The sequence below is a fragment of the Faecalicatena faecalis genome (assembly GCF_012524165.2).
In the GTDB taxonomy this organism is placed as follows: domain Bacteria; phylum Bacillota; class Clostridia; order Lachnospirales; family Lachnospiraceae; genus Faecalicatena_A; species Faecalicatena_A faecalis.
The window spans coordinates 1-57,671 of sequence record NZ_JABACJ020000015.1; the positions used below are offsets into that span (position 1 = coordinate 1).

The following is a 57,671-nucleotide window of genomic DNA, read 5'->3' on the forward strand; positions in this document are numbered from 1 at the left end:
ATGATAACATTAGCTCGTATAGGCAGGATAATATGGATATATCAAATAATCAAAAGAACGAGAAACATTACAGAGAATAATTCCTAAACAAAAAGCGTTAGTCTTTGTAGAATTTGAATAAGCAATGCAAGGACAAACTGAAAAAAGAGTCAGCGGAGAGCGTATACGTTTTCCTCTGACTTTTTTCAATTTAGCCTTATGCGGCGAAAGTCATCGTCCTATTCAGCGGACATAGATATTTACAGAAAAGTATGATAAGATAAATCATTAGAGCATGTAGTTCGAACAACCCCGGATAAGCTTAAATGCACGAACCAGAGATACATTAAGAAGTAAGCAGGTTTATCAATGAAGATAGTGATAGTTTCTCAGATTACAGCCAAGGAGGATTGAAATGAAGCTTAAAAATATTTTGATTGTTACCACTGATATGGAACGCTCAAAAAAGTTTTATAAAGACCTATTTGGTCTTGATGTCATTTTAGATAATGACGGAAATGTCATTCTGACAGAGGGATTAGTACTTCAAGACAAAAAGATATGGGAAGCTTTTATCGCCAAAGATGTGACTTTCGAAAATAACTCTACTGAATTATACTTTGAAGAAAAGAACATTAAAGAATTTGTAAAAAAACTGGATTCCTATGAAATGCCTATCGTATATGTGAACAGGCTTATGCAGCATTCATGGGGCCAATGGGTGGTTCGATTTTATGATCCCGACGGGAATCTGATTGAAGTTGGAACACCTATGTAAAAAAGCTCATTGTAGTGAGCGGTTAAGCTTGAAGATACGTCAAGATATAAAAGGGTGAAAAATGAATAGAAAAGAAGTATTTGAATGGGTTATGGAAGCCTATGGGACAGAGCCAGATTATCCGTGGAAGGATAGCAATGCAGTACTTCGGCACAAGCACAATAAGAAATGGTACGGAGTCATACTGGAAGTATCCTATAAGAAGCTGGGGTTCGACGAAAGTGGAAGAGAACTGGGGACAAATGAGGATGAAGTGACGGATGTCCTGAATGTAAAATGTGATCCGATGATGATAGGTTCCCTGCGGCAGCAGCCGGGATATTTTCCGGCATATCACATGAATAAGGAGAAGTGGATCAGTATTTTACTCGATGGAACAGTACCACAGGAGAATATAAAGAGCCTGTTGGAAATGAGCTTTGAATTGACGAAATAGAATCCTGAATGAGGGGGGGAACACCTAAATTAGTGGGGGAAGTTGCCCTCTTTTTGATATTATGCTAAAATGTACAGGTAAAAAATGAAAGAAACTAAAAAACAATAGAAAACTCAATAAAAACGAGAGGACGAACTTATGATAAAAATCCAAGAATACAGCGGACACATCCGCAATTGGGAAGCCCTTTGCAAGGAGCTTAGTATTGATTCTACTTTATCCAGGGAAGACCGAGAGGCAGCAATTTTAGTAAAAGCATATGAGACATGGGGATACGAGATGGGGAACCACATGCATGGTATGTTTGCATTTGCACTCTGGGACGAGGAAGAGAAGAAGCTATTCTGTCTGCGGGATCAATTCGGAACAAAGCCATTCTATTATTATGAGACTGCTGAGGGAAAGCTCTTTTATGGTACATCCATTCGTAAGATCATGGAGCAGCCTGGCTTTGTGAAAGAGCTGAACGAAGAGATGCTGCAGTTATATCTGAGCTTGACTTACGTAGCGGGAGAAAATACATTTTTCCGTGGTTTAAAGAAGCTGATGCCGGGACGTTATCTGATCTGGCAGAACAGGAAGCTTACAATAGAACGTTATTGGTCACCAGAATTCCATCCAGATGAGAGTAAGTCCCTGGAAGATTGGGCAGACGAGATTCATACGACGCTGCAGAAGGTACTTAAGGAAGTGAAGACAGAAGATGAGGAAGCCGATTCTTTCTTATCGGGCGGAGTAGACTCTTCTTATGTACTGGCGATGTCGGATGCCAAGATGGCGGATTCCTGTGGTTATGAGGAGGAGCGCTTTGATGAATCAAAGCTGGCACAAGCCACAGCGGATATTCTGGGACGTAAGATGTCCAGATGCGTAATTACTCCAGAAGAATACTTTGGTGCAGTTCCTTATGTGATGTATAATATGGAACAGCCTTTGGGAGATGCCTCCGCTATCGTATTCGCATTGGGATGCAGGGCAACGGCACAGCATACTAAGCTTTGTTATTCTGGCGAGGGCGCAGATGAGTTTTTTGGCGGATACAATATGTACCGCAATGCAGAGCGTTATGGGGAGAATCTCAAGACATTTTATGTTGGCAACACCAACATCATGAAAGAGGATGAGAAGAAGAAAATCCTGAAAAAGTATGACCCGGATGTTCTTCCGATTGAACTGGCCGCGTCGATTTATGAAGAGACAGAGGGCTTGGACCCACTGACAAAGATGTCCGATGTGGATATCCAGATCTGGCTGGAAGGAGATATCTATTTTAATGTAGATAAGATGAGTACGGCTGCAGGCCTGGAAATCAGAATGCCGCTGACAGATACCAGGATCTTTGATATTGCATCCCGTATGCCTTCTAAATATAAGGTGAATGAGGAGCAGAACAAAGTCGCATTCCGCACTGCAGCTGCGAAAGTGCTGCCGGAAGAGATTGCATTCCGTAAGAAGTTAGGATTCATTGTGCCGATCCGTATCTGGATGGCTGATGACAGATACAATCAGGATGTCCGTGAGAAGTTCCACAGTGAGATGGCAGAGAAGTTCTTCAATGTAGAGGAAATCAATGCGATCTTTGATGATTATGTAGGTGGAAACTCTGACAACTGGAGAAAGATTTGGACAATCTATACCTTCCTCGTATGGTATGAAGAATATTTTGTAAAGCGTTAAGATGAAAAACTTACCGGGTTTCAGGAAAGTCTGAAACCCGGTAAGTTTTTTATATAGAAGGTGTCTTTATTCGAATTGACATAACTCTTTGACTAGACTATACTTATATCATAAACTTATAAAAGTATTCAACATAAGTTCTGGTATATGGATATATGTAAATTCACAGACTTAAGATTCCAGTAAATCAGGGGGTATCCGTATGGATCAATTAACGGCAAAGCCGCAGGTTCTCAAACAGGCCAATCTTTCTATGATTCGTAAGACACTTAAAGAAAAAGGTTCGGCAACCCGGGCGGAGATTGCGGGTGCAACACAGATCAGTTCTACGACAGTCCGCTCCATTCTGTCAGAGATGATTGAAAATGATGAGATTGAAAGCATTGGTCACGATGCGTCCAGTGGAGGGCGTAAGGCAGAGCGTTACCGTCTGCGTCCAGACCGCTATCATGGTGCTGTTTTCTGTATTTCCGGGCAGGAACTGCACAGCCTTTTGATCAATGCCTGTGGAGAGATTCAGGAGACATTCTGTCTGGAGGTGCCTGATAGGAATTTTGAACGTGAGATGACTTCTGTTTTAGATGACCTGACTTCGAGGATAGAGATAAGAACAATAGGTATTGGGGTTCCTGGCATCGTGGAGGGTGGTTCGTATTGGAAAAAGAACCTGACAGATGATAAGCTGTACCGGGTGGATATTGGAGAACGGATATCTGAAAAATATAAGATTCCCGTTGTGTTGGAAAATAATTTGAATGCTACGACGATTGGGTTTGTAAAATGTTATCAAAATCAGTACCCCAAAGAGCCGTCCGAGGGAATTAATATGGCATATCTACATTTCTCGAAGGGTTGTGTCAGTGCCGGATTCATTGCGGGAGGCCGGATAATACGGGGAAATAGTAATTTTGCGGGAGAACTGGGGCTGATTCCGATTGAGGACGGACGCACTCTGGATGAATGGATGGCAGATACATTGGATGATGTTCAATATACCAGGCTGATGGCGAAGATCATTTATTGGGTATGCGGTATATTGAATCCGCAGTACATAGCTCTTGCGGGGGAAGATTTAAGAAAGGATTGTATCGGACCGATCAGCGATACGGTTTTTTCCTATCTGTCTCAGCCAATGATGCCTGAAATTCTTTATTCATCGGATGTCTGGATGGATTTTCATCATGGCATGTCTCTATTGACAGCAGGGAAAATGTTTGAGGAGGTTCAACTCATCAAGGAGTAGGGAAGAAGAAAACGCATAGCTGGCTTGATGGTATCAGACCATAGCCGCTATGCGTCGTTTTTATATACAGTAAGCTTGGAAAATCACGATTCGTCGCTGTGGTACAGTGTCTTAGACAGCGTTTCCAACATCTTAGCAACGTCCAGAGGTTTGGCAATATGTCCATTCATTCCCGAAGCAAGAGCCTTATTGATATCTTCTGTAAATGCATTGGCAGTCATCGCAAATATAGGGATCGTCTTTGCCTGTGGGTGGTCAGAAGCACGAATATGTTCAGCCGCTTCATAACCATCCATAACAGGCATCTGGATATCCATTAGAATCAACTGGTAGGTGTCAGGCGCTGAGGAGGAAAATTGTTCGACCGCATCCTTTCCGTCGACCGCACAGTCTACCTTAAAGCCAACAGAGGTCAGGATTTCAGCAGCAATTTCCCGGTTCATTTGATTATCCTCTGCCAACATAAGGCGCATACCTGTAAACTGAAAGGGCGGATTTTTAGAATCCTCAGATGCAGTTCCACAGTTGTCAGCCTGATTGCCTGGTTCAGGTGTACTGTGGACCAGTTCAAAGGGAAGATTCACTGTAAACGTAGTCCCCTCATTTAGTTTGCTCTTTACCGTAATAGTTCCATTCTTGATATTGACCAGATTTTTTGTAATGGACATTCCAAGACCGCTGCCGCCATAACGCCGGGCAATAGATGCATCATGCTGTTCAAAGGGATCGAATAGATGCGTAAGATACTCCTGTGACATCCCGATTCCTGTATCGGTTACTTCAAAACAATAGTAGACCTGTCCATCCTGCTGTCCTGTCCTCTTGACACGAAGTATTACTTTCCCGTGAGGCGGCGTGAATTTAATGGCATTGGATAAGAGGTTAATCAGTATTTGGTTGAGCCTCAGCGGATCGCCCATGATATAGACCTTTTCATCTTTGTCGATCTGCACCTGAAAATCCAGTTCCTTATTCCATGCCTGGGTCTCAAACATCTTCTGGACGGCGAGAATTTCTTCTGTTAATTCAAACTGGACTCTCTCCAAATGAAGCTTTCCACTTTCAATTGCAGCCATGTCCAGTACGTCGTTGATAATCGATAAAAGCTGGTGTGCAGCAATATCTGACTTGTCCATATAGTCCTTTATCTTTTCAGGGTCATCCACATGTTTCCTGCCAATTTCCAGATAACCGATAATGGCATTAAGCGGTGTACGCATCTCATGAGACATTCTGGATAAGAAACTGCTCTTTGTCTCACTGGCCTGCTGGGCGGCTGCAAGCGCATCCTGCAGGACTTTTCTTTGTCTTGCTTCTGTCTGTTTCGCACTATCAATGTCATGACCAAATATCATGATACTGTTCGGATGCATGGAATCCCTTGCCAGACCCTGGATCGTGAAGGCATACCAATGTGGAGAGGGATCATCCCGCAGGACACGGCATTCAAAATAAAATTCAGTGCCCTGATCAATCAGGGAATTCATATATTCCGGGGTCAGTTTACTGTTCAGCTTTTCTGCATCCTCCTGACAGACTGAGCCAGAGAGTCTATTCAGTTGCTCCTTTGTGATCGGCGTTATATTTACCACACCGTTCTGCGCAGTATAATACCAGCTTTTTCCCTCTTTTAGGTCGAGCTCAAGAACCAGGTCATTCATTCTGCAGACATAGGAAATAAAACGCTCAAATTCATTCAGCCGTGCCTTCTCGCTCTTCCTTCCTTTATTTTTATAGAGTAGAATGATAATAATCAGAGCGGTTATAAATAAAAAAGCTAGAACCGCGGCCGTAATGAGTGGATGACTCCTTAAAAAGGAGGATACATTCTGTTCTTTGGGCGGAAACTTGGTATCAGCTTCAATCAGTTCATTGAGTTCTTCCTCACTAATGCTCTGCAGGGATTTCTCAAGAATTGGAAGCAGCCGCTCATCTTGTGTATTATTTACAGCAATTGCAAAGTCATTCGTATAACCGGGTATTTCTTTAGCAACTAAATTATTTTCTAAATCATTATATAGAATGGACTGGGCAATATAGGAGTAAAAAAAGACAGCATCTTGTTTATGTTCCCGGACTGCCTGGGTACATTCCTCTATTGTGTCATAATAGGTGATTGCGTCAGGAGGGAAATACCTTTCTGCATATGTCAGTGTTACATCCGCATTCTTTAAAGCCGCTAAGGTGGAAACTTTACCGGAAAAATCCTTCTGTGTAATCTGAAAGATGGGGGCAGTCATATAGGGCTTGGTCAATTTGTACCCTAGCTTTTCGGCCCGGTTAAAATCAACGCTTGAATCCAGAGCAATATCATAGCTGCCGCTGTTAAGAAGATTCTGATATTCCTCCCTGCTTTTGATCTCTGGAATTTCATAAGGAATTCCAGAGCGGTTGAGGACCTGCTGTCCTAAATGGGCGAACACGCCCTGCGCCTGTCCATTCTCGAACCAGGATAAAGGAGTACGGTCTGGATTCAGCAGAACCTTCAAGGGAGTTCCTTTGTCCTTACATTCCTGGATATAAGATTGCTCATCCACCGTAAAGGCAATTTCTTCTCCACTGGCGGGAATATAATATTTCTGATATAATTCCTCCTCCAGGTTGGGATGGTAACGTTTCACCTGTTTGATTGCATCATTGACATCCTCTAAGAGCCGTGTGTCATCCTTTCTGACAATGGCATAAAAAGGAGAAGAAGCGAATTCATCCAGAACCCATTCGTTTTCGATTTTCCTTAATGTGCTTGTAACAGCCGCGTCAAGCTCACCATCCATAAGAGCAGCTTCTAAATCTTCTATATTGTTGAAATAGACAGGAGTATAATCAAAACCATGTTCTGCGGCATATGCCTCGAAGAGTTTATTTCTGGAACGTCCTTCAATCAGCCCTACCTTCATGCCGTTAAAGTTCTCATAATCTCCGGCAAGATACTTTGTATTTCTTGCCTTTACTGTGAAAATGAGAGAACTGTAACCAATCGGGTCATTAGAGAAGGCAAATCTTTTTTCCAGTTCTGGAGTTTTTTGGACGGAAGTCAAAAGATCGATCTCACCGGCTTCCAACATTCCCAGCATATCCTTCCAGCTCTTGTCATATCCTACATAATCGTAACTCCAGTCTTCATAATTAGACATATATTGTAAATAGTCATAGCCATAACCGCTGCGGATTCCATGATCATCCATCATGTGATAGCCAGAAAATGCAAAAAAGCCCGCTTTCACCTTATGTGAGGATGCTGAGGCGGCAACAGGAAGGCACAGGAGACAGCATAAGATAAGACAGAGAAAGATACCAAGCAATTTTTTTGTCTTTTTCATAGGAAGTACCCCCGCTTTATTTTCACGAATTCTAGTTTTTCCATTCCTTCATATTGTACCAAACAAATATGAAAAAGTACAGAATGTCATCAGAGGGAAACAGCCTGATTTTAACTACTGTGAGATAGAAAATTTTATGGTGATATTGCAAAATACAATAAAATTATTTATGAGATGGTAAAAGTGCACAAATCGAAGTTTTCTTGGACAGATTGTTAATTTATTGCCAAAGTGGCGTGTTTACTGGGAAAACGAGGAAAAAGGCAGGGGTTTAAATTATAAAAATTTTATTAAATTTCTGTGCAATTCCCCAACTTGAATTACGGGCAATAATATTATATTATTTTATGTGATAGGAAAAAATTATGGGTTTATAGAATGAGACTATAATCCGGAGAACAGGGGGAATAGCGAGTGGAATTATTAAACGACATTGTGTTAAAGGTGAATGATTTTCTAACGAGTTATCTGCTGATCGTAGTACTTGTCGGAGCAGGCGTCTGGTTTTCGATCCGAACAGGATTTGTCCAGATCAGAGGCTTTAAGGAGGGCTGGGACCGTACATTTGGAGGGCTCTTTAAGAAGCAGGGAGCAGCGGGCAAAGACGGTATGTCTTCTTTCCAGGCATTGGCAACGGCAATCGCAGCACAAGTTGGAACAGGGAACCTTGCAGGAGCAGCGACAGCTATCGCAGTTGGAGGACCCGGAGCAATTTTCTGGATGTGGGTCAGCGCATTTTTTGGAATGGCAACCATTTATGCCGAGGCCATGATGGCTCAGAAGTATAAAGTAGTCGGCAAAGATGGTGCAGTTACAGGAGGTCCTGTATACTACATAAGAGCAGCTTTCCATGATAACGCATTTGGTAAAGCTCTTGCAGGCATCTTCGCAGTTTTGATCATCCTTGCATTAGGATTCATGGGCAATGCAGTACAGTCCAACTCCATTGGAGATGCATTCCATGGTGCATTCGGAATCAATCCGATCATTGTAGGCGTGATTATTGCAATCCTTGCATTTCTGATTTTTGCAGGCGGAATCAAACGTATCGCATCTGTTACAGAGAAGATTGTGCCAATCATGGCATTATTCTATATTATTGGTTCATTGATTGTAATTATAGCAAATATCCAGAATCTTCCTCTGGCATTTAAGGAGATTTTCGTAGGCGCATTTGCACCTCAGGCAATCGGCGGCGGTGTCCTTGGAGCAACCATCCAGAAAGCAATGCAGAAGGGTGTTGCACGTGGACTGTTCTCTAACGAAGCAGGTATGGGTTCTACACCTCATGCACATGCGATTGCTAAGGTTGACCATCCGGCAGAGCAGGGATTCGTAGCTATGATCGGTGTATTTATTGATACATTCGTAATCCTGACATTAACAGCACTTGTCATCATTACGACACGTTCCGTAACTCCTGATGGATCACTTACTGGAACAGCACTTACACAGGCTGGTTTTACAGCAGTATTCGGTAGATTTGGATCTATCTTTATTGCAATCTGTATGTTCTTCTTTGCTTTCTCTACCATTATTGGATGGTATTTCTTTGGAGAAGCAAATATTAAATACTTATTTGGACCGAAAGCAGTAAAGGTTTACACTGTATTAGTGTGTGTATGCGTAGTTCTTGGTTCAGTAGCAAAGGTAAGCCTTGTATGGGATATGGCAGACTGCTTCAACAGTATGATGGTTATTCCGAATATCATTGGACTTCTCTTCTTGAGTAAGATGGTTAAGAGCGTTCATGACGATTACTATCACAACTTCAAACCAAATAAGTTGAAAAAATAATTCTTAGTAAATGTAATGCAAGAGCAAAAGGTAGGAATGTGTTCTGCTGCTATGGTAAAAATCCGTAATGGATCAGGTAAGTAGTTTAGGCGTAGGATCAGAGATGGTCTTACGCCTTTTTGATATGGAGATATCTGGCTGACCGGAACCAAATTTCAATGTTTCCCAATGGAGAATTTTGAGTATTTATTGTGGGAAGGAATATTTTTACAGAAATTTAGCACAATAAGCGAAAAAGGGAAAGAAGGAATCAGGCATGGAAGATCAGACAGTTCAATTATTAGAGGAGTGCAGTAAGGGCTGTAAGATGGGACTTGACAGTATCGGTCAGGTACAGGATTTTATTACGGAAGATGAAAAATTGAAAAAGGTCATAGACCGTTATCACGAGAAATACAGGACGCTGGATGAAGAAACAGCAAGGCTGCTTGGACAGTTCGGGGAGCAGGACAAAGAGCCTGGAATCATGGCGGCCGCTTTTTCCTGGATGACAACGGAGATGAAATTGATGTTAAAGGGAGACCGCAGACAGGTCGCAAAGCTGATGATGGACGGCTGCAATATGGGTATCAAGTCGATCAGTGAAGCAATCAACGAAAACCGTGAGGCATCAGAGCAGGCCAAATCGATTGCAAGAAAACTTGTAAAAGAATTAGAGGAATTCATGAAGGATATGAAGGAATTTTTGTAACAAGGATTTTCGAGTATCGGCGAAATCATCTGTAAAGTTCCGGTTCTTTTCATATGCCCCTTGACGGATATATTTTGGAAAGCATATAATAGTAGAAACACAAATCCAACATGATGTGCAGGAGGATACAAGAGATGAAAAGAATGACATTGGGGACCAGCAGTCTGGAAGTTCCAGTAATAGCAGCAGGGTGTATGAGAATTAATGCTCTGGATGAAGAGGGTCTTGAGGATTATATAAATAAATGCATGGAACTTGGGATGAATTTTTTTGAACATGCGGATATTTATGGGAATGGTAAGTGTGAATCTCTGTTCGCAGAGGCATTTGAGAGAACGGAGTTCAGGCGTGAGGATATCATTCTCCAGTCCAAATGCGGGATTGTTCCGGGTGTAATGTATGATTTCTCGAAAGAGCATATTCTTAAATCTGTAGAGAACAGCCTGAAGCGTTTGAATACAGATTATCTGGATGTTCTGGTGCTTCATAGGCCGGATGCTCTTGTAGAGCCGGAGGAGGTCGCAGAGGCGTTCGATCTACTCAACGCATCAGGAAAGGTCCGCAATTTTGGAGTATCTAACCATAAGCCGATGCAGATAGAGCTTCTTAAAAAGTATGTAAAGCAGGATATCGTGACAGATCAGCTTCAGCTTAGTGTTCCATTTTCGAATATGATTGCCAATGGTCTGGAAGTGAATATGCTGACAGACTGTGCAGTTGACAGAGATGGAAGTATCCTGGATTACTGTCGTCTAAAGGATATGACGATTCAGGCATGGTCACCGTTCCAATATGGCTTCTTTGAAGGCGTATTTATAGGAAGCGATAAGTACCCGGAACTGAATCAGCAGCTTGAGGATCTGGCAGAGCGTTATGACGTAACGCCTACAACGATTGCGGCTGCATGGATATTAAGACATCCGGCACATGTACAGATGATTACAGGTACAACGAATCTGAACAGGCTGGAGGATATTGCGCAGGCAAGCGAGATTAATCTGACACGTGAAGAGTGGTATCAGATTTATTTGAGTGCAGGACACATCCTGCCATAGGAGATACGGACAGCTTAATGTTTTCCATCTGTTTCGAACATAAGAATATCAGAAAGGGCGGCACATGGATCTGTGCCGCCCTTGATTTCTATCTGTTTTTATTTATCTGTAATTTCGCTGTGAAGTTCTTGAAGGGATTTCACATCCCCATTCCCGTGTTCTTTGACATATTTGATTCCCTTAGCGGTAGCTCTTGCTGCGGCCATGGTAGTCATGTACGGAATCTTTCCCTTAATTGCTGCTTTTCTCAGATAGCTGTCATCGTGTGCACTATCCTTACCGACCGGGGTATTGACGATCAGGTCAATCTTTCCATTGGTGATCAGATCCAGGATGTTCGGTCTTCCTTCGTAAAGCTTCTTCACCTTTTCTGCTTCAATTCCGTTTTCACGGATCAGGTCATAAGTGGTTCCTGTCGCTACAATTTTGAAGCCATCCTCAGCAAAGCTCTTTGCAATTTCTACGACCTCCGGTTTATCCTTGCGGCTGACAGATATCAGTACGGTTCCCTCCAGTGGAAGTCTGGTCTGTGTCGCTTCCTGAGCCTTATAGAAGGCTTCTCCATAGGAGGCAGAAAGTCCGAGTACTTCACCTGTGGAACGCATCTCTGGTCCGAGTACCGGGTCTACTTCCTGGAACATATTGAATGGGAATACGGCTTCCTTGACACCGTAATTCGGAATATTCTGCTCCTTCAATGACGGCACCGGTGACGGTCTTCCAGTCAGTTCAGAGGTGATGATATCGGTAGCAAGCGGTACCATACGGATATTGCATACCTTAGATACAAGCGGTACGGTCCTGGATGCACGCGGGTTAGCCTCTAATACATAAACCTTACCATTCTCGATTGCATACTGCATATTCATCAGACCTTTGACATGCATCTCCTCCGCGATCTTTCTTGTATACTCTTTGATCGTCCGTACATTTTCCTCTGAAATATGCACAGAAGGGATAATACATGCGGAGTCACCTGAATGCACACCTGCAAGTTCAATATGCTCCATAACAGCAGGTACGAAGGCATGGGTTCCATCACTGATCGCATCTGCTTCACATTCCATTGCATGGTTCAGGAAACGGTCGATCAGGATCGGACGGTCAGGAGTTACGCCTACAGCAGCCTGCATGTAGTTGACCATACTCTCATCATCGTATACGACTTCCATTCCGCGTCCGCCTAATACATAGGAAGGACGTACCATAACCGGATATCCGATCTTTTGAGCAATAGCGATCGCCTCGTCCACGTTAACAGCCATTCCAGATTCCGGCATCGGGATTTCCAGTTTTTCCATCATAGCACGGAACAGGTCACGGTCTTCTGCCAGATCGATGACTGAAGGAGCGGTTCCTAAAATCTTCACACCATTTCTTTCGAGGTCAGCGGCTAGGTTCAGAGGTGTCTGTCCACCGAACTGTGCGATGACTCCGACTGGTTTTTCTTTCTTGTAGATGCTTAAGACATCTTCCAGAGTCAGTGGTTCAAAGTACAGCTTGTCGGAAGTATCATAATCTGTGGAAACGGTCTCAGGATTACAGTTCACGATGATCGTCTCAAATCCAAGCTTCTTTAACGCAAGGGAAGCATGTACGCAGCAATAGTCGAACTCGATGCCCTGTCCGATACGATTCGGTCCGCCGCCAAGAATCATGATTTTTGGCTTATCCTCATTTACCGGGTTCTTATCTTCTGCATTATAAGTTGAGTAGTAGTATGCACTGTCTTCTGTACCGCTTACATGTACGCCCTCCCAGGCTTCCTCGACACCGATTTCGATACGGCGGTTTCTGATCTCATCTTCTGGAACTTCCAGGATCTGACTTAAGTATTTATCAGAGAAGCCGTCCTTCTTCGCAGCAGTCAGCATCTCGTCAGAAGGCAGATGGCCTTTTTCTTTTGACAGGGCCTCTTCTTCCTCGACTAATTCCTTCATCTGTGTGATGAACCATTCTTTTACCTTCGTGATCTCGTGGATTTCTTCCACTGTAGCTTTCTTGCGCAATGCCTCATACATGATGAAATGGCGCTCACTGGATGGGGTGATGAGCATATGGAGAAGTTCTTCCTTTGTCTTAGAAGCAAAATCCTTCGCATATCCCAGACCATATCGTCCAGTCTCCAGGCTTCGGATGGCTTTCTGGAATGCTTCCTTATAGGTCTTGCCGATGCTCATGACTTCGCCGACAGCACGCATCTGTGTACCGAGCTTATCTTCAACACCTTTGAATTTTTCGAATGCCCAGCGTGCAAACTTGATTACGACATAGTCTCCGTCTGGGACATATTGATCTAAGGTTCCGTATTTACCACATGGGATATCCTTCAAGGTCAGGCCAGTAGCCAGCATTGCAGATACCAGGGCAATTGGGAAACCAGTAGCCTTGGATGCCAGGGCAGAAGAACGGGAAGTTCTTGGGTTGATCTCGATAACGATGATACGGTCGCTGACTGGATCGTGTGCAAACTGTACGTTCGTACCACCGATGACCTGAACAGACTCTACGATCTTGTATGCCTGCTCCTGAAGGCGTTTCTGGCATTCCTCGGAAATCGTCAGCATCGGAGCAGAACAGAAGGAATCTCCTGTATGTACACCGAGCGGGTCAATATTTTCGATGAAGCAGACCGTGATCATGTTACCGTCTTTGTCACGGACAACCTCTAGCTCCAGCTCTTCCCATCCAAGGATGGATTCCTCGACCAGCACCTGTCCTACCAGGCTGGCCTGCAGACCACGTGCACAGACTGTCTTTAACTCGTCTCTGTTATAAACAAGGCCGCCGCCGGCACCGCCCATGGTGTAAGCAGGGCGCAGTACCACTGGATATCCGAGCTCATCTGCAATCTTAAGTGCTTCCTCAACAGTGTAGGCAACTTCACTGCGGGCCATCTCGATTCCCAGCTCGTTCATCGCCTTCTTGAATTCGATACGGTCCTCCCCGCGTTCAATGGCATCGACTTGAACACCGATGACCTCTACATCGTATTTTTCCAGAACACCTGCTGCTGCAAGCTCTGAACATAAATTCAGTCCAGACTGGCCGCCAAGATTCGGGAGCAGCGCGTCAGGACGTTCCTTTGCGATAATCTGTTCCAGGCGATCCACATTCAGCGGTTCGATGTAAGTAACATCTGCTGTCTCCGGGTCTGTCATAATAGTCGCCGGATTGGAGTTCACCAAAACAATTTCATAACCTAATTTTCTTAATGCTTTACAAGCCTGAGTTCCGGAGTAGTCGAACTCACATGCCTGACCAATGATGATTGGACCTGATCCAATGATTAGTACCTTGTGAATGTCTGTTCTCTGTGACATACTTTGTCCTCCTATTTATTTTTAATTTGTGAAATAGCATAACCTGTCAGATATCATTATAGTAGAGGAAGGTGGTGGAAGTAAAGAAAATTATGGCGAAGAATGTAGGATATTGTAAAAAAATGTGCATTGCAGCGTGATATATAAAGGGGTATGATAAAATTTAATAAGCCATTATAATAAATAGAAAAATGTTGAAAAATGTGAGGAATCATGCTTGACTTTGACGCAGCGTCAACTGATATAGTCAAATCACGGCAGGAGGGAATGCAGATGGAATACAGTATTAGGGAAGTATCAGAAATCGCAGGTATCAGTGCACGTACCTTGCGGTATTATGACAGTATCGGATTATTAAAGCCGGCTGGAATCCGGGATTCTGGATACCGTTATTATGGAGAGCGGGAGTTGGAGATACTGCAGCAGATTTTATTTTACAGGGAGCGCGGTTTTAAGCTGGAACAGATCGCGGAAGTTCTATACAGCGAGGAGTTTGATGTGATGAGCGCCCTGCGTGAACATCTGGAAGAACTGGAAAAGGAACAGGCCCATATCCACAGCATGATCACTACCGTGAAAAAAACGATTGCATCAATGAAAGGAGAGATTAAGATGAATAATCGGGAAAAATTTGAGGCATTTAAAAAAGATGCTGTTCAGAAAAATGAAGAGACCTATGGTCCGGAAATAAGAAAAAAATATGGAGATGAGGAAGTGGATGCATCCAATCAGAAGATGCTCAATATGACAGAGGAAGAATATCAGCGTTTCGATGGACTTTCGAAGGAACTCAATACCTGTCTTAAGTCAGCCGTCCAGGCAGGCGAAAAACCAGAAGGAGAAGCGGGAAGGAAGGCTGCCGGACTCCATAAGGAATGGCTTAAGATGACATGGAAGACTTATTCTGTAGAGGCTCATAAGGGTGTCGCACAGATGTATACGGAGGATGAACGGTTCACAAAATATTATGACAGTGAAGTATCGGGATGTGCAGCATTTTTAACTGACGCCGTGAAGTATTGGGCAGAAAAACTTTAAAAGAAACGAATAAAAACATCAGCTTGTGTCAGTCGGTCAGACACAGAGCTGATGTTTTTTTCGTGCAAGACTGAGGTGAATTTAGGGCAGCCTAAAAAGACCTGAAAAAACGAGGTGTCTTTTTTGGGGGGTATCCTTTTACTCCAATATTCTGCCGTCTGTTGATATCGTGACAACCTGCCAGGGAATCATTTTCTCGCTGTCCTTAAGGGCTTTCTTCACGGCCATCTCCAGGCCGCCGCAGCATGGGACTTCCATGCGGACAATCGTTACATTTTTTATGGAATTTAGACGAAGGATTTCTGTTAATTTCTCTGAGTAATCAACACTGTCCAACTTGGGGCAGCCGACCAGTGTAATCCTGCCGCGCATGAAGTCCTCGTGGAAAGCTGCGTATGCATAGGCGGTACAGTCCGCTGCGACCAAAAGCTTTGCTTCATGGAAATAAGGAGCGTTGATAGGAGCAAGCTGAATCTGTACCGGCCATTGGCGGAGCTGGGATTTGGCGCCTGTTAAGGGCGCAGCAGATGTGTCACAGCGGCTTTGGGCAAAAGACGGCTTCTCTTCATCGCTGTCATGCTTGAGTTCGCGTGCCATTGTTCCGGGGCAGCCGCACGCAAGGGGCTGTCCATGTTTCTCTGCCTGATGCTTTTTGACCGCCTCCTCATCATAGGCGGCAGCTTCGCGTTCAACAAAGCTGATGGCATTGGCCGGACAGGCCGGGAGGCAGTCACCGAGGCCGTCGCAGTAGTCGTCCCTTAACAGACGGGCTTTCCCGTTCACCATCCCGATTGCACCTTCGTGGCAGGCATCGGCACATAAACCGCAGCCATTACATTTTTCCTCATTGATTTCTATAATTTTCCTGATCATAATTAATTCCTCCTTAAAATGAATTTGTTTTCAATAAAAGCTCTGAAATAAATATTGGATTGGGCGATGCCTGGTTACTGTTCACTCGCAAGAGTGTATGATTCTGGGCAACATACTGACACTGCCTTGATTCGGTATTCGTATTGTACTATACTTGAGAAGAAAATAGCGTTGTTTTAACAACAAAATTGAAAAAAGGTGAAAAAAATGGACTATCAGTTTATCGCAGAAACGGACCTGTTTGAGGGATGTACGACCAGACAGACGGAAGAGATGCTGAGCTGCCTTGGCGCACAGGAAAAAACTTTTCCTAAGGAATGTATGATCTACCACACCGGCGAGGAGGTACATCATATGGGACTACTGCTGTCTGGTGGCATTAACATAGTAAGGACGGATGTGTGGGGAAATCAGAATATCATCGGGCATATCGCCCCGGGGGAGGTATTTGCGGAGACATATGCTTGTATCTCCGGGGAGCCCTTGCTGGCCGATGTGGTGACAGTCAAACCTTCCGAGGTCTTGTTCCTGGATGTTTTTAAGGTGATGAGCACGTGTGCCTCATCATGTAGTCACCATCAGAGATTGATCCGTAATCTGGTGACGATCATGGCCTCCAAAAATTTGAATCTGACACAGAAAATAAATCATATCACGCCGAAAACGATTCGGGAACGGTTGTTGTCCTATCTGTCACAGGAGGCAGTGCGTCAAGGGAAGGAAAGCTTCGATATTCCCTTTAACCGTCAGCAGATGGCGGATTATCTGTCTGTGGAGCGCAGCGCGCTTTCTGCGGAACTTTCTAAAATGCAGAAAGACGGACTTCTGACTTATCAGAAAAATCACTTCACCCTGAATGGATGACAGCTCTGGAAAAGACAAGCAGGACTGGAAAAGGAAAACAGCTTTAGAAAAAATAAGCTTCTTGTATAAGAGGTAGAAACGAACTATAATAAGAAAGGCGGATGCCGCTGGAGCTGATCAGGAAGAAGAGCGCTTTACTTTAGATGCTCCGGTATGGATATGTGCTTTAAAAAATAAAATATATATTTATTGGGCTACTAATATTTAATTAGATATACTTATTGGACTACAGATGTTCAATAAGGTATACTTATTGAATCGCTAATGCCTAATAAGATACAAAAGAAAGAGGAGTGGCAGATATGGATTACAAATCAATTGGTCTTACTGGAGTTGGAAATGCAAGGCAGCTTGGCGGATACATTGGGGCAGACGGAAGAAAAGTCAAAGAGAATCTGCTTTTACGCACAGCACAACTGGCTGATGCCAGTACAGAAGATCTGAAACACCTCAAAGAGATATACCATTTGAGTGACGTGGTAGATTTTAGGACAACGCTGGAAAGAGATGCAAAACCGGATCCGGAGATAGAGGGGGTATCCAATTATCACCTGCCGATTCTGGATGAGTCGTCCAAGGAAAGCGCTGGAATGGCGGCTGCAGCAGCGGGCGGTGCATTTTCACTGGATAAGGTCATGGAATTCGTGGAAGCAGGAGCTCTGGAAAATATGTATGTGGACATTGCAGTCAGCCCGTATTCCCAAAAGCAGTATACTCATTTTCTGCAGATTCTTGTGAATCATAAGGAGGGAGCTATCCTGTGGCACTGTGCAGGCGGTAAAGACAGGGCCGGTCTGGGGACTGTTTATGTTCTGGCAGCTTTAGGAGTGGATAGAGAGACAATCCTCGCAGACTATATGATGACAAATCATTATTATCAGGAGGATATTGCCAAATTCGAACAGTATATCTTAAGTCAGGGTTATCCAAAAGAGACTGTCAAGGCTGCAAGGGCAATGGCTGGGGCTGAGCAGGCGTATCTGGAAAAAGCACTGGCGGTCATTGATGAAAAATATGGTTCTATGGATGCTTATTTGGAGTGTCAACTCGGGCTTTCTGTAGAGAATAAACAAAAACTTCGGGATAGATATCTGGAAATCTAACAGTCTGTTACTTTACGTTTTAAAGTCAGATGTGTTAAACTGTATGCTGATGCGGGCCGGCTTCACAGATCACACTCTATCCTTATGAAAAATGTATAGCAGTACAATGCCTGCAGTGTACCGATGAAAATTAATTGTGAGAAGGAGAATGAAAAATGGGTGGTTTTTTTGGTGTGGCTTCAAAAACGAATTGTACATTGGAGCTGTTCTATGGGGTGGACTACCATTCTCATCTGGGGACGAGAAGAGGTGGAATGGCAACATATGGAGAAGACGGATTTCAAAGAGCAATTCACAATATTGAGAACTCCCCGTTCCGTACCAAGTTTGATAAAGATGTGGAAGAATTAAAAGGAAATCTTGGAATCGGGTGTATTTCTGATTATGAACCACAGCCGCTGTTGATCCAGTCACATCTGGGAAGTTTTGCAATTACGACAGTCGGAAAGATCAATAACATGGACGAGCTGTTAGAGAAGGTCTATGAAAACGGACATACACATTTCCAGGAGATGAGCGGCGGACAGATCAATGCGACAGAGCTGATTGCATCCCTCATCTGTAAAGCGGATACAATCGTGGATGGAATTCGTTATGTACAGAAGCTTGTAGATGGTTCTATGACCATACTTCTGATGACGCCGCAGGGGCTGTATGCTGCCAGAGACCGGTTTGGACGAACCCCTTTAGTAATCGGAAAGAAAGAAGATGCTTTCTGTGTTTCCTTCGAGAACTTTGCATATATCAATCTGGGCTACAGTGATTATAAAGAGCTTGGCCCGGCAGAAATTGTGTTCATTACACCAGATAGTGTAGAGACTGTCAGCCCTGCGGGAGAAGAGATGAAGATCTGTTCCTTCTTATGGGTTTATTATGGATATCCGACTTCCTCATACGAGGGCGTGAATGTAGAAGAGATGCGCTACAAATGTGGAAGTATGCTGGCAAAAAGAGATGGTGACAGCGTATCACCAGATGTGGTAGCCGGAGTACCGGATTCAGGAATCGCACATGCCATCGGCTACGCCAACGAGTCAGGAATTCCTTATGCAAGACCATTTATTAAATATACACCGACCTGGCCGCGTTCCTTCATGCCGACGAACCAGAGTCAGAGGAATCTGATCGCGAAGATGAAGCTGATTCCTGTACAGGCATTAATCGAGGATAAGAAGCTGCTTCTGATCGATGACTCTATCGTAAGAGGAACACAGTTAAGAGAGACAACGGAATTCCTCTATCAGAGCGGGGCAAAAGAGGTACATGTCCGTCCGGCATGCCCGCCGTTGCTCTTTGGCTGTAAATATCTGAATTTCTCACGTTCTAAGTCCGAACTGGATCTGATTACGAGAAGGATCATTGCAGAACGAGAGGAAGAAGTTACACCAGAGATTTTAGCAGAATATGCAGATCCATGTTCCAAACGTTATGAGGAAATGGTAGAAGAGGTGCGCAGACGCCAGAATTTCACAACGCTGCGTTATCACAGACTGGATGATATGATTGAGTCTATTGGACTCCCGGCATGTAAGCTCTGTACCTATTGCTTTGACGGAAAAGAATAAAATAAAAAATTAATTACAAAAACCCCCGGCAGATTCAAATCTGGTATGTTACCAGAATAAATCTGCCGGGGGTTCGTGCTATAATCGGATTAAAGTTCGATATGTCCGCTGACACCTTCATAGGTGTAATAAGCCTTTTTATCTTCTGGTTTGAGATAAACGGATAACTTTCCGTCAACAGTGATCTCGATGCCGTCAGCCTTACATTTTTCTTTGATCTTTTCGACAATCTCCTTTTCCAGATATTCCTGATCGTGATATTGGATAAAGAAATCTACCTGTTCACAGTGTTCCTTAGGCTGTGCCTGTACTAGTGAAACGGCTGCTATGGTAGTATTGGCGGTGTTCTCATTTTGTCTTTTCAGTCTTTTCTTATCGATTCTTTTGCTCATTTTCCTTACTCCCTTTTTCTATGTATGATGGAATTATAGTACTTTTGGGCGAATAAGTCAAAGTGTGGATGCTTAAAGGAGACCATTTTCAGAAGCCGGGGCAGGAATAAATTTGAGTTTATCTATCAAATTACCTTGAAATATTGTATAATAGAAACAATATCGGCGTACAGTGCAGCAAAAGGCGAAGGAACCAAAAGGAGCTGGATGCTCCGCAGCGTCATGTGATAAATGCAGAAAGACAAGTTAGGTGGATTTATGATCGAGAGAGAAAAGATTTATCCGATTATCGTGGATGAAAGTGAAAATGTGGTTTATATTTCTGATCCAGAGACTTATGAAGTGGTTTATCTGAATCAGGCGATGAGGGAGACGTTAGATATGGAACCGGGGGAGGAATATACGGGACGGCTCTGCTATGAGTTGTTTCAGGGACTCGATTCACCATGTCCATTCTGTACCAATGCATGTCTTTCTAAAGATCGTTTCTATACCTGGAAGCACTACAATGAGAAGTTAAAAACGTATTTCATTCTTCGGGATAAGCTGGTCGAGATTGATGGGCGCGATTACCGGCTTGAGATCTGTGTAGACATTACAGAGAGTGAGGTCCAGCATCAGAATTTGGAACAGCAGCTTTCCATTGAGGAGACTTTAGTGCAATGTATCCATACTCTTTCAGAGAATGAGGATATGGATATGGCGATCAACAGTCTTTTGGAAATAATAGGTAGATTCTATCAGGCTGACAGATCCTTTATATTTGAGTATAATCAATGGAACAATACGGTATCTAATACTTATGAGTGGTATAGAGAGGGTGTGGAATCAGATCTGCCCAAGCTGCAGAATCTGCCGGCAGGACTGGTGGAGCAGTGGAAGAAGACGTTCGCAGATTCAGAAGTATATTACATTTTACCTAACAATGAGGAGATATCCGGGGAAATTCCAGATCTTCTGCACAAGTTCCATGTGCACAGCCATATGGCGGCGCCAATCTGGGAGGAGAAATCCGATGCTTATCAGGGGGAACGCAGACTTTCAGGCTTTATAGGTGTGAATAACCCTTCCAGGGGGATTGAACATATTAAGCTTCTTCAATCGGTCGCATTTTTTGTCAGTAATGATATTTATAAACGCCGTATGTTCAATAAAATGGAGGAGTTGAGCCATTTGGATGCTCTGACGGGGCTGGGGAACCGGAACTATTACCTGGAGAGAGTGGAAGAACTCAAACAGGCCCGGCTTGAGTCCTTGGGAGTTGTATTTATTGATATTAACGGTTTAAAATATGCCAATGACCATTATGGACATCCTTACGGAGACGAGATGATTCAGAGCGTGGCACATGGGATACGCAGGGTGTTTCCAGAATATGCCTACCGAATCGGTGGAGACGAGTTTATCGCTCTTTTTGTCAACGGGACAAAGGAAGAGTTCGAGCAGAGGCTGGATACACTGAAAAGGTATGCAGAGAACGAATGTATCTGCGATTTCTCTATGGGTGTTAACTTTGGTGAGGGCAAGATCAATATTGATGAGCAGATCGGTTACAGCGATAGTATGATGTATGTTGAAAAGCAGGTCTATTATGGCTCAGTAATAGATGGCAGGAGGCAGCAGCATAAGGCATTGGCCAGAAAGCTTGTGCGCGAGATAGAGGCAGGAAATTTTGAAATTTTCCTGCAGCCCAAGATTCATTTGGATACCGGTGAGATGGTGGGGGCGGAGGCCCTGATGCGCCGCCAGGGGGAAGAAGGGGAGATGCTTCTTCCAGATCGATTCATCTCTTTATACGAGTCTGAGGGAGTAATCCAATATCTGGACTGCTATGCTTTTGAGGAGGTATGTAAGATGCTTGCTGTTTGGCTGGAGAAGGGCGGAACACCAGTGCCGATTTCTGTGAATTTTTCAAGAGTCAGCCTGATGGGAAGCGATGTTGTCAAACATCTTGCTGAGCTTCGTGATCGGTACGGCGTACCGTCTGAACTTCTGGTGATCGAGGTCACGGAGAGCATCAGTCAGATGGAACCAAGGGCGTTAAGAAGTTTGATGGATGATTTTGAAAAATATGGCTTTGTAGTGTCTTTGGATGATTATGGATATCAGTATTCCAATCTTGCAATTCTGATCAATATGAATTTTGTAGAACTAAAGCTGGATAAAAGTCTGGTGGATGATCTGGCAGAGAATCCGAAGGCAAGAATTGTTGTTGAAAATTCCATTGATATGTGCAGACGGCTGAATCAGGTGATTTCCACAGCGGAAGGAATTGAGAATGAAGAACAATTATCTATTTTGAAAGAATTCCACTGTAATGTAGGGCAGGGATACTTCTTTTCAGAGCCACTGCCCAAGGAAGTGTTCCTCAAAAAGTTCGGCGGATGTCATAGCTTTTGACCTGATTCGAATGACGGATGACCAGCAGAATGAATTTGGCTGTTACAGCCTATGGATTCATCTGCTGGATCATCTTCATAAGTTCAATATCGTCTGCTTTCAACTTGATATTTGAAGTGTAATTCTTTCCCTCCGGGGAGGTTACCGTGATTTCAATGACCGTACCTTCTGTCAGTGCATCCTGTGAGACCGCTTTTACAAATAGAGGGAACTTTGGATGATTGTTGCGAAATTGGTCAATGCTGCTTTTGAACTTCTGGAGCATGGCAATCTGATTAAGATTCATCTTTCGAACTCCTTTCTCTATAGGGTAGTTGTTTTATATAATATAGAACAAATTAACCAGCTTGACAAGTAGAAAAGGGGGCCTTATTTACTTTGAAAATTGCTGAATAGCAAAAAAATTAAAAAAATTTAATTTAGGTATTGCATTTTGAAAAAAGTTATGATATGATATCACTCGTGTCAGAGATGACGCGGGTGTAGTTCAATGGTAGAACACCAGCCTTCCAAGCTGGATACGTGGGTTCGATTCCCATCACCCGCTTCTTTTTTTTGCCGGGGAAGCCTTGAATATAAGGCTTCCTTTTTTTTCCATTTTTTCCTCTTGCAAAAACAGTCGGATGAATACGGCTGTTTTTTTGCAGTATATGTGGTATACTTTGTTTATGTATTTTGAGAACAAAAATCATCATTATTAAGGAGGAACAGGTATGAATAATACAGCAATGTTTAAACTGACATATGGCCTATTTGTTTTAACAGCAAAAGACGGCGATAAAGACAATGGATGTATCATTAACACGGCAATGCAGGTGACTGCTGAGCCGAACCGTATCATTATTGTTGTGAATAAGCAGAATTATACACATGATATGATCATGAAGACGAAGGAATTTAATGTTTCTATGATTGATACAGAGGCAGATTTCGAGCTTTTTAAGCACTTTGGATTCCAGAGCGGCCGGGATGTGGACAAGATGTCCGATGTTTCCTTCTCTCGCTCTAAGAATGGAGTTGCATATCTGAATGAGATGGTAAATGGATATATTTCAGGGAAGGTCATATCGACAACAGACCTCGGCAGTCATACGATGTTCCTGGCAGATGTTGTAGATGGAGATGTGCTCTCCGATTACGAGTCTGTGACCTATAGTTATTATCATAAAAATATCAAGCCCGCACCTCAGCCAGTAAAGAAAAAAGGATGGATCTGTAAAATCTGCGGCTATGTATATGAGGGAGAAGAGCTTCCGCCAGATTTCATCTGTCCGATCTGTAAACATCCGGCTTCAGATTTTGAACCAATTCAATAAAAGGGAAATAAGTATATAGGAGGAGTGACGATTTGTCAGTCCTCCTATATATATTTACCTTCTATTGCAGGATGCCTCCGGACTGTATCTGATCCTTTCTCTCCCGGCACAGCTTCTCAAGCCATTCCCAGGAAATATATTCATAAAAATTTCTTTAAAATGTATGTTGTGTCCTTGGTCCTTTTAAAGTATAATTACGGTATGTCTCGAAAGAGGCATTTTTCGACAGTATCTGTCAGATGGCTGCTATGAAGGCGGATGTTCCTCCTTGTGAGAAGGAATTTCACCACGGAGCAGCAGTCTGATGTGAATTGTGGAAGAAGAGGAAGAGATATCAAGAAAAGAGGAATACCATGAACTGGACGGACAACGTAGTAATGCGTGCATTGAGCAGGCTTTGTGATTTTATGCTTCTGAATATTCTTTGGGTAGTATGCTCAATCCCGCTTTTTACAATTGGAGCTTCAACGACGGCATTGTATACAGTCATGCTGAAGATTGTAAGGAATGAAGAGGGCTATATTGTGAAAGGCTTCTTCGGTGCCTTCAAGGAGAATTTTAAGAAGAGCACGATCATGTGGCTGATTTTAGCTGCTGTAGGAATTGTACTTGGGATTGACTCCCGGGTAGCAGCAGGGATGACATCCACGATGCGGATGATATTCCAGAGTGCTTTCATTATCTTTGGCATAGTGTGGGTATGTGTGGTCATTTATACATTCCCGCTGACAGCACGGTACGAGAACACCATCAAGAATACATTCAAGAATGCGCTGCTCTTATCGATCGCAAAGCTGCCGTATACGCTTCTGATGCTTGTGATCACGGTCGGTCCTGTACTCCTTACGCTGGTGAATTCAATGACATTGATGATTGGTCTGGCGTTGTGGCTTGTAGCGGGAGTCGCATTGGTCGCATGGCTGAATTCATTTTTACTGCGTAAGGTTTTTGAGATATTCCATACAGATGAAGAACAGGGAAAATAAAAGAGAGGTTATTGAACAATGGGGAATCGAGACAAAAAGTTTAAGGTACAGATGACAAAAGAGGCACTCTTCGATTTTATGCTGCATCATTCCTATTCAGGGCTGACAGGCATTTTTTCTATCGTGTTCTCTGTCGCATTTATTGTTGTTGGAGCTGTCATGTATTCCAATGGAAAGATCAGCATGAACTGGCTTGGAGCTCTGATTTTTATTGGAATCGCAATGGCTTTTTCAACACCTTTCCAGCTTCGGAATGATGCGGCAAGACAGATGAAGAATAATGCTCTTTACAGAGACCCGGTTTCTTATGGAGTTTCGGACAGAGGAATTGCTGTTAATCAGAACAAGAATAAGAAGTTTTTTACATGGAAGCAGATTATCAAGGTCCGTGTTACCAAGAAGGCAGTTGGGTTTTATTATGAAAAGCAGTTCGCGCTGGTTATGCCAAGAGAGGTTTTTGATCAGCAGGGGCTAAAAGAGATCGTTGAGGCGAATATGCCGGCAGAAGCAATCAAAGGATTAAAGTAAATTGGGGATATGCTTAAGAAAAGGAGGAGTCCAGGGATGAATGTTTTAGAAAAGAGAATTGTAAAAGATGGAATCGTAAAGGAAGGCAATGTACTCAAGGTAGACAGCTTCCTGAATCATCAGATGGATATTAAGTTGTTTGATGAGATGGGAAGAGAATTCAAGAAGCGTTTTGCGGGCAAGCCGATCAACAAGATTCTGACGATAGAGGCTTCTGGAATCGGTATAGCATGTGTTGTAGCACAACATTTTGATGTTCCGGTAGTGTTTGCGAAGAAGTCAAAGAGCATTAATCTGGAAGGCGAGATGTATGTTGCAGAGGTGGAGTCCTTCACTCATAAGTGCAAGAATAATGTCATTGTGGCACAGAAGTTTTTATCACCGGAAGATCATGTCCTGATTATTGACGACTTTCTGGCGAATGGATGTGCGCTGCAAGGACTGATTCAGATCGTACAGTCTGCAGGGGCAACGGTAGAAGGAATCGGGATTGCAGTAGAAAAAGGCTTCCAGTCAGGCGGACGTATCATCCGCAACCTGGGAATCCAGTTAGAATCACTTGCGATTGTAGAGAGCATGGATGCCAAGACTGGAGAAATTATATTCAGAGAGCAGCAGAGTGAATAGATTATCATATAGGAAGAGGGATATTTTGAGTAATCAGTTTCAACCGCCGATATATGGGCTTGTCTTTGATATGGACGGGCTCATTTTCAATTCAGAGAGAGTCGTTCAGAGATCCTGGGATTATGCTGGGAAGGAGCTGGGATATGAACGTTTTGGAGAACATATTTATCATACAATTGGATTTAATGTTAAGAGAAGAGAAGCTTATTTTCGGGAGAATGTATGCCCGGATTTTCCGATGGATGAGTTCAATCAACTGACCCGCAGACGGTATCATCAGATTGTTGAGGAAGAAGGTCTGGAGAAAAAGCCCGGAGTCGAAGAGCTTCTTAAATATGCGAAGAAAAATGGCTATAAAATTGCACTGGCCACCTCTTCACGTCGTCAACATGCAGGAGAGTTGATGAAGGAGCAGGGGCTTCTGGATTATTTTGATGGTGCAGTTTATGGGGATATGGTGACTGCCGGAAAGCCGAATCCCGAGATCTACCAGAAGGCGTGCAGTGAAATCGGGGTCGCACCAAAGCATGCGCTGGCTCTGGAGGATGCTCCCTCAGGGATTCGTTCTGCCAGTGCAGCAGGAATGCGCTCAATCATAATACCGGATCTTGTGGAGCCGGATGAAGAGATTCTGGGAATGGTGTGGCACAGATTCGATACACTCTTTGATGTTCTTCGCTTATTAAAGGAAGGAGAGGTATGTTAGGTTCATATATAGCATTCGATTTGGAGACCACCGGCCTTAAGCCGGGAGAACACGAGATCATAGAAATCGGGGCGCTGAAAGTAAGGAATGGTAAGGTAGTGGAGCGCTTCATGGAGTTTGCATGTCCGAAAGAACCAATCACTCCTGTGATTACAAATTTGACTGGGATCACGAATGAGATGGTGGCTTCTGCCAGATGCAGCCAGGATGTGGTGAGGGATTTCCTTGGATTTTGTGAGGATGATATACTGATTGGACATAATGTGATTTTTGATTACAGCTTTGTGAAGGTCAGTGCTCTGAACTTAGGCGATCAGTTCGAGAAGTCCGGGATCGATACACTTAAGATTGCCAGGAAGGTACATAAGGAGATGGAGTCTAAGAGTCTGGGAAGCCTCTGTGAGTATTATCATATAGAGAACCAGGCGGCCCACAGAGCTTATCACGATGCACTGGCGACCGCTAAGCTGTACCAGACACTTGCACATTATTTTGAGGAAAAGGAACCGAAGCTTTTCCAGCCGCAGCCTTTGATCTATAAGCCGAAAAAAGAAGTGCCGGCTACATCCAAGCAGATCGGCTTTTTGAAGAAGCTCATCCAAAATAAGGGAGCTTCCCTGGAATGGAATCCAGATACAATTACAAAAAGTGAGGCTTCCCGCCTGATTGAGGAACTTTGTTCAAAACCTTGATAGAAAGCAGAGAAAATGGAGATGGTGACTAAGTGAGTGTCATCATCTTTATTTTTTATGAAAATTTTCATGGAATTTGAATATGTTTCTGGATTTTTTATCATATCGTTATGAGGGAACATTTTTTATAATAAATACAACAGATATCACACAGGGATCAAAAAGGAGGATGTTTTATGAAAAAGAAAAAATTGATCGCGGTTTTATTGTCAGCAGCTATGGTTGCAGGAATGATGGCTGGATGCTCCAGCGGGGGCGGCGATGAGAAAAAGGCCGAGGGTGACAAGAAGAGCAGCGGCAGCGGGAAAGTATACTATCTGAACTTCAAGCCAGAACAGGCTGACCAGTGGGTAGACCTGGCTAAGAAGTATACGGACGAGACAGGAGTACAGGTGGATGTACAGACTGCAGCTTCTGGTACATATGAGTCACAGCTTAAATCTGAGATGGCAAAAGAGGAGGCTCCAACACTGTTCCAGGTGAATGGACCTGTCGGACTGGCTACCTGGAAAGATTACTGCTATGACCTGTCAGGCAGCGATGTATATAAAGACGTTCAGAGTGATGATTATGTATTAAAGGAAGGCGATGAGGTCAAAGGAATCGCATATGTAATCGAGACATACGGCATTATCTACAACAAAGCACTGTTGAATAAATATTTCGAGCTTCCAGATGCTGAGATCAAATCCATTGATGACCTGAACAATTTTGCAGCACTCAAGAAGGTTGCAGACGGAATCCAGGCACATAAGGATGACCTTGGAGTAGAGGGTGCATTTACTTCTGCAGGAATGGATTCCTCCTCTGACTGGAGATTCAAGACTCACCTTGCGAACCTGCCGATTTATTATGAATACAAGGACGAAGGAATCACATCCACAGATGCGATCAAAGGAACATACCTGCCAAATTACAAAGACATCTGGGATTTATACCTGGCAGATGCAACCTGTGAGCCGAACATGATTTCTTCCAAGACAGGTGATGATGCAGCATCCGAATTCGCACTTGGCGAGGCTGTTTTCTATCAGAATGGAACATGGGCTTACAATGATATCAAAGACAATGAAGTAGCAGATGAAGATCTGGGAATGCTTCCAATTTATATTGGTGTAAAGGGTGAGGAAGACCAGGGACTCTGCACAGGTTCTGAGAACTACTGGTGCGTGAATAAAAATGCATCTGAGGAAGATATCCAGGCAACACTTGATTTCATGAAATGGGTAGTAGAGAGTGACGAAGGCCGTGACGCTCTGGCAAATGAGATGGGATTCGTAACACCGTTTACTACATTTGATGAGTATCTGCCGTCCAATCCGCTCGTAAAGGCGAACGATGAGTATACAAAGGCAGGCAAGACACCAGTGAGCTGGAACTTCACTACAATGCCTTCTGAAAACTGGAAGAATGATGTTGGAAGCGCACTTCTGGAATATGCACAGGGAACCGGAGACTGGGATGCAGTCAAGACCGCATTTGTTGACGGATGGGCAAAAGAATATAAAGCAGCGAACGAGTAGAATCGTTTATTGTACAACAAGTAAAGAAATCCAAATGAGATCTATCATCAGGATATCCAGATAGGACACAGCAAAAGCTCCGGCAGGTTTGACGGAGCTTTTGTTAAAGGAAAACAGTGCCTAAGTGAGGAGTGAGAGAATGGAAAAAGCAATAAAAAAACATTTTCCGATATTTGTACTGCCTACACTGATTGCATTTACAATCGGGTTTATAGTTCCATTTTTGTTGGGAATTTATTTATCCTTTTGTAAGTTCACGACAGTGACGGACGGGAAATTTGTCGGCTTGAAGAATTATATGAAAATATTGGATGACCCGACCTTTTTGCATGCAATGTGGTACACGGCATTGTTCACGATCGTGTCTGTACTGCTGATCAACGTGCTTGCCTTTGCAGTTGCAATCTTGCTGACGAAAGGCATAAAGGGAACAAATATCTTCCGTACCGTATTTTTTATGCCGAACCTGATCGGTGGAATCGTGCTTGGGTATGTCTGGCAGCTTCTGCTGAACGGTATTCTGGCAAAGGTGGAACGGACACTGACGTATTCTTCTGTCTATGGCTTCTGGGGGCTGGTCATCCTGATGTGCTGGCAGCAGGTGGGGTATATGATGATCATTTATATTTCCGGTATCCAGAATATTCCGGGAGAGCTGATCGAAGCGGCCAAGATCGACGGGGCGAGTTCCAGGCAGGTATTAAAAAGCGTGATCATACCGATGGTCATGCCGTCCATTACGATCTGTACCTTCCTGACACTGACCAATGGATTCAAGCTCTTTGACCAGAACCTGGCGTTGACCAACGGAGCACCGTCTAAAATGTCTGAGCTGCTGGCGTTGAATATCTACAATACATTCTACGGCAGGCCGGGATATGAAGGGGTAGGACAGGCGAAAGCAGTGATCTTCTTCATCATCGTTGGTGTCATTGCAGTGATTCAGAATAAACTGACCAGATCGAAGGAGGTGCAGCAGTAATGAAGAAAAAGACAAAGCATGGATGGCTTCTGACAGTCTTCTTCAGCATTCTTAGTGTGCTGTATTTATATCCGATTTTGTTGGTCTTTATCAATTCATTTAAGAAAAAGGCTTATATCAGCAAATTCCCGTTCAAGATTCCTACAGACAATATGTTCGTAGGGCTGGAGAACTATATCCGGGGAATCGAGAAGACGGGACTGATCTCGGCATTTGGATGGAGCTTATTCATTACCATCGGCTCCGTGGCTGCGATTATCCTGTGCTGTTCCATGTGTGCATGGTACATCAGCAGGGTGCATACGAAGTTTACCAGTTTTTTATATCTGCTGTGCCTTTTTGCCATGATCGTGCCGTTCCAGATGGAGATGTATACGCTATCTAAGGTCGCAAATATGCTGCATCTTGGCAATCCGTGGGGAATCATTATCATATATCTGGGATTTGGAGCGGGACTTTCCGTCTTCATGTTCACCGGGTTCATGAAGTCGATTCCGCTTGAGATCGAGGAGGCGGCCATGATAGACGGATGTACACCTTTACAGACCTATTTCAAGATTGTGATGCCGATTACAAAGCCGACCTGTGTGACGGTCACAATTCTACAGGCAATGTGGGTGTGGAATGACTATCTTCTGCCATCTCTCGTGTTGGACACTAGAAAATATAAGACCATTCCGATCGCAGTTCAGTATCTGAAAGGCGGTTATGGCTCTGTGGATATGGGAGCAATGATGGGAACTCTGGTATTGGCGATCGTACCAATTATTATTTTCTATCTTGCATGTCAGAAATACATTATTGAAGGCGTGGTCGCAGGGGCTGTCAAGGGCTAGAATGCTTGTAATGTCCAGACAGATGTTTTATAATAAAAAAGACTCGTAAACATAGAAGCAGCAGTATCCTTCTGTCTTAAGAGGCAGACGGGCACTGCTGTTTTAAACTATTTATAAAAGGGATGCACAATGATTACGATACTGATAGTGGATGACGAAAAACTGGAACGCAGCGGAATCAAGTTTCTTTTGAAACGGGAAAGTGAAGAATTGGAGATTTTAGAGGCAGAGAATGGGAAGGCGGCGCTTGGAATCTTACAATCCAAGAGGGTCGACATCCTGTTTTCAGATATTAAGATGCCTTATATGAATGGTCTGGAACTGGCCGGGAAGGCGAGAGAGCTGTCTCCTGAGATGGAGATCGTGATTTTCAGTGGTTATAACGATTTTACCTATGCAAGGGATGCGATGCGGTATGGTGTCGTGGATTATGTATTAAAACCTGTCAATCCTGATGAATTCCATAAGACCTACAGCAGGGTGATCGGGAAGCTCAAGGAACGCTCTGAACAGGAGCAGAGGCGGTTAGCAGAAGAGAATGATTTAAAAAAGTACCTTCTGTTGAATTATCTTTATTCAGGCGGCGAAGAAGAGAAGCATAAGCTGGAACAGATTTCAACAGAGGAGTGGGACGGATATACAAGGATGATCCTGTCAGGGAGTTCGGATAACTTTTTTGAATCAGAGGAGGAGCCGATCGTCTTCGGACTAAAAGAGAAGATAGGGAGGGGGTTCTTTTATCTGAATTTGAATTCGAATGAATCTCTCTTTTTATTCTCTGAAAAGTATTCTGATTATGAACATCTGGCTAATCAGATGTATCAGTTCTTCCACCAGCACTTTGATGCGGAGTGTTATTTTGTTGTCAGTGAACCGATTACGGGGCTTGTAAAGATGCCCAAACAGTTCCAAAAGATGGAGGAACTGTTAGAAGAGCAGTTCTATCAGCCGAAGCAGCACGTGTTCTTGGTGGGACATAGACCGGAGGAAGTAAGTGCAGAGGCAGTCAGGGATGCAGAAGTGTTAGAAAGCATTTCAGCGGACATTAAGTATCAGGATATGGCACGCTTATGGCAGGATTTTCACCTATTAGAGCAGAGATATTGTACAGAAAAGCAGTTTTCGGAGATGTATGTGAAGTTCGTATTTTCTGGAATCGTGAAGGAAATCTACCAGGCGATGCCTTCTGTGGGAGAAAAGGAGCTTTCCCGGACAGTCGACCGGCTCTATCGCTGTAAGACGATTCGGGAGGTGCTGAATATTACAGAGAAGTGCATTAAGGAGCTGGAAGAGGGGCAGGAGGAGAAGGATGAGGGCTTCCGCAGGGAGATTGCCCAGGTCAAGAGTTATATCTGTCACAATTATCAACAGAATCTAAGTGTGGAGATGCTGGCTGAACAGGTGTATCTGTCTGCGGGATATCTCAGTGCCGTATTCAAAGAGGAGACAGGGATGAACCTGAACCGTTTTATCCGTGAGGTGCGGATGAATAAGGCAAAAGAGATGCTTGCAGATACGAATATGAAGATTACACAGATTGCGAAGGCCGTGGGATTTTCTAATACATCTTATTTTTGCAGAAGCTTCCGGGAATTTTTCGGGAATTCACCGGAATCCTGCAGACGGGGAGATATGAATGATCAGGAAGCTGCTTCAGAACTATAAAGATTTAAAGTATCGGAACAAGATTATGCTGCTTACGATTGCAGCAGGAATCATTCCGGTCGCGATCATTGTTGCTTACATGCAGACAGGGATGATCCGGCAGTTGAAATCCAGAGAGACGGACAGTATGGATAAGTCGGTGAGCCAGTCGGTAAAAAGCATTGAAAATCAGGTCCAGATTTATGAGAATCTAATTGATTACCTCTCTTATTCTAAGGACCTTAGAAATGTCCTGAACCAGAAAAAGGGCGGGGACTATGAAAATTATGTCCATTACACAGATGTGGTCGATCCCATCCTGGAGATGCCTCTGGTATACCATCAGGAGATCAAGGGCATTACGGTCTATTCGGATAATATCGAGGTGGCGCATGGGACTACTCTCGTGCCTTTGAGCGAGATACAGAACGAATCGTGGTATGCACATCTGACAGAGGGAAATCTGTTGGAGTGGTTCGTCAGGCGCGGGGCAGGGACCGAGATTGTCGCGGCACGAAAATTTTATGGAGATCAGGATATCTCTGCAGTGCTGGTGATGCGTTTGGACTACGATAAAGTTCTGGAACCGTTCAGCAATCTGCTCAAGGATAATACAGGAGGAATCGTGCTGGATGCAGATGGACACGTTGTATACTCTGATTATTCCATGGAGCAGGAATACCGCCCTGAAAAGGCAGACTCTTTGAATTATCTGCGGGAACATTATGTATGCTCTGAACAGAGGATGTCTAATACAGACTGGACCTTCTGTATCTATCGTCCAGAGAAGGTAATCACAAGGTCCACCCATCAGCTCGTGATGCGCAACATTCCAATTATTGGAATCTGTATTATTCTGCTGGCACTTTTGAGTTATTTCTTCTCGAAGCGCCTGGTATCCTGTCTGGAGCGCCTGACCGAGAATATGAACCAGGTACAGCTTGGGTTCAGAAAGGTAACGGTGCACAGTGATTCCAAGGATGAGGTCGGCACACTGATTCGTTCCTTCAGCCGGATGATGGATGAACTGGACAAGCTGATTTCCGAGGTATATGAGGCGAAGATTGAATTGCAGCATACAGAGATGCGCGCATTGCAGGCACAGATCAATCCTCATTTTCTGTACAACTCTCTGTCAATCATCAACTGGAAAGCAATTGAAGCCGGTGAAGATGAAATCAGCAGAGTGACACTGGACCTTTCGACGTACTACAGGACCAGCCTGAACCGGGGAGAGACCATGACCACGGTGGAAAATGAAGTGAATAATATCCGTGCCTATCTGCGGATTCAGCGGATCATGCATGACGATAATTTTCAAGTCAAGGAGGATATAGACCCGGCATTGTACCACTATGAAATTCCAAAGCTGATTCTCCAGCCCCTTGTGGAAAATGCCATTGAGCATGGACTCGATCTGTCAGAGCGGACGGACCGTCAGCTCACGATTACAGTGAAACAAAAAGAGGAGAAGCTTTTGTTCAGTGTGAGGGACAATGGGAACGGAATGTCTAAAGAACAGGCAGAGCAGATTCTGGGATATCAGTCCCCGGGATATGGGGTGCATAACGTATATGACAGGATTAAACTGCTTTATAAGGAGGAAGGACATATGATAATTGAGAGCAGCGAAGGAAAAGGAACCTGTGTGAAGATTTTGATTCCCACACGCGCAGCAGGTCTCAAGGAAAGGAGCAGGATCGACAAGGCATGAAGAGAAACAAACAGAATCTAGGTATCCAGCTTTCATTATGTCTATTTCTTACAGTAGGGCTTCTGGCGGTATCGTTAAGTGGATGCAGTCAGGAGGAATCAAATAAAGCCCCGGAGATATCAAGTGAGTTAAAGACGGGGGAAGACTTGGCGGCTGAAACAGAAGAGGCCGCACACACTCCGCTTAGCAGATATCCCGAGACAGTGACCTACACCCTTGGGAAGATAGCAGGAGCCAATCATGCAAATCTTCCTGTAGGAGCGACTTATGAGGATAATGCTTATACCAGATATCTGCGTCAGACGCTGAACATTCAGAACAAGGATCTATTTGAATTGGAAGATGGTGCGACCTATGAGCAGGCAGTGGAGATGTCGATTGAAGATAATGATATCCCGGATATACTTGTGATCAAAGGCCGTGATACTCTAAAGGAGTTGGTCAGACAGGGAATGGTGGAGGACTTATCCCAGGTCTATGAAGAGTGTACCACAGACCGGATCAAGGAGATGTATGCAAGCTGCGGGGAAAACCTGCTGGATTCGGCTACATTTGATGGAAAACTGTATGCATTTCCTGACACGGCTGTGGATCAGGGAACCATGCTGATCTGGATGCGGGCAGACTGGATTGAGGAGCTGGGACTAGAAGAGCCTAAGAATATGGGGGAAGCCATGGAGATACTGCGTCGATTTGTAGAGGCAGATATGGCCGGAGACCACAGTACAGTAGGACTGGCTTTGAGTACGGAGCTGGTATCCGGGATCAGCTCTACATATGGTGCAGACCCTATTTTTACAGAGTTTGGAGCAGTTCCGGGGAAATGGACCCTGGATCGTCAGGGGAATGTAGTATATGGTTCTGTTCTTGAGGAGACGAAGGCGGCGTTGGAATATATGCATGAGCTGTATGAACAAGGAATTCTGGACCCGCACTTTTTGCTGCGCAGGACAGAGAATCTGGACCAGATGGTAGCAGAAGGAAAGTGTGGTGCCTTGTTTGGATACTGGTGGGCACCGAATAATCCATTGAGTACCACAGGCAAAGGAGACCGGGCAGTAGCGTGGAAGCCTTATTTATTGAACCGTAGAGAGCAGGCCGTGCTGGAATCTTATAATGACCGGCAGTATGTGGTAGTGAGAGAGGGATACGAGCATCCTGAAATCGTAGGGAAGTATGTGAGCGCCCTCTTTGACCATGCCCGCTATGAGGACCGGAATGCCCGGGATATCAATGACTATTTTTCTATGAATGTGGACCCCACTGCACGTCCTATGAACATCAATGTGGATTATTGGGACAGTATTTACCGTACTACGGATAATATTATGAAGGTAATGGATGGAAAAATGCGTATTCAGGAACTGACCGGGATGGAGAGGGCCTACTATGAAACATGTAAATCCTATAAGGACGGTAATCTGACCACAGTGAATGCCTGGGCGGCTTATGCTTCCAGGATACAGGCGGTCAGTCTGCTCTCTGAATCAGGCAGGGGAACTCTTCCATTGACTATGGGAGAGGCAGACGGGGAGATTCCGAGACATTTGCAGAGCCTGGAAAATGAAGCTTTTCTGCAGATTATCTGTGGAGAGAAACCAGTTGATTATTTTGAAGAGTTTGTAGAGGAGTGGTACCGGGAAGGAGGAATAGAGCTGACACAGCAGGTGCAGGATGGATATCAGGAACAGAGCAGATGAAAATGACGGGGCTTATGTAAAAGAGAAGCCAAAAGGAGGATGTACTATGGCAAAATACAAATGTGGAGTATGTGGGTTTATTTATGATGAGGACAAGGAAGAGGTGCCGTTCCAGGAATTGAGCGCCTGCCCGGTATGCAGACAGCCGGTACGTGTTTTCCAAAAGGAAGACGAACAGGAGGAGGGAAAGGAACATGAGATTCCTTCCGTTGAAAAGGAGCAGGACCCGCTTGCTTACGCACCGGAGTTCTACAGAAAAGACGATTCCTGCCGTTTTATGGAGGAGATACATCAGATGGCGGTGACCGGAAAGCCGATTATCGAGGCGATGGGAACCAAGATGCCAATGCCAGATTGGGACGACATCCTGATTCTCGGTGCACAGTTGAATCCACCGCCGCTTCATGAGCATGCCAAGGTGAACATCCAGACGGTAATTGGTAAGAATGCAAAGAAGCCGATGGTGCTGGATGGCCCAGTCTATATTTCCCATATGTCCTTTGGTGCACTGTCCAAGGAGACAAAGATTTCCCTGGCGAAGGGATCTGCCTTGGCAGGAACCGCAATGTGCAGCGGGGAAGGCGGGATTCTGCCGGAGGAGATGGAAGCGGCCCATAAGTATATCTTTGAGTATGTTCCGAACAAGTACAGTGTCACACCCGAGAATCTTCGGAATGTCGATGCCATTGAATTGAAGATCGGGCAGGGAACGAAGCCTGGAATGGGCGGTCATCTGCCGGGACGAAAGGTGACCCCGGAGATCGCCGCTGTCAGGAATAAACCGCTGGGGCAGGACGTAATCAGCCCATCTAAGTTCGAGGAGGTCAATTCAAAGGAGGATCTAAAGGATCTGGTATCACAGCTTCGAATCGCTTCTGACGGACGGCCTATCGGAATCAAGATTGCAGCGGGCAGGATTGAAAAGGATCTGGAGTACTGTATATTCGCAGAGCCGGATTTTATCACCATTGACGGACGCGGAGGAGCGACCGGTGCAAGCCCGCGCCTGATACGAGACTCTACCAGTGTTCCGACGATCTATGCTCTATACCGTGCTAAGAAGTATTTAAGAGAGCATGGGGCGGATGATATCAGCCTGGTGATTACGGGCGGACTTAGAGTTTCTTCTGACTTTGCAAAGGCGATCGCGATGGGAGCAGATGCAGTGGCAGTCGCATCCGCAGGCCTGATTGCAGCGGCCTGTCAGCAGTACCGCATCTGTGGGAGCGGAAACTGTCCGGTCGGAGTGGCAACACAGAATCCCGAGCTGCGGGAAAGGCTGAAGATAGAAGCGGCTTCCCAGAGAGTCGGTAATTTCTTGAACTGTAGTTTTGAGGAACTCAAGACATTTGGGCGTATTACAGGGCACCAGGATATCCATGATCTGAGCGTAGATGATCTGTGCACGATCAGCAGGGAGATATCTGAGTTTACAGATATACCACATGCATAGAACCGAACTAGAAGTGTATCTGAAAATGACAGATAGGACCGCATAAAAGAGAAACCTACATAAGATGTTTACAGGAGAGGAAGCGTTACGTTATGAATGAGGACACACCAATCAGCAGACAGTTATTTTCAATTCCGAATCTAATGGGATATTTCCGAATCATTTTGATTCCGTTTATAGTGTGGAGATATGTGACGGCAGAAACGATCACGGATTATTATATAGCGGCTGTTATCATAGGAATCTCTGGGATTACAGACTTTTTAGATGGATTTGTGGCCCGGAAATTTCATATGATCACAAAAGTGGGGAAGGCATTAGACCCTATAGCAGATAAGCTGACTCAGGGAGCGATCGTGATCGCACTTTCTTTCCGTTTTCCAGCCATGACAGCCTTGATTGTTTTACTTGTGGTCAAGGAAGGCTTTATGGGCATTATGGGACTGATCATGCTTCGTCGGGGGAAGATGCTGGACGGGGCAAAGTGGTTCGGCAAGGTCAGCACAGCCGTTCTTTATGTGGTGATGTTCCTGTTGATTTTGGTCCCGCAGATTCCGATGAAAGCTGCTAATGGGCTGATCCTCTTATGCGGGGCACTGTTGCTTTTTTCCTTTATCTCGTATATACCTGTATTTTGGAAGATGGCACAGGATTCCTGACATGTGATTCATAATTTCTTAGAACTCCTTAAGAATTTCTTTCGATTCTTCTATAAGCCTCCTTTAGAAATCTGTTTTATGATAAATACAGATTTCTAAAGGAGGCTTTTGGGATTTATGGGGGCAAAAGAGATGGGGCAGAATATTTTAGTATATCTGTTTACAAGCTACTTAAAACTGTTAAAAAGGACAGTGACAATAGAATGGGCGGAAAACTCGGTGCATGGAGGCAATCAGATCCTCGGATTTTGGCATGAGGACAGTTTCTTCATGAATCTGGCGCTTTCCGAGCTGGAAGAGAATACAAGTCCTGTAGATGTAATCGTGACATCCGATAGAAGAGGCGACTGCATCCAGTATATGATCGAGCAGTGCGGCGGCAGCGCCGTGAGGGTGCCGGATGGATTCGCAAGCTTCAAGGCACTCAAGAAGGTCTTAAAGGATTCCTATGAGAGGACCCGCTCTATAGCCGTGGCGTTAGACGGTCCGTTCGGTCCGAGACATGAACCCAAAAAACTGGCCTTCTATCTCTCGGAGCAGGCACAGGAAGATTTTATTGGAATCACCGTATCCTATTCTTCAAAGCTTAGACTGACCTGGAGATGGGATCAATATGTCATTCCGCTGCCATTTTCCACAGTGACTGTAGCAGCCCACAATTATGGCGAAGTAAGTAAAAATAATATTCCAGAACTTCCAATCAATGCAAGTGCGGTAAAATGTGGTATAATTCAAAGGGGTCAGACCCCTCTGCAGGAAAATGCTGCAATCTGAAAGTGCTTTCAGATCGTGATACCCATTTGTATACTAGATATTATCAGGAAAATTAGGAGGAAGTTATGGAGACGAATCACATTTTAATTGTAGAAGATGATAAAGAAATCAGAGAAGGCGTTCAGATCTATCTGCAAAGCCAGGGATATGAGGTATTTCAGGCAGCGGATGGAGTCGAAGGACTTGAGGTGATGGAGCGTGAAGAGATTCATCTCGCCATTGTGGATGTGATGATGCCGAGGATGGATGGTATCCGCATGACGATGAAGCTCCGGGAGAAGTATGACTTTCCGGTGATCATGCTTTCTGCTAAGTCAGAGGAAGTAGATAAGATCATGGGTCTGAATATTGGAGCCGACGATTATGTAACAAAGCCTTTTACGCCGATGGAGCTGATGGCCAGAGTGAATTCTCAGTTGCGGCGTTACAGAAGGTTCCTGGAAAAGCTGGAGCCTAAGGAAAATGTACATGTGATTGGCGGCCTTGAGATAAATGAAGATACGGTGGAAGTTTCTGTGGATGGAAATCCGGTGAAGGTAACACCGATCGAGTATAAGATTTTGTTATTATTGGCAAAGAATCCAGGCCGCGTCTTTTCAGCAGAGGAAATCTATGAAAGGGTGTGGCAGGAAAAAGCAATCAGCACGGACACCATTATGGTGCATGTGCGGAACATTCGGGAAAAGATAGAAGTAGACCCGAAGAACCCAAAATATTTGAAGGTGGTGTGGGGAGTTGGATACAAAATTGAAAAACAGCCATAGACTGGCAGTCATCATTGCAGTGCTCGTATTATTGATCAGTTCCGTGGGGATGGTGCTGACTTACCCGATTTACAGTAATCAGCTAAAAGAGGAGCTGGATGGAGATTCGATAGAGATGAACACGGTGCTTGAGATGTCCAGCAGTCTCTTAGAAGGGAATGCTATTCTTTATAATGAGGTATACGAGGAGACGGACAGATACTATGTGTTGCAGTATTATGGGAATTCCCATTTTCAGCTCATGCGTAAATACATGGATTATGAAGTGTTTAGTAACGACGGGGAGGCGCTGCTAAAGGAGAAGAGCGAGGATACATTATCCAAGCTCGTGAAAAAGGAAGATACTCCTTATGCGTTCCGCGCTGCTTTTACGTATGATGAAGACGGTGAGCTTATAGATATGAAAGTGGGTGGAAACCGGATAGATAAGAGGGAGCAGTTTGACATAGAGCAGAATCTGGTGAACTGGCGTGGGTATGATTACAGTGATATTTCAGAACCGAGTGATGTACAGATCATCTATGGCATGACAGAAGAAAACCTGAATGCATATATAGAAGGAGATGATTATGCCCAATATTATCAGACATATCATTTACTTGAGAACGGGACCTACCATTGGATGATCGCAATCTTTGCAGTCTTTACGATATTAGCAGGAATCGTCCTGACAGTCAGAAAAGGTTTCGGTTTTGGGACACATAAATTATTTGCGGTTCCATTTGAACTTGTATTATGTGTATTAGGCATTCTGGTTGGCTGCACATATATGATATCCGATTTGGTCTTCCGCACGATCAGTGGTAATTTCCTGCAGATTGTACCAGGTATGAACAGTACGTTGAATGAGATTTTTTCATTCATGATAAATCTGTTAGTATGGCTTGCTGTATTCCTCGTTCTCTTCTGGGGAAGTGTCTGCTTAAGCCACATGTTTACAATGAAAAAGGCATATTGGAAGGAACGTACATTATGCGCGAAAGTATTCAGATGGAGCAAAAGAGGTGGTAATGCATATGGTAAAAAAGTAAAAGACAGTGCAGGCGGGCTTTTCAGCCGCTTCAAGTCGTTCTGTAAAAGACAGTATGATATGATGATGCATCTGGATTTCCAGGATAAGACGAATCGGACGATTTTTAAAATTGTAGCAATCAACTTCGTTGTGCTGATTGTAATCTGTACATTCTGGTTCTATGGATTTATCGCACTGGTGATCTATTCTGTCGGCTTGTTTTTGTTCCTGAGAAAATATTTCCATGATATCCAGGAAAAATACAAACTACTATTGCGTTCGACGAATCAGTTGGCAGATGGAGACCTGGATACACCGCTACAGGGTGATATGGGAATCTTCAATCCGATACAAGAGGAGCTGAAAAAGATTCAGAATGGTTTCAAAAAAGCGGTGGAGGAAGAAGTGAAAAGCGAACGGATGAAGACCGAGCTGATCACGAATGTCTCCCATGATTTAAAGACGCCGCTTACGGCTATCATCACTTACACTGATTTATTAAAAAATGAAACAGATGAAAGTAAGCGGAAAGAATATATTGAAGTATTAGACAGGAAGTCCCTGCGTTTGAAAGTACTGATTGAGGATCTATTCGAAATCAGTAAAGCAGCAAGCAAGAATGTGACCATGAATTTTATGGATGTTGATATCGTGGGCCTGCTCAAGCAGGTTGGACTGGAATATGATAATAAAATCAAAGAGTCGAATCTGGATTTTCGATGGAATCTGCCGGATCACAAAATCGTGCTCTGGCTCGACAGTCAGAAAACGTATCGTATTTTTGAAAACATGATTGTTAACATCACCAAATATGCGATGCCGCATACAAGGGTGTATATCGATATGGCGGAGACGGACCGCGACGTTTCTATTTCTATGAAAAATATTTCAGCAGCGGAGCTGAACTTTAATACGGATGAGATCACAGATAGGTTCGTGCGGGGAGATTCTTCCAGAAATACAGAGGGCTCTGGTCTGGGGCTGGCGATTGCGAAGAGCTTTACGGAATTACAATATGGAACTCTAAAGATTTCTACGGAGGCAGACCTTTTTAAAGCAGAAATTACATTGCCGAAGAGGGAGAAGCCGATTGAGGAGCAGGAAAAAGAAACGGAGTCCTCCCTGATTCCAGAGGATCACGAAAAAAAGGAAGAAATCGTTTTGCTCCATTAGAGATATTGGCAGGGAATCCCCTTCGTTAGTCTTGGTGTAAAGTTAATAAAAACTGGGCTCATGACCGTGTAAGGTCAATGGGCCCAGTTTTTGGTTGTAGATTTATTGCAGATCCGGGAAGATTTCTATGCTCCGGGTCAGGATTCCCTGCATATGTGCGATAGCAATTCCGTAGTTCGTAATCGGGATATTCTGATCGAATGCACATTTCAGCCGATATTTCATTTCCCGTTCATTCAAGGTACAGCCGCCGCAGTGGACAATCATTTTATATTTGGATAGATCCAGAGGGAATTCTGTACCACTTGTAAATTCAAACGTTAATTCTTTTCCAGTATGCTTTCTGATCAGCCGTGGGATTTTCACAGTGCCGATATCCTCACATTGGCGGTGATGCGTACAGCCTTCTGAAATCAGGATGGTGTCGCCGTCCTGTAATTCATCCAGTGCTCTTGCACCATTCACAACAGTCTTTAGGTTTCCCTTATATCTTGCAAATAGAATCGAGAAAGAAGTCAGCGCAATGTCTTTTGGCACAATAGCGGAAACCTTCCCAAAGACCTGACTGTCTGTAATCACGAGACGCGGCTTTTTACCAAGCAAAGTCAGAGTGTCCTTCAATTCGGTATCTCTGACCGTGACGGATATCGCACCCGCCTCCAGAATATCCCGGATGGTCTGCTGCTGCGGCAGAATCAGGCGTCCTTTCGGTGCGGATTTATCGATGGGGACGACGAGTACGACAAAGTCCCCGGCATCTATGAAATCTGCAGCAATCCTTCTCTTTTCTTCGTCTACCTGGGCTTGCCGGGCAATCAGCTCTTTTAGCTCATGGATATGGAGACCAGTCACAGTGCTGACAGAAACTATATTTTCTGGCGGAATCTCCGCTGGCTCTGTGATTGTCCCATTTGATGTAAGGTCAGGAGAAGGAGCGTGTGGGTTCTTTAAAGCAGTATCGGAAGCTAAATCAGCTTTGTTGAATACGACCACATAAGGAATCTCTTTTTTTTGAATCCGGTCCAGAATCCTATGATCTTCCTGGGTCATTCCCTCGGAACCATCCACCACCAGTACTGCGATATCCGTCTTATTCAGAATTTGATAAGCCTTCTGTACCCTTAGTGCCCCCAGTTCTCCTTCATCGTCCAGCCCTGGGGTATCGATCATGACGACCGGCCCCAGGGGGAGAAGCTCCATTGCCTTTAAAACAGGATCTGTAGTTGTTCCTTTTACATCGGACACAATTGCAAGATTCTGTCCTGTGACTGCGTTGATGATACTGGATTTTCCAGCATTGCGTCTGCCGAAGATGCCTATGTGCACCCGGTCTGAAGACGGTGTGGAATTTAAACTCATAGAGAACCTCCTGTTTACTTAATCGTTGCTAAAGTCAATACACTAGAACCTGAAATCTCTACGGTTATCCTGTTCGATTAGACGAAGGTTCTCAAGGACAACGGCACGTGCTTTTTCATTCGGTACATTGAGTACTTCTTTTTCAATCAGCTTGTCGCCGAGTGCTTTTGTTTCAGGTGAAGCGTAATCCATCAGATATTCCTTCAAGGTCATCAGTGCATTCGGATGACAGCAGTTCTGAATCTGTCCGCTCTTGCATAAGGACATGAAACGGTCTCCGGTACGGCCCTCACGGTAGCAGGCAGTACAGAAACTTGGGATATATTCCATCTCCATCAGCCAATGAACGACTTCATCTAATGTTCTGGTGTCACTGACATCGAACTGCTCAGATTTGGCATCATCCGGCTCTGGTTCACAATATCCGCCCACGCTTGTACGGGAACCGCCGCTGATCTGTGAGATTCCGAGATGCAGGACACGTTCTCTGCATTTCTGACTTTCTCTGGTGGAAATGATCATTCCGGTGTAAGGCACAGCAATACGGATGCAGGCTACGATTTTGGCGAAGGTATCATCATCGATTCCATTGTCAAAGGCATCCGCATCAATATCATCTGCATGGCGAAGCCGAGGAACGCTGATGGTGTGAGGACCGACTCCGAAAGCGGCCTCCAAATGCTCGGCGTGCATCAGAAGTCCGGCGAATTCATAGCGGTATTTGTCCAGTCCGAAGAGGACGCCCATTCCGACATCGTCGATGCCGCCTTCCATTGCGCGGTCCATAGCCTCTGTGTGGTAATTGTAATTATGCTTTGGTCCTGTTGGATGAAGCTCCAGATAGCTCTCCTTGTGGTAAGTCTCCTGGAACAAAATATAAGTACCGATTCCTGCTTCCTTGAGCAGTCGGTAATTGTCCACTGTAGTAGCTGCAATATTGATATTGACACGGCGGATTGCTCCGTTTTTATGTTTGATGCTGTAAATGGTCTTGATGGACTCAAGATAGTACTCCATCGTATTACGGACTGGGTCTTCACCAGCTTCCAGAGCCAGACGCTTGTGACCCATATCCTGCAGTGCGATGACCTCGCGGCGGATATCCTCCTGGGAAAGCTGCTTTCTGGCGATATGTTTATTCTTCATGTGATATGGACAGTATGTACATCCGTTGACACAGTAGTTAGAGAGATAAAGTGGAGCGAACATTACGATACGGTTGCCGTAAAAGTCTTTTTTGATCTGCTCTGCCAGTCTGAAGATCTCCTCATTTTTTTCGGGGATATCACAGGCAAGAAGAACAGATGCCTCTCTATGAGTCAGCCCTTTTTTCTTTTTCGCTTTTTCAATGAGGGAGTCGATCAGCTCCACATTGTTTTTGTTCTCGTCTGCATAGGCGAGTGTTTCCTGAATCTCCTCGTGGTTGATAAAATCATCCGCGCATTTTGAACTTACATCATACATTTGTGTTTCCTCCATTTTTTAGAATCCATTTTTGTTTCTATAGTTCCATATTGGTGTTCAGGGAGTCGCCTCGTGCAACTGTGACCTGATACCCGATTGCATTCATTTGTTGTTCAAGGCTGCTTTTACATTCGGCCGCTTCCTCTCCGGTGCAGATTTTATTATCATACAGGAGATAGTCCTTTCTCACATCAGTGGGGGAAAGATTCGGCATGACCACATTGGCTCCCGCCAGAATCCCCTGTTGTCTGCCATCCGGTGCAATCGTACCGAGGGCAGTTGTAGAGGGAAGAAGCACCTTCGGGAGAAGCAGACGGATCAGCCCCAGTAAAAATAAGGTCAGCTCCATGGTGCCGGCAGGATGCTCCTTAAAAGGGGTATCATGGTGTGGAATAAATGGTCCGATTCCTACCATCTGTGGATTCAGCTCCTCTAAAAACAACAGGTCGTCTGCCAGATTTTCTGCCGTCTGATACGGGGAGCCGACCATGAATCCGGTTCCTACCTGATATCCGATTTCTTTTAAATCCCAGAGACACTGCCTGCGGTGTTCGGCCGAAAGCGGTTCCGGGTGAAGTATTTTATAGTGCTGCGGGTCATAGGTCTCATGGCGCAGAAGATAACGGTCGGCCCCGGCTTCATAGAAACGCCGGTAGCTTTCATAAGACCGCTCACCGATGGAAAGGGTGATCGCGCAATCAGGGAATCTACCATGAATTTCGCTTATGATATCAACCATTCTCTCATCTGTATAATACCCATCCTCCCCACCCTGCAGGACAAAGGTCCGAAAACCGAGCTCATAGCCAATGTCACAGCACTGAAGAATCTGTTCTTTGGAAAGCCGGTAACGGCGGGCATTTTGGTTGCTTCTGCGAATTCCGCAGTAATAACAGTCATTTTTGCAGTAATTGGTAAATTCGATCAGTCCCCGGATATATACATCATGGTGATAATATTTGTGTCTGACAGCTCTTGCACGCGTGAAGAGATAGGCTGCGGTTTCCGGTGTCCGGCCTTCGATGAGGGCAGTCCACTCTTCTTTGGTGAGCGAATGGGTCTGTTCTAGTTTATCGATCAAATGTTTCATATCCACCTCATTATTTTGTTTTTGCATAAATAGTTTTTGTACTAACACCTGGCAGCATACCAAGCTTGCCGGAGAGAGCACTGATGATATCGTTCGGCGCATCCATGGCAATGCTGATGATTGAAATATTCTTCTCACGGTATGGGATTCCCATTCTGCCTACAATGTACTGTGCGTATTGGCTCAACAGATGATTCAGTTCATCTACAGAATCCATACTGTTGAGGATGATTCCGACCAGGGCGATTCTTGTCTCCATATGACCTCCTTTTCAGATGACGAAGGGAACAAAGGCGCTTCTTGTTTTGTCATACAAAAATACCTGCACCAACAGGCGCAGGTATCCATAAGGCAGTATTATCATCCATAAGGGTAAAATTCCCCCTGGGAAAAGAGCCTTTTATGTATTCATCTGTGCGCCTTTTTACTCAGGTATGTCCCTTCGTAATCAGAACGAATTAGAATTAAATTATAGCATGATAAATCATAATCCACAATATGGAGCATAAAAAGATTCCAGTTTTGTGCAGGGTGACTAAAAAAATGGGGCTCTTATCGTCACCATTACATAACAAAATTATGGTATGATAAAGAAAAGTGCTGCAGTTGGAGCATATACCATGAAAGAGAAAGGGCCAAGTGAAAGGGAGGGACATAGGATGCAGGAACTTTCGAAAGAGGAATTAATGGAAAGAGTGCAGTTACATCGTCTATCCGGCAGCGCAGAAAAACGTTTGGATTTACAGGACATAGTTCTAAGAGATATGGATCTGTCCGGGGCAGATCTTAAGCAGATCGATTTTTCCCGTTCCTCTTTTTATCATGTCAGGCTGGATCGGGCCAATCTCTCAGGCAGTGTGCTCAACAATACATGGTTTGAGGGATGTACACTTAGGGGAGCAGATCTAAAGAAAGCAGATCTGACGTCCAGTGCCCTGCGGGGAGCAGATATGAGGGATTGCGACATCAGAGGTGCGAATTTATTCTGTGCGGTCTTGGAGAAAACAAATCTGGAGGGCTGTATCGCTGATGAGGACACGCGGTTCTTTCGATTATACTGCCCGGAGAGCGGTGCATTTATAGGCTATAAGAAATGCTGTGATGACAGAATCGTGGAGCTCTTGATTCCTGCGGATGCAAAAAGGACCTCGGCAACGCGTAATTCCTGCCGATGCAGTAAGGCCAAGGTGCTGGTCATCAAAAGCTTTGATTGCTCTGAATATTTTCAGGAGGCTTGGTCCATCGTAGATGAAAATTTTGTCTACCGGACAGGCGAGTGGGTCGAGGTACCTGATTTTGATGAGGACAGATGGAATGATTCTACCACGGGAATCCATTTTTGGATGACCAGGGAGGACTCAATTCGATATTAGAGACGAAAGATCTTAGCAGAATCCTGTCATCCATTGCAGAAAGGTCACGAAGTGTGTGGTTACTGTTCACTCGCAAGCTTGACACTTGCTGTCAAGCTATGCGCCAGAGTTGACAGTGGGGTGGATTTCAGCCCCATGCATCAAAGATGCATTTAAAATGGGCTGAAATCGTAACTGTGCACAGGGTACCTGTGAACAGTTACAGTGTGTGAATAAAATATCAGGATGCATTGATAAAATCTTGACAAACAGAGGAGTTTGTGGTACTTTTAGACTATAGTACGAACAACAGTCTAAAACGATGTAACAGATTGTTCAGAAGAAGTCTAAGAGAGGGAATTATCATGAGTCTGATCACGGATATTCAAAAGTATTCCATTCATGATGGCGATGGGATACGCACGACGGTCTTTTTTAAGGGATGCCGTCTTCGGTGTGTCTGGTGTCACAACCCAGAGACGCAGAGTTATAAGAAGGAGTTGCTTTTCGACCAGGAGAAGTGTGTAGGATGCGGCGCCTGTGTGGCTGCCTGTCCGAATGGTGCAGTGAGCATGCAGGATGCAAAGGCTGTGACCGACCGTTCAAAGTGTACGGCCTGTGGGGAGTGTATTGACTACTGTCTGCAGAACATACGCGAGGTTGCCGGCAGGGAATATTCTGTCAGTGAACTGGTAAAAGAGCTTCGAAAGGATGAGATGTTTTACGAAGAATCCGGCGGCGGAGTGACTTTGTCTGGGGGCGAAGTGATGACGGCGGACATGGATTATGTGGAGGAACTTGTAAAGCAGCTTCACCGCATCGGGATTTCCGTTACCATCGATACATGTGGACAGGCGCCGTATAAGAATTTTGAACGGATCCTGCCTTATGTAGATACATTTTTATATGACATCAAGACCATGGACAACGAAGTACATAAAGCCTATATGGGCACAGGCAGCGAGCTGATCCTTGAGAACCTGGAGAAGCTGAATAAGGCTGGGGCGAGGATCTATATCCGAATCCCGACCATAAAAGAAGTGAATGGAACGGATGAGTCGATGAATGCTATCATCGCTTATTTACAGGAGAAGAACATTCACGCGGCACAGGTCAATCTGCTGCCTTATCATAATACTGGATCAGGAAAGTATCAGAAAGCCGGGATGTGCTATGAGGGAAGTGATCTGCACGCACCGGATCAGGAAGAAATGAATCATTTTGTGGAGCTGTTTCAACAAGCTGGATTCCATAATGTCAAAATAGGAGGTTAAGAACATGGAAGAAAGAGGAATGAATGCACGTATCAAAAGCCTTAGAAAATTAAGTCTGGAGACTCCTGCGCACATCGATCTGGAGCGTGCGCTCAGCGAGACCGAGACTTATAAGAAGTATGAAGGCGAATTGTCAGTACCAGAACTTAGAGGCCAGGTGCTGAAGGATTATTTTTCAACCAAGACATTATATATCGGAGATGGAGAACTGATTGTCGGAGAAAAGGGAGACTCTCCGCAGGCTGCACCGACATTCCCAGAGCTTTGCTGCCATACGGTAGAAGATATGCATGTCATGAATGACCGTGAACTGATCAACTTTAAAGTCAAGGACGAATATTACCAGATTCAGGAAGATGTCATGATCCCATACTGGGAGAAGCGTTCTATGAGAAGTAAGATTCTGCGCCAGATGACTCCAGAGTGGAAGGATGCCTATGAGGCAGGTATTTTCACAGAGTTCATGGAGCAGAGAGGGCCTGGACATACGGTAGGTTCTGTGAAGATTTACGAGAAAGGTTTCCTGGATTATAAAGAAGATATCCAGAAGTCTATTGACAGCCTGGATTTCATGAATGACCCGGAGGCTCTGGACAAGAAGAACGAGTTAGAGGGAATGAAGCTTGCATGTGATGCAATCATGATCCTGGGTGAAAGATACGCTGCATATGCAAGAGAATTAGCTAAGAAAGAGACGGACGAGAAGAGAAAAGAAGAGCTGCTTCAGATTGCAGCAAACTGTGATGTCGTACCGGCTCACAAACCGGAGACTTACTGGCAGGCGATTCAGATGTACTGGTTCGTACATTTGGGCGTAACAAGCGAACTGAATCCTTGGGATGCATACAGCCCGGGACGTCTGGATCAGCACCTGAATCCATTCTATGAGAAGGATGTAGAAGAGGGACGTCTGGATGACGAGAAGGCATTAGAACTGCTGGAATGCTTATGGGTGAAGTTCAACAATCAGCCGGCACCTCCGAAGGTAGGAATCACCTTGAAGGAGAGTAGTACTTATACAGACTTTGCGAACCTGAACACAGGAGGAATCACTCCAGATGGAGAGAATGGTGTGAATAATGTCAGCTATCTGATTCTGGACTGTATGGATGAGATGAAGCTTCTTCAGCCGAGCTCCAACGTACAGATCAGCAGAAAGACACCGCAGAAGTTCTTGAAGCGTGCCTGCGAGATTTCCAGAAAAGGATGGGGACAGCCTGCATTCTATAATACAGAAGCAATCATCCAGGAGCTCTTAAATGCAGGGAAGTCTCTGGAGGATGCAAGACGCGGCGGTACAAGCGGATGCGTAGAGACAGGTGCGTTTGGAAATGAGGCTTATATCCTGACTGGATATTTTAACATCCCGAAGGTATTCGAGCTGACATTGAATAATGGATTTGATAAGATGACAGGCAAGCAGCTTGGCTTAAAGCTTGGTAATGCAGAAGACTTCAAGACATATGAGGAGCTCTTCGAGGCATTTAAGGCACAGATGAAGTATTTCATCGACATTAAAGTTCAGGGAAGCAACGTGATTGAAAAGATCTACGCAGAAAACATGCCGGTTCCATTCCTTTCCATCATTACAAATGATTGTATTTCAAAAGGAAAAGATTACAACGGCGGTGGTGCAAGATACAATACCAAGTACCTTCAGGGCGTAGGTATCGGAACGATCACAGATTGCCTTGTAGCAGTAAAATATAATGTTTATGATGAAAAGAAATTTACAATGGCAGAACTGATGAAGGCGCTGGATGACAACTTTGAAGGTCATGAAAGAATCCTGAATCTGGTTCGTAACAAATCACCGAAATATGGAAATGATGATGACTATGCAGACAGCATCATGAAGTCTGTCTTCGAGTATTACAGAAGCCAGGTGACCGGAAGACCGAACATGCTGGGCGGAATGTACCGTATCAACATGCTGCCGACCACATGTCATGTATACTTTGGAGATGTGATGATGGCAAGTGCAAATGGACGTCTGGCTCACAAGCCTGTTTCCGAAGGTATCTCACCGGAGAAGGGGGCAGATACGAATGGACCGACAGCAGTCGTGAAGTCCTGTGCAAAGATGGATCATTTACAGACAGGCGGAACACTGTTGAACCAGAAGTTCACTCCGAGCGTTGTAGCAGGGGAGGAAGGACTGGAACAGATGGCGAACTTAGTGCGTGCATATTTCAATATGGACGGACATCACATCCAGTTCAATGTCATTGACAAAGAGACTCTGATCCAGGCACAGAAGCACCCAGAGGACTATAAAGACCTGATCGTGCGTGTGGCAGGTTACAGCGACCACTTCAGAAATTTGAGCAAGGCACTGCAGGATGAGATCATCGAGAGAACAGAGCAGAGTTTTAACTAACATAAAAAAGAAGAGACTGTCCTGGCTAGCCCAGTGCAGTCTCTTTGCCTATTGTAAAATGGTCTGCTTTTAGGATGGCATAAGCTTCCTCGTACTTATTTTCGCGCATGAGAAGAACCATTTTTTTCAAGTTTTCATTGGTCTGGATGATATCCATTCCATTTTTGACGGAATTCTGTCCCATGCGGATCAGCTCGGAGAGGTTATTTTCATAGATACGGTTGATGCGGTCATTTTCAAAGACACTGACGATCTCCATGTGCATATTGGTGTCTGCGATTTCCCACTGGAAGATGTCATTGGCGGCGGCACACATGCGGACGAGCTTCTCCTCGATACGGTAGGAGTATTCCTCGTAACGGCCTAAGGTGAAGATGAGCCGGAAGGCGCTGCCTTCGAAAAGCTCCCGAAGCTGGTAGATCTCGCGGATATCTTTATCCGTGATTTCTTTTACGGTCATGGATTTGTAATAGTCAGTGACGATCAGTCCTTCGGACTGGAGCATCTTAATTGCCGTGCGGACCGGATTTCGGCTCATATTCAGGTCTGCGGTAAGCCTGGCTTCGGTCAACTGCATTCCGGGGGGATAAGTCAGATTCAGGATATTTGTGCGGATGGTCTCGTAAGCCTGATCCGCGAGGGAAACATGTTTTTCAGCCATAATAGTACCTCGTGATTTATTTCGATTCTTAATTGTATACGATATGGGTTACTGTATACAAATTATAAAGGAATTCAGAGGAGATTGCAACTCGGATATATGGAAATGGGGGTGAGATTCATTGGCAGAGGTCAGGAAACGGATTGTATTTTACGGAAGAGTGCAGGGAGTCGGCTTTCGTTATACTGCAAAATACCTTGCCCAGTCGTTGGAACTGACTGGATGGGTGAAGAATGAATGGGACGGCACTGTCCTGATGGAGGTGCAGGGACGAGAGGCGTTGATCAATAAGCTTCTCGTGGGATTGAACAATGGGCATTTCATCTCAATCGAGTGGATGGACACAAAGGAGATCCCATTGGAAACAGAGAGTAGTTTTACGGTGAGATAGGGAATAATTTCTTGAGATATAGATTGACTTATCATAAGGAAAATGCTATATTGTATCCAAGAGATAAAAATGTATACAAAATATTTAATTGTATACAACTGGAGCTCGAAAGGGTTAGTCCCATTTGAGCATATCGTGAAAGATTGGACGAATCAGACAAGGAGGATCATTATGAAATTAGGATTTATTGGTACAGGCAACATGGCAGGGGCTATCATGGGCGGCATCATCAAAGAGGGTGTTTTCAAACCGGAAGAGATGATCGGTTCTGATATCTTTGAGCCAGGAAGAGAAAGAGCTAAAGCTACATATGGTATCAATGTCACAGCAGATAACAAAGAAGTAATTGAGAAGTCAGAGGTAGTAGTACTTTCTGTGAAGCCGCAGTTTTATGCTTCCACAATTGCAGAGATCAAGGACAGTGTAAGAGATGAGCAGATCATCATTACAATTGCTCCGGGAAAGACACTTGCATGGTTGGAAGAGCAGTTCGGTAAGAAGGTAAAGATCGTACGTACTATGCCGAATACACCTGCAATGGTAGGAGAGGGCATGACAGCAGCATGTGCGAATGAATATGTAACAGAAGAGGAATTAAAGTATGCAGTCAGCATCTTAAGTGCTTTTGGAAAAGTAGAGGTAATCCCGGAAAGACTGATGGATGTCGTTGTTTCTACAAGCGGAAGCTCACCGGCATATGTGTTCATGTTCATTGAGGCAATGGCAGATGCTGCAGTTGCAGACGGAATGCCGAGAGCACAGGCTTATAAGTTTGCAGCACAGGCTGTTTATGGAAGTGCTAAGATGGTGCTTGAGACAGGAAAGCATCCGGGCGAATTAAAGGATATGGTCTGCTCCCCAGCAGGAACCACGATCGAAGCAGTCCGTGTACTGGAAAGAAATGGTTTCAGAAGCGCCGTGATTGAAGCAATGAAAGCCTGCACCGAGATTTCTAAGAATATGTAATAGAGTTGTATATAGACAAGTTATTAATCATAAGATTCACAAAAGACCGGATTCTGCTTAGACAGGGCCGGTCTTTCGTTGCTTATCCCTTTAATCTGAAAATTGTATTTTCTGAAAGGGGCTTGCCCGTTTGAAATGGCCTCTTTGAAATCCTTTGCATGCTTCACTTTTTATGGTAGAATAGTAAATAAGAAATTTACGAAAAGAAGGTTATTGATTATGGAGACGGAAAATAAGGGCGTGAAAGCAAGGATCGTGTCAGCGGCATGGCAGCTATTCCATGATAAGGGCTATGATCACACAACAGTGGACGATATTATCGAATTATCAGGGACTTCCAAAGGGTCTTTTTATTATTATTTTAATACGAAGGATGAGCTGCTCAGTACACTATCTACGGTCCTTGATGACTATTATGAAGAATTATATGCGGGCATGGATCAGGAGATGGATAATTTTGAAAAGCTTTTGTATCTGAATTACAAAGTTCATTCCATGATCGAAGAGAAGATCAGCATCGATCTGCTGGCATCTTTATATTCTACCCAGTTGACAGCAAGGGGACAGAGACATCTCCTGGATCAGAATAGGGTGTACTACAGGCTGATTTCCAGGGTGATCGAGGATGGACAGAAAAAGGGGCAGATTCGTCAGGACAAGTCCATCAGTGAAATCACAAAGTACTATTCTCTGTGTGAGCGTGCTCTGATTTCGGATTGGTGCCTGAGTAAAGGGGATTATTCTCTGGGAGAGTACAGTAGAGAATATATGCCAGTCATGATGGAGCATTTCAAAGCTTAGGAGCTGCTTATCAGGAGGATGACAATAAAAATAGCCAGGCCAGGAGGTTTCGGATGAATATTCAAGGATTACAAAAACTGACGCTTTTAGATTATCCGGATAAAGTTGCATGTACCGTCTTTACTGCAGGTTGTAATTTCCGCTGTCCGTTCTGCCATAATGCATCGCTTGTCACGCATGTGGACCCCGGTAATGATATCCCTGTGGAAGAGGTTCTGGCTTTTTTAAGAAAACGTCAGGGCGTTTTAGACGGAGTCTGTGTCACAGGAGGCGAACCGCTGTTGCAGCCGGATATTATAGATTTTATCAAACGGGTGAAGGAGCTTGGGTATGCAGTAAAGCTTGACACGAATGGAAGCATTATCTTTAAGCTGCGTCAGCTCGTGGAGGAGAAGCTCGTGGACTATGTGGCAATGGACATCAAGAATGCCCCGAATAAGTACGGTGAGACTATCGGAATTGAAGAATATAATCTGGAAAATATTCTCCAAAGTGTAGATTATCTGAAATCAGGGGTAGTCCCATATGAGTTCAGGACGACCGTTGTCAGAGAATTTCATAAGAGAGAGGATTTTGCGGCAATCGGACGCTGGCTCGTGGGAGCCGACCGATATTACCTTCAGGGGTTCGTAGATTCAGGGGACCTGATTCAGAGCGGGCTGAGGGCTTATAACAGGGATATCATGGAGCAGGCATTGGAGATCGTAAGAAGGAATGTGCCCAATGCAGAGCTGCGCGGTGTGGAATAATAGGCCTGTCCAAGAGTTGTAGAAAGAATATTCTGAAAATACATAGAATTTATAAACAACAATATGTAGAATGGAAACGAAAAGTTGCCACTACATATTGTTGTTCTTTTGTTGACAAGACACTATCGCAGTGGTAGAATTATCTCAGATGCCCATCCGGTAAGGTTGGGCAAAAATTATCTGGCATCGTTTAAAGAAAGGGGCGACCGTACAATATGTATCAGGTTACAAAAAGAGATGGAACAATAGCGGACTTCAATCTGTCCAAGATCAGCGAGGCGATCAGGAAAGCATTTGAAGCCCAGGAGAGGGAGTACAACCAGGATATTATTGATCTGCTCGCATTAAAAGTTACAGCAGATTTTGAACCAAAAGTAAAAGAACGCCTTGTATCTGTGGAGGATATTCAGGACAGTGTGGAGTCTGTACTGATCAAGACCGGGTATGCGGATGTCGCTAAGGGCTATATTCTATACAGAAAGCAGAGAGAGAAGATTCGTAATCTGAATTCCACCCTGCTTGACTATAAAGAGATTGTTGACAGCTATGTCAAGATTACCGACTGGAGAGTAAAAGAGAACTCCACTGTTACTTATTCAGTGGGAGGTCTGATTTTAAGCAACTCAGGAGCGATTACGGCGAACTACTGGCTGTCAGAGATTTATGATGATGAGATTGGAAGAGCACACAAGAATGCAGACATCCATATCCATGATCTGTCCATGCTGACAGGCTACTGTGCAGGATGGTCCTTGAAGCAGTTGATCCAGGAGGGCTTAGGAGGAATTCCGGGAAGGATCACATCTTCACCAGCAAAGCATTTGAGCGTGCTGTGCAACCAGATGGTGAATTTCCTTGGAATCATGCAGAATGAGTGGGCAGGTGCACAGGCATTTTCCTCTTTTGACACCTATCTGGCACCATTTGTCAAGGCGGACAACCTGTCCTATCCAGAAGTGAAGAAGTGTGTGGAATCCTTCATTTATGGAGTGAATATCCCGTCACGCTGGGGAACACAGGCTCCATTCTCCAATATTACTTTGGACTGGACTGTACCGAATGACCTTGCGAACCTGCCGGCGATCGTAGGCGGCGTGGAGCAGGACTTTACATATGGTGATTGTAAGGCAGAGATGGATATGATCAACAAGGCTTTCATCGAGACGATGATCGAAGGAGATGCAGATGGACGAGGCTTCCAATATCCGATACCGACCTACTCCATTACCAAGGATTTTGATTGGTCCGACACAGAGAATAACCGCCTTTTATTTGAAATGACTGCCAAGTATGGTACGCCTTATTTTTCAAATTATATCAACAGTGATATGGAACCAAGCGATGTCAGGAGTATGTGCTGCCGCCTGCGTCTGGATCTTCGCGAGCTTCGTAAGAAATCCGGTGGTTTCTTCGGAAGTGGTGAGAGCACAGGTTCTGTGGGAGTCGTTACCATCAATATGCCGAGAATCGCGTATCTGGCAGACAATGAAGCAGAATTTTACAAGAGACTGGACAAGATGATGGATATTGCGGCAAGCTCACTGCATACAAAGAGAGTCGTAATTTCCAAGTTGATGGAAGAAGGACTGTATCCATATACAAGAAGATACCTTGGTTCTTTCGACAACCATTTTTCGACGATTGGTCTGATTGGTATGAATGAGGCAGGCCTGAATGCAAAATGGATCAGAAAAGATATGACTTCTAAGGAAACACAGGAATTTACCAAGGAAGTGCTGAATCATATGAGAGCCAGACTTTCTGATTACCAGGAGATGTACGGTGATCTGTATAACCTGGAGGCCACACCAGCCGAGTCTACCACATATCGCCTTGCGAAGCATGACGTGGCACAGTTCCCGGATATCATCACAGCAGCAGAAGGAGATGGAACGCCATATTATACAAATAGTTCCCATCTGCCGGTAGGATACACAGAGGATGTATTTGAGGCATTGGATATCCAGGATGAATTACAGACATTATACACATCAGGAACCGTATTCCATACCTTCCTGGGTGAGAAGCTTCCGAACTGGAAAGCAGCCGCTTCTCTTGTTAAGAAGATTGCTGAGAATTATAAGCTGCCTTACTATACGATGTCACCGACATATTCTATTTGCAAGAATCATGGATATATCACTGGGGAACATTTTAAATGTCCGCACTGTGGAGAAGAGACAGAGGTATACAGCCGTATCACAGGATATTACCGTCCGGTGAAGAACTGGAATGATGGAAAGGCACAGGAATTCAAGGATAGAAAAGTTTACGATATTTCCAATTCCCACCTGAATGTCAAGACCCAGGAAGCCAAGAAGGCAGAGTGTGAACTACATGCGCCGCAGGGAGAGACAAAGACACTCTTGTTTACCACAAAGAAGTGCCCGAACTGTAAGATCGCGACGAATTATCTGGAGGATGCCAATATTTCCTATGAGGTGGTCGATGCAGAGGAGAATAGAGATCTTGTGAAGAAATATGGAGTCATGCAGGCACCGACACTGATCGTGATTGACAGCGAAGGCGTGCAGAAGCTGGCAAACGCTTCCAATATCAAGGCGTATATTGATGAGCAGTAGGATGAGATAGTAAAAGAATAAATAGAGATATGAAAAAGGAACGTCCTAAAACAGAGGAAAAGAATCTGTTTTAGAACGTTCCTTTTGATTTTCAAATCTAATCCATAAAGAACTTAGAACCCATCCATCCCTTGATATGGCGGAGCATTGTCTCATCCGGTTCGATCAGGATACAGGTATTCTTCTGTTCCAGAGAAATCATAATGGCATAAGCTTTCGCATTAGCATCCCCGGAAGAAAAGTCGATCGTCTTATCCGGGTGGCTGGAATTCAATCTTGGTGATCCTTTTGGTGCGATGATCTCAGCCTGTTGGATATCAAAAGTCATTATTTTCTTTCTTTTTGCTTTGTTGTAGATCGCATCCACCTGCATATCATGGTTCAACAGTGTATACTCATATTCTACATTCAGTTTTGGAAACACAAAATAATATGCCAGAAAAGCGAGTACAACTGTAATCAGGATTCCGAAAAACCCAAGAAGCGGCATTGTGAAAACTAAAACAGCCGCGATCAATACGATGGTCGCGACCCGAATCAGCAGATCAGTCGGGCGGGATTTGCGGGCTACTAATTGTTCATAAAAAGCGTCATTCATATCAGGAGTTCCTTTCTGTCTGTAAATAATTGATCACCATAGTGGCTATTTTAAAAGTCATGGCATCCTCAAATCTGCGAATGTCCAGACCGGTCCGTCTCTCGATCTGTTCCAGACGGTAAATCAGTGTATTTCTGTGCATATGGAGCTGGCGGGAGGTCTCGGCGATATTCAGGTTATTCTGAAAGAACTTATTGATTGTGGCAGTCGTCTCCTCATCAAACGTCCTGGGTACCTCACCGCCAAAAATCTCTTTTAAAAAGTTCTCACAGATGGTTACGGGAAGTTGATAGATCAGTCTGCCGATACCAAGTTGATTGTAAGGAAAGATGGTCTGTTCGGAGTAGAACAGCTTTCCTACCTTTAATGCCAGGCTTGTTT

At 44.4% G+C, this 57,671-nt stretch carries 49 protein-coding genes and 1 tRNA gene (1 of these 50 running past the window's edge); 38 read left to right on the top strand and 12 right to left on the bottom strand.

Going from position 1 to position 57,671, the window contains the following annotated elements; genetic code table 11:
* The first annotated feature begins 394 nt into the window (after positions 1-394).
* The 4 genes from HGO97_RS14785 (at position 395) to HGO97_RS14800 (ending at position 4,113) form a co-directional block, all read left to right on the top strand.
* Complete coding sequence (locus HGO97_RS14785; protein ID WP_168866523.1) at positions 395-757, top strand: VOC family protein; 363 nt, start codon at positions 395-397, stop codon at positions 755-757.
* A gap of 61 nt (positions 758-818) precedes the next feature.
* Positions 819-1,193, top strand: coding sequence for an MmcQ/YjbR family DNA-binding protein (locus tag HGO97_RS14790; RefSeq protein ID WP_168866522.1), 375 nt, complete (start codon positions 819-821; stop codon positions 1,191-1,193).
* A gap of 138 nt (positions 1,194-1,331) precedes the next feature.
* Positions 1,332-2,870, top strand: a complete 1,539-nt coding sequence (gene asnB / locus HGO97_RS14795; RefSeq protein ID WP_216243128.1) for an asparagine synthase (glutamine-hydrolyzing) — start codon at positions 1,332-1,334, stop codon at positions 2,868-2,870.
* Between the two features lie 202 nt (positions 2,871-3,072).
* Positions 3,073-4,113, top strand: a complete 1,041-nt coding sequence (locus tag HGO97_RS14800; protein WP_216243130.1) for an ROK family transcriptional regulator — start codon at positions 3,073-3,075, stop codon at positions 4,111-4,113.
* A gap of 83 nt (positions 4,114-4,196) precedes the next feature.
* Here HGO97_RS14800 and HGO97_RS14805 read toward each other — a convergent pair whose 3' ends face one another.
* Complete coding sequence (locus tag HGO97_RS14805) at positions 4,197-7,433, bottom strand: ATP-binding protein (RefSeq protein WP_216243132.1); 3,237 nt, start codon at positions 7,431-7,433, stop codon at positions 4,197-4,199.
* Positions 7,434-7,847: 414 nt separating this feature from the next.
* On the opposite strand from HGO97_RS14805, the gene HGO97_RS14810 reads away from it, so the two are divergent.
* The 3 genes from HGO97_RS14810 (at position 7,848) to HGO97_RS14820 (ending at position 10,976) form a co-directional block, all read left to right on the top strand.
* Positions 7,848-9,230 (top strand): alanine/glycine:cation symporter family protein, encoded by a 1,383-nt coding sequence (locus HGO97_RS14810; protein ID WP_216243134.1) that lies wholly within the window; start codon positions 7,848-7,850, stop codon positions 9,228-9,230.
* 256 nt (positions 9,231-9,486) lie between these two features.
* Positions 9,487-9,921, top strand: a complete 435-nt coding sequence (locus HGO97_RS14815; RefSeq protein ID WP_216243136.1) for a hypothetical protein — start codon at positions 9,487-9,489, stop codon at positions 9,919-9,921.
* 134 nt (positions 9,922-10,055) lie between these two features.
* Positions 10,056-10,976 (top strand): aldo/keto reductase, encoded by a 921-nt coding sequence (locus tag HGO97_RS14820; protein WP_216243138.1) that lies wholly within the window; start codon positions 10,056-10,058, stop codon positions 10,974-10,976.
* A 98-nt stretch (positions 10,977-11,074) separates the two neighbouring features.
* Here the strand turns inward: HGO97_RS14820 and carB are convergent, their stop codons facing one another.
* Positions 11,075-14,299 (bottom strand): carbamoyl-phosphate synthase large subunit, encoded by a 3,225-nt coding sequence (carB, locus tag HGO97_RS14825; RefSeq protein ID WP_216243141.1) that lies wholly within the window; start codon positions 14,297-14,299, stop codon positions 11,075-11,077.
* 273 nt (positions 14,300-14,572) lie between these two features.
* Between carB and HGO97_RS14830 the strand changes: the two genes are divergently transcribed.
* Positions 14,573-15,337, top strand: coding sequence for a MerR family transcriptional regulator (locus tag HGO97_RS14830; RefSeq protein ID WP_216243143.1), 765 nt, complete (start codon positions 14,573-14,575; stop codon positions 15,335-15,337).
* 138 nt (positions 15,338-15,475) lie between these two features.
* Here HGO97_RS14830 and HGO97_RS14835 read toward each other — a convergent pair whose 3' ends face one another.
* On the bottom strand, positions 15,476-16,210 hold the full coding sequence (locus HGO97_RS14835; RefSeq protein ID WP_216243145.1) for an ATP-binding protein: 735 nt from the start codon (positions 16,208-16,210) through the stop codon (positions 15,476-15,478).
* A gap of 207 nt (positions 16,211-16,417) precedes the next feature.
* On the opposite strand from HGO97_RS14835, the gene HGO97_RS14840 reads away from it, so the two are divergent.
* From HGO97_RS14840 to HGO97_RS14850, 3 genes are all read left to right on the top strand, one after another.
* The gene (locus HGO97_RS14840; protein ID WP_216243146.1) at positions 16,418-17,074 is read left to right on the top strand and encodes a Crp/Fnr family transcriptional regulator; all 657 of its coding nucleotides are present in this window, start codon (positions 16,418-16,420) and stop codon (positions 17,072-17,074) included.
* A 302-nt stretch (positions 17,075-17,376) separates the two neighbouring features.
* Positions 17,377-18,177: a tyrosine-protein phosphatase gene (locus tag HGO97_RS14845; RefSeq protein WP_216243148.1), complete on the top strand. Its 801-nt coding sequence runs from the start codon at positions 17,377-17,379 to the stop codon at positions 18,175-18,177.
* Positions 18,178-18,332: 155 nt separating this feature from the next.
* Positions 18,333-19,742 (top strand): amidophosphoribosyltransferase, encoded by a 1,410-nt coding sequence (locus HGO97_RS14850; protein ID WP_216243150.1) that lies wholly within the window; start codon positions 18,333-18,335, stop codon positions 19,740-19,742.
* An 89-nt stretch (positions 19,743-19,831) separates the two neighbouring features.
* On the opposite strand, the gene HGO97_RS14855 is transcribed toward HGO97_RS14850, so the two are convergent.
* Positions 19,832-20,134 carry a DUF6465 family protein gene (locus HGO97_RS14855; protein WP_216243152.1) on the bottom strand — a complete coding sequence of 101 codons (303 nt, stop codon included), beginning with the start codon at positions 20,132-20,134 and terminating at the stop codon, positions 19,832-19,834.
* 231 nt (positions 20,135-20,365) lie between these two features.
* On the opposite strand from HGO97_RS14855, the gene HGO97_RS14860 reads away from it, so the two are divergent.
* Positions 20,366-22,534 carry a putative bifunctional diguanylate cyclase/phosphodiesterase gene (locus HGO97_RS14860; protein WP_246597467.1) on the top strand — a complete coding sequence of 723 codons (2,169 nt, stop codon included), beginning with the start codon at positions 20,366-20,368 and terminating at the stop codon, positions 22,532-22,534.
* Positions 22,535-22,583: 49 nt separating this feature from the next.
* Here the strand turns inward: HGO97_RS14860 and HGO97_RS14865 are convergent, their stop codons facing one another.
* A complete protein-coding gene (locus HGO97_RS14865; protein ID WP_216243154.1) occupies positions 22,584-22,820 on the bottom strand; it encodes a hypothetical protein in 237 nt (78 codons plus the stop codon).
* Positions 22,821-23,010: 190 nt separating this feature from the next.
* On the opposite strand from HGO97_RS14865, the gene HGO97_RS14870 reads away from it, so the two are divergent.
* The 18 genes from HGO97_RS14870 to HGO97_RS14955 all read left to right on the top strand — a co-directional run bounded on the left by HGO97_RS14870 (position 23,011) and on the right by HGO97_RS14955 (position 41,623).
* Positions 23,011-23,081 (top strand) — tRNA-Gly (locus tag HGO97_RS14870).
* Positions 23,082-23,247: 166 nt separating this feature from the next.
* Positions 23,248-23,850 carry a flavin reductase gene (locus HGO97_RS14875; protein WP_216243156.1) on the top strand — a complete coding sequence of 201 codons (603 nt, stop codon included), beginning with the start codon at positions 23,248-23,250 and terminating at the stop codon, positions 23,848-23,850.
* Positions 23,851-24,203: 353 nt separating this feature from the next.
* Positions 24,204-24,836 (top strand): YesL family protein, encoded by a 633-nt coding sequence (locus HGO97_RS14880; protein WP_216243158.1) that lies wholly within the window; start codon positions 24,204-24,206, stop codon positions 24,834-24,836.
* Between the two features lie 18 nt (positions 24,837-24,854).
* Positions 24,855-25,364: a YcxB family protein gene (locus tag HGO97_RS14885; protein WP_216243160.1), complete on the top strand. Its 510-nt coding sequence runs from the start codon at positions 24,855-24,857 to the stop codon at positions 25,362-25,364.
* A gap of 36 nt (positions 25,365-25,400) precedes the next feature.
* Complete coding sequence (locus HGO97_RS14890) at positions 25,401-25,991, top strand: xanthine phosphoribosyltransferase (protein ID WP_216243169.1); 591 nt, start codon at positions 25,401-25,403, stop codon at positions 25,989-25,991.
* Positions 25,992-26,061: 70 nt separating this feature from the next.
* A complete protein-coding gene (locus HGO97_RS14895; protein ID WP_216243400.1) occupies positions 26,062-26,697 on the top strand; it encodes an HAD family hydrolase in 636 nt (211 codons plus the stop codon).
* Complete coding sequence (locus HGO97_RS14900) at positions 26,691-27,389, top strand: 3'-5' exonuclease (protein ID WP_216243176.1); 699 nt, start codon at positions 26,691-26,693, stop codon at positions 27,387-27,389. The genes HGO97_RS14895 and HGO97_RS14900 overlap by 7 nt, the downstream gene beginning before the upstream one ends.
* Positions 27,390-27,565: 176 nt before the next feature.
* Positions 27,566-28,912, top strand: coding sequence for an ABC transporter substrate-binding protein (locus tag HGO97_RS14905; RefSeq protein WP_216243178.1), 1,347 nt, complete (start codon positions 27,566-27,568; stop codon positions 28,910-28,912).
* A gap of 139 nt (positions 28,913-29,051) precedes the next feature.
* On the top strand, positions 29,052-29,894 hold the full coding sequence (locus HGO97_RS14910; protein WP_216243180.1) for a carbohydrate ABC transporter permease: 843 nt from the start codon (positions 29,052-29,054) through the stop codon (positions 29,892-29,894).
* The gene (locus HGO97_RS14915) at positions 29,894-30,730 is read left to right on the top strand and encodes a carbohydrate ABC transporter permease (protein ID WP_216243182.1); all 837 of its coding nucleotides are present in this window, start codon (positions 29,894-29,896) and stop codon (positions 30,728-30,730) included. The genes HGO97_RS14910 and HGO97_RS14915 overlap by 1 nt, the downstream gene beginning before the upstream one ends.
* A gap of 129 nt (positions 30,731-30,859) precedes the next feature.
* Positions 30,860-32,395, top strand: coding sequence for a response regulator transcription factor (locus HGO97_RS14920; RefSeq protein ID WP_216243192.1), 1,536 nt, complete (start codon positions 30,860-30,862; stop codon positions 32,393-32,395).
* The gene (locus tag HGO97_RS14925) at positions 32,367-34,088 is read left to right on the top strand and encodes a sensor histidine kinase (RefSeq protein ID WP_246597468.1); all 1,722 of its coding nucleotides are present in this window, start codon (positions 32,367-32,369) and stop codon (positions 34,086-34,088) included. Before HGO97_RS14920 ends, HGO97_RS14925 begins: the two co-directional genes overlap by 29 nt.
* A complete protein-coding gene (locus tag HGO97_RS14930; protein ID WP_216243201.1) occupies positions 34,085-35,788 on the top strand; it encodes an extracellular solute-binding protein in 1,704 nt (567 codons plus the stop codon). Before HGO97_RS14925 ends, HGO97_RS14930 begins: the two co-directional genes overlap by 4 nt.
* A 46-nt stretch (positions 35,789-35,834) precedes the next feature.
* Complete coding sequence (locus HGO97_RS14935; RefSeq protein WP_216243410.1) at positions 35,835-37,241, top strand: glutamate synthase-related protein; 1,407 nt, start codon at positions 35,835-35,837, stop codon at positions 37,239-37,241.
* Between the two features lie 92 nt (positions 37,242-37,333).
* The gene (locus tag HGO97_RS14940; RefSeq protein ID WP_216243203.1) at positions 37,334-37,900 is read left to right on the top strand and encodes a CDP-alcohol phosphatidyltransferase family protein; all 567 of its coding nucleotides are present in this window, start codon (positions 37,334-37,336) and stop codon (positions 37,898-37,900) included.
* 117 nt (positions 37,901-38,017) lie between these two features.
* The gene (locus tag HGO97_RS14945; protein WP_246597469.1) at positions 38,018-38,674 is read left to right on the top strand and encodes a lysophospholipid acyltransferase family protein; all 657 of its coding nucleotides are present in this window, start codon (positions 38,018-38,020) and stop codon (positions 38,672-38,674) included.
* 65 nt (positions 38,675-38,739) lie between these two features.
* Positions 38,740-39,438, top strand: coding sequence for a response regulator transcription factor (locus tag HGO97_RS14950; protein ID WP_216243205.1), 699 nt, complete (start codon positions 38,740-38,742; stop codon positions 39,436-39,438).
* The gene (locus HGO97_RS14955; protein ID WP_216243208.1) at positions 39,410-41,623 is read left to right on the top strand and encodes a sensor histidine kinase; all 2,214 of its coding nucleotides are present in this window, start codon (positions 39,410-39,412) and stop codon (positions 41,621-41,623) included. Before HGO97_RS14950 ends, HGO97_RS14955 begins: the two co-directional genes overlap by 29 nt.
* Before the next feature lie 102 nt (positions 41,624-41,725).
* Here HGO97_RS14955 and hydF read toward each other — a convergent pair whose 3' ends face one another.
* The 4 genes from hydF to HGO97_RS14975 are packed head-to-tail and all read right to left on the bottom strand — an operon-like array spanning position 41,726 to position 45,795.
* Positions 41,726-42,982 carry a [FeFe] hydrogenase H-cluster maturation GTPase HydF gene (gene hydF / locus HGO97_RS14960; RefSeq protein ID WP_216243210.1) on the bottom strand — a complete coding sequence of 419 codons (1,257 nt, stop codon included), beginning with the start codon at positions 42,980-42,982 and terminating at the stop codon, positions 41,726-41,728.
* Between the two features lie 42 nt (positions 42,983-43,024).
* Positions 43,025-44,446, bottom strand: coding sequence for a [FeFe] hydrogenase H-cluster radical SAM maturase HydG (gene hydG / locus HGO97_RS14965; RefSeq protein ID WP_216243213.1), 1,422 nt, complete (start codon positions 44,444-44,446; stop codon positions 43,025-43,027).
* A 37-nt stretch (positions 44,447-44,483) separates the two neighbouring features.
* Positions 44,484-45,536 (bottom strand): [FeFe] hydrogenase H-cluster radical SAM maturase HydE, encoded by a 1,053-nt coding sequence (gene hydE, locus HGO97_RS14970; RefSeq protein ID WP_216243215.1) that lies wholly within the window; start codon positions 45,534-45,536, stop codon positions 44,484-44,486.
* A 10-nt stretch (positions 45,537-45,546) separates the two neighbouring features.
* Positions 45,547-45,795: a TM1266 family iron-only hydrogenase system putative regulator gene (locus tag HGO97_RS14975; protein WP_216243217.1), complete on the bottom strand. Its 249-nt coding sequence runs from the start codon at positions 45,793-45,795 to the stop codon at positions 45,547-45,549.
* Between the two features lie 325 nt (positions 45,796-46,120).
* Between HGO97_RS14975 and HGO97_RS14980 the strand changes: the two genes are divergently transcribed.
* The 3 genes from HGO97_RS14980 (at position 46,121) to hypD (ending at position 50,542) form a co-directional block, all read left to right on the top strand.
* Positions 46,121-46,909: a pentapeptide repeat-containing protein gene (locus tag HGO97_RS14980; protein WP_330654269.1), complete on the top strand. Its 789-nt coding sequence runs from the start codon at positions 46,121-46,123 to the stop codon at positions 46,907-46,909.
* Between the two features lie 344 nt (positions 46,910-47,253).
* A complete protein-coding gene (locus HGO97_RS14985; RefSeq protein WP_216243219.1) occupies positions 47,254-48,162 on the top strand; it encodes a trans-4-hydroxy-L-proline dehydratase activase in 909 nt (302 codons plus the stop codon).
* Between the two features lie 4 nt (positions 48,163-48,166).
* Positions 48,167-50,542: a trans-4-hydroxy-L-proline dehydratase gene (gene hypD / locus HGO97_RS14990; protein ID WP_216243221.1), complete on the top strand. Its 2,376-nt coding sequence runs from the start codon at positions 48,167-48,169 to the stop codon at positions 50,540-50,542.
* Between the two features lie 25 nt (positions 50,543-50,567).
* Here hypD and HGO97_RS14995 read toward each other — a convergent pair whose 3' ends face one another.
* A complete protein-coding gene (locus HGO97_RS14995; protein WP_216243222.1) occupies positions 50,568-51,203 on the bottom strand; it encodes a GntR family transcriptional regulator in 636 nt (211 codons plus the stop codon).
* 121 nt (positions 51,204-51,324) lie between these two features.
* On the opposite strand from HGO97_RS14995, the gene HGO97_RS15000 reads away from it, so the two are divergent.
* The 5 genes from HGO97_RS15000 (at position 51,325) to HGO97_RS15020 (ending at position 56,692) form a co-directional block, all read left to right on the top strand.
* Positions 51,325-51,594 (top strand): acylphosphatase, encoded by a 270-nt coding sequence (locus HGO97_RS15000; protein WP_216243225.1) that lies wholly within the window; start codon positions 51,325-51,327, stop codon positions 51,592-51,594.
* A 171-nt stretch (positions 51,595-51,765) separates the two neighbouring features.
* Positions 51,766-52,560, top strand: a complete 795-nt coding sequence (gene proC / locus HGO97_RS15005) for a pyrroline-5-carboxylate reductase (RefSeq protein ID WP_216243226.1) — start codon at positions 51,766-51,768, stop codon at positions 52,558-52,560.
* A gap of 219 nt (positions 52,561-52,779) precedes the next feature.
* Positions 52,780-53,361, top strand: a complete 582-nt coding sequence (locus HGO97_RS15010) for a TetR/AcrR family transcriptional regulator (RefSeq protein WP_216243228.1) — start codon at positions 52,780-52,782, stop codon at positions 53,359-53,361.
* A 53-nt stretch (positions 53,362-53,414) separates the two neighbouring features.
* Positions 53,415-54,110, top strand: a complete 696-nt coding sequence (locus HGO97_RS15015) for an anaerobic ribonucleoside-triphosphate reductase activating protein (protein ID WP_216243230.1) — start codon at positions 53,415-53,417, stop codon at positions 54,108-54,110.
* A 215-nt stretch (positions 54,111-54,325) separates the two neighbouring features.
* A complete protein-coding gene (locus HGO97_RS15020; protein WP_216243232.1) occupies positions 54,326-56,692 on the top strand; it encodes a ribonucleoside triphosphate reductase in 2,367 nt (788 codons plus the stop codon).
* A 97-nt stretch (positions 56,693-56,789) separates the two neighbouring features.
* Here HGO97_RS15020 and HGO97_RS15025 read toward each other — a convergent pair whose 3' ends face one another.
* Both HGO97_RS15025 and HGO97_RS15030 read right to left on the bottom strand, forming a co-directional pair.
* Positions 56,790-57,290: a DUF6106 family protein gene (locus HGO97_RS15025; RefSeq protein ID WP_216243234.1), complete on the bottom strand. Its 501-nt coding sequence runs from the start codon at positions 57,288-57,290 to the stop codon at positions 56,790-56,792.
* A gap of 1 nt (position 57,291) precedes the next feature.
* A protein-coding gene (locus HGO97_RS15030) for a PucR family transcriptional regulator (protein WP_216243236.1) crosses the window boundary here: on the bottom strand, positions 57,292-57,671 show its 3' portion. 529 nt of this gene lie beyond the right edge of the window; the window shows 380 of its 909 coding nt (coding positions 530-909); the start codon falls outside the window, past its right edge; the stop codon is at positions 57,292-57,294.

Bases quoted from the DNA above. Each gene is read 5' to 3' on its own strand.
- HGO97_RS14785 (WP_168866523.1), top strand. From the start codon at position 395: ATGAAGCTTAAAAATATTTTGATTGTTACCACTGATATGGAACGCTCA.
- HGO97_RS14790 (WP_168866522.1), top strand. From the start codon at position 819: ATGAATAGAAAAGAAGTATTTGAATGGGTTATGGAAGCCTATGGGACA.
- asnB (WP_216243128.1), top strand. From the start codon at position 1,332: ATGATAAAAATCCAAGAATACAGCGGACACATCCGCAATTGGGAAGCC.
- HGO97_RS14800 (WP_216243130.1), top strand. From the start codon at position 3,073: ATGGATCAATTAACGGCAAAGCCGCAGGTTCTCAAACAGGCCAATCTT.
- HGO97_RS14805 (WP_216243132.1), bottom strand. From the start codon at position 7,433: ATGAAAAAGACAAAAAAATTGCTTGGTATCTTTCTCTGTCTTATCTTA.
- HGO97_RS14815 (WP_216243136.1), top strand. From the start codon at position 9,487: ATGGAAGATCAGACAGTTCAATTATTAGAGGAGTGCAGTAAGGGCTGT.
- HGO97_RS14820 (WP_216243138.1), top strand. From the start codon at position 10,056: ATGAAAAGAATGACATTGGGGACCAGCAGTCTGGAAGTTCCAGTAATA.
- carB (WP_216243141.1), bottom strand. From the start codon at position 14,299: ATGTCACAGAGAACAGACATTCACAAGGTACTAATCATTGGATCAGGT.
- HGO97_RS14830 (WP_216243143.1), top strand. From the start codon at position 14,573: ATGGAATACAGTATTAGGGAAGTATCAGAAATCGCAGGTATCAGTGCA.
- HGO97_RS14835 (WP_216243145.1), bottom strand. From the start codon at position 16,210: ATGATCAGGAAAATTATAGAAATCAATGAGGAAAAATGTAATGGCTGC.
- HGO97_RS14840 (WP_216243146.1), top strand. From the start codon at position 16,418: ATGGACTATCAGTTTATCGCAGAAACGGACCTGTTTGAGGGATGTACG.
- HGO97_RS14845 (WP_216243148.1), top strand. From the start codon at position 17,377: ATGGATTACAAATCAATTGGTCTTACTGGAGTTGGAAATGCAAGGCAG.
- HGO97_RS14850 (WP_216243150.1), top strand. From the start codon at position 18,333: ATGGGTGGTTTTTTTGGTGTGGCTTCAAAAACGAATTGTACATTGGAG.
- HGO97_RS14855 (WP_216243152.1), bottom strand. From the start codon at position 20,134: ATGAGCAAAAGAATCGATAAGAAAAGACTGAAAAGACAAAATGAGAAC.
- HGO97_RS14860 (WP_246597467.1), top strand. From the start codon at position 20,366: ATGCAGAAAGACAAGTTAGGTGGATTTATGATCGAGAGAGAAAAGATT.
- HGO97_RS14865 (WP_216243154.1), bottom strand. From the start codon at position 22,820: ATGAATCTTAATCAGATTGCCATGCTCCAGAAGTTCAAAAGCAGCATT.
- HGO97_RS14875 (WP_216243156.1), top strand. From the start codon at position 23,248: ATGAATAATACAGCAATGTTTAAACTGACATATGGCCTATTTGTTTTA.
- HGO97_RS14880 (WP_216243158.1), top strand. From the start codon at position 24,204: ATGAACTGGACGGACAACGTAGTAATGCGTGCATTGAGCAGGCTTTGT.
- HGO97_RS14885 (WP_216243160.1), top strand. From the start codon at position 24,855: ATGGGGAATCGAGACAAAAAGTTTAAGGTACAGATGACAAAAGAGGCA.
- HGO97_RS14890 (WP_216243169.1), top strand. From the start codon at position 25,401: ATGAATGTTTTAGAAAAGAGAATTGTAAAAGATGGAATCGTAAAGGAA.
- HGO97_RS14895 (WP_216243400.1), top strand. From the start codon at position 26,062: ATGGACGGGCTCATTTTCAATTCAGAGAGAGTCGTTCAGAGATCCTGG.
- HGO97_RS14900 (WP_216243176.1), top strand. From the start codon at position 26,691: ATGTTAGGTTCATATATAGCATTCGATTTGGAGACCACCGGCCTTAAG.
- HGO97_RS14905 (WP_216243178.1), top strand. From the start codon at position 27,566: ATGAAAAAGAAAAAATTGATCGCGGTTTTATTGTCAGCAGCTATGGTT.
- HGO97_RS14910 (WP_216243180.1), top strand. From the start codon at position 29,052: ATGGAAAAAGCAATAAAAAAACATTTTCCGATATTTGTACTGCCTACA.
- HGO97_RS14915 (WP_216243182.1), top strand. From the start codon at position 29,894: ATGAAGAAAAAGACAAAGCATGGATGGCTTCTGACAGTCTTCTTCAGC.
- HGO97_RS14920 (WP_216243192.1), top strand. From the start codon at position 30,860: ATGATTACGATACTGATAGTGGATGACGAAAAACTGGAACGCAGCGGA.
- HGO97_RS14925 (WP_246597468.1), top strand. From the start codon at position 32,367: ATGATCAGGAAGCTGCTTCAGAACTATAAAGATTTAAAGTATCGGAAC.
- HGO97_RS14930 (WP_216243201.1), top strand. From the start codon at position 34,085: ATGAAGAGAAACAAACAGAATCTAGGTATCCAGCTTTCATTATGTCTA.
- HGO97_RS14935 (WP_216243410.1), top strand. From the start codon at position 35,835: ATGGCAAAATACAAATGTGGAGTATGTGGGTTTATTTATGATGAGGAC.
- HGO97_RS14940 (WP_216243203.1), top strand. From the start codon at position 37,334: ATGAATGAGGACACACCAATCAGCAGACAGTTATTTTCAATTCCGAAT.
- HGO97_RS14945 (WP_246597469.1), top strand. From the start codon at position 38,018: ATGGGGGCAAAAGAGATGGGGCAGAATATTTTAGTATATCTGTTTACA.
- HGO97_RS14950 (WP_216243205.1), top strand. From the start codon at position 38,740: ATGGAGACGAATCACATTTTAATTGTAGAAGATGATAAAGAAATCAGA.
- hydF (WP_216243210.1), bottom strand. From the start codon at position 42,982: ATGAGTTTAAATTCCACACCGTCTTCAGACCGGGTGCACATAGGCATC.
- hydG (WP_216243213.1), bottom strand. From the start codon at position 44,446: ATGTATGATGTAAGTTCAAAATGCGCGGATGATTTTATCAACCACGAG.
- hydE (WP_216243215.1), bottom strand. From the start codon at position 45,536: ATGAAACATTTGATCGATAAACTAGAACAGACCCATTCGCTCACCAAA.
- HGO97_RS14975 (WP_216243217.1), bottom strand. From the start codon at position 45,795: ATGGAGACAAGAATCGCCCTGGTCGGAATCATCCTCAACAGTATGGAT.
- HGO97_RS14980 (WP_330654269.1), top strand. From the start codon at position 46,121: ATGATAAAGAAAAGTGCTGCAGTTGGAGCATATACCATGAAAGAGAAA.
- HGO97_RS14985 (WP_216243219.1), top strand. From the start codon at position 47,254: ATGAGTCTGATCACGGATATTCAAAAGTATTCCATTCATGATGGCGAT.
- hypD (WP_216243221.1), top strand. From the start codon at position 48,167: ATGGAAGAAAGAGGAATGAATGCACGTATCAAAAGCCTTAGAAAATTA.
- HGO97_RS14995 (WP_216243222.1), bottom strand. From the start codon at position 51,203: ATGGCTGAAAAACATGTTTCCCTCGCGGATCAGGCTTACGAGACCATC.
- proC (WP_216243226.1), top strand. From the start codon at position 51,766: ATGAAATTAGGATTTATTGGTACAGGCAACATGGCAGGGGCTATCATG.
- HGO97_RS15010 (WP_216243228.1), top strand. From the start codon at position 52,780: ATGGAGACGGAAAATAAGGGCGTGAAAGCAAGGATCGTGTCAGCGGCA.
- HGO97_RS15015 (WP_216243230.1), top strand. From the start codon at position 53,415: ATGAATATTCAAGGATTACAAAAACTGACGCTTTTAGATTATCCGGAT.
- HGO97_RS15020 (WP_216243232.1), top strand. From the start codon at position 54,326: ATGTATCAGGTTACAAAAAGAGATGGAACAATAGCGGACTTCAATCTG.
- HGO97_RS15025 (WP_216243234.1), bottom strand. From the start codon at position 57,290: ATGAATGACGCTTTTTATGAACAATTAGTAGCCCGCAAATCCCGCCCG.